Genomic DNA, 56,405 nt, shown 5'->3' with positions numbered 1-56,405 from the left:
ATCACCGGAGAGGCGGACGATGGTGTCCATCTCGAAGGGATACGCGACCATCGTGCCGATCGCGAGGAGCAGCGCGGACAGCGCCGGTGGCACGGCCGCGAGCAGCCACAGCCCCACCCCGCCATCCGGTACCGGAACCGCGGTGGCCACCAAGAGCGGAACAAACCCCAGCCCCATGGTCAGCAGCCCCCAGGTCAGTGCGCGGCCCGGTTCCATGCGGGCCTTGCACCAAGCGGTCACCCTGGTCTGGAAGAGGATGGTGCTCAAGCCCGAGACGGCGAACAGCACCGCCACCGCCGCCGTGCCGAAAGTCCCCTCGCCACCAAGGCGGCGTACCTCCAGCGGCAGGGCGAGATAGACCTGGAACTGCATGACGTAGAAGCCGATCATGGCAACCGAGAACAGCAGGAACGGCCGGTTGGACACGATGCCCCGCCACTGGGACAGCACGCCCTCCTGGTCCTGCCCGCGCTTGGCGTCGTCGCCCCGGCGGGCGGGCAGGGCCTGGATCTGAACGATGCTCAGCAGAGCGAAGATCCCGGCCGCGACCAGGCACGTGACGCGGAAACTCACGCCGGTCAACAGCATGCCCACCAGCGGGCCGAGCAGGATCCCAGCCTGGTAGAAGATGTTGAACAGGGCGAATGCCTCGACTCGGCGTTCACCGGCGTCCGCCGCGACATAGGCTCGTACGGCGGGATTGAACAGCGCCCCGGCCAGCCCCGTCGCCGCAGAAGCGGCGAGCAGGGCGGGTACGGACTCCACCAACCCGAGGGTCGCGAAGCCGACGATGCGCAGCACCAGCCCAGCGATGATCATGGGCTTGTAGCCGAGTCGGTCGGCCAGCGTTCCGCCGAGAAGGAACATGCCCTGCTGGCTGAAGTTGCGGACGCCGAGGATCAGCCCGACGGTCCAGCCCGCAAGGCCCACGGGACCTGCCAGATACGCGGCCAGGTACGGCATCAACATGTAGAAGCCGAGGTTGATGGTGAACTGATTCACCATCAACAGCTGGACGCTGCGCTCGTAGGTACGAACCTGCGCGAGGGTGCTCTTCATCAGGCCGTCTCCTCGGAGCCGGCCTCGGCGGCGCCGGCAAGTTCCAGGACGTCGGTGTTCTGCTCTTCGCTGTTCAGGGTGAGCGGGTCGACCACGGTGGTGCACCGGGTCCAGCGGGTGACCTCCTTCTCGTCCAGGCGGCCGATCACCTCCGGTTCGGGCGCGGGTGGGGAGTCGAGCAGGCCGTGGGCGGCGCAGTAGTCGTCGTCGTAGACCGTGCCGAGGTAGCGCTGCGGGCCGTCGGGGAAGATCGCCGCGATCCGGGTGTTCGCGGGCAGGGTGCGGGCCAGCCAGCCGGCGACCATCGCCACCGCGCCGACGCTCCAGCCGCCGGTGGCGTAGTGGGAGGCGGCCAGCTGGCGGCAGGTCCACACCGCCTCCGCCGGGGCGACCCAGTGCACCTCGCTGAAGTTGTCGTAGGCGACGTTGCGCGGGTAGATGCTGGAGCCCAGACCCCGCATCAGGCGGGGGCGGGCCGGCTGGCCGAAGATGGTCGACCCGATGGTGTCGACGCCGACCAGTTTGAGGTCCGGGTAGAGCTGTTGGAGTACGCGGGAGACTCCGGCGGAGTGTCCGCCGGTGCCCACGCTGCACACCAGTACGTCGATGTGGCCAAGTTCCGTGGCCAGTTCGAGGGCGAGCGGCGTGTACGCGGTGGTGTTGTCAGGATTGTTGTACTGGTCCGGGCACCACGAGCCGGGGTGCTGCTCCATCAGCTGGGCGACCCGGTCGCGGCGGGCCTGCTGCCAGCCACCGGTGGGGTGCGGTTCGGAGACGAGATTGACCTGAGCTCCGTATGCGTTCAGCAGTCGGGTCATGGACATTTCGAGCCCCGGGTCGGTGACCAGTGTGACGGGGTGCCCGTAGACCATTCCGGCCAGTGCGAGCCCCAGACCGAGGGTGCCGCTGGTCGACTCGATGATCCTGGCGCCCGGCTGGAGTTCGCCGCGGGCGCGGGCGCGCTCAACCATGTGCAGGCCCGGACGGTCCTTGATGCCGCCGGGATTGAAGCCCTCCAGCTTGGCCCAGAAGCCGCGGTCCGGCTCGGTGAAGGGCTGGGAGACGTGCAGTACCGGGGTGTTGCCGACAAGCCCCCGTAGGGCGGAGCCGGAGCCGGCGGGAGTGAGGTCACTCTTGGTCATGGAGTGCATTGGTTTTCGCTCTCGTATCGGTAGGGACGCGTGCGGATGCTCATCTCGCGCGGCGGCCAGGGCGCGACGCGCGGCGGGGCGACCAGGGCCGACCCGCGGGGTGGCTCCTATATGCGCCACGTGCAGATGGCGGTGAGCACGGACCGGCCGCCGCTGGGCAGCAGTCTTCGGGCGGCGCCAGGGGACTGGCGCACGGGAGTTGCTGTGGTGTCCGTCAGCGTCAGCGCAGTGACAGCGGGCGGCGGGACCCGAGCGTTCGACTGTGGGGAGACCGCCTGCGCGAGGCGGGGACCGTGGCAACGGTCGGGAGACTCGGACGGGTCGAGATTCTCGCCGTCGGAGCCCTCCGCGGGTTGGGGGGTTTCACTCGACGCTGCGGCCAATCGAGCGGGCGACTCCGGCGCATGGCGTTGATCGCCGAGGCACACCAGCAGCATGCACAGCAGGGCGTACAGCGTGCCCCGGACGAGTCGGCTCTTCCGGAGCGGACGTACGCATGAGTCATAGGCACAGGAAAGGGCAGGGGTGGGCGGCACAGGTCCTCCGCGCGGCGGTCACTGCCCGTACGGGAACTCTCCCGTTCGAGGCAGGGATCAGTGGGGGGTGAGGGAAGAGAGCCGTCGACCCTCCCGACGCCACGCTGTGGGGCGCTGTGCGCAGGAGGTCAGACGCCATGGACCGGTCGCCGGGAGGCGTGACGCGACCTTGTGCAGGCCGAGTCCATGAATCCCGGGAAGGGTCGACCGGTTCGGAAGGCGCTGACCTAGATACGAAGAACCGCGGAGTCCGCTGCTTGCGTTCTCGGGACCGCGAAGTCCCGTGCCGCGGCGGCATGACGGGCGGGCGCGGAGCCAGCCGCCCCGTCGCCGTTCTCCGAGCTCAGCGGAGACGCGCAGGGCTCCGTTACAGCGGGACCCTGCGAAGGCTGCCCCATCGCACAGTCCGCATCGGCGTGCTGCTGACCGTGGCCGTCGTGATGGCCCTCCGGCTGCTCGCTCGCCGGCTGCGCCGACGTGACACTCACAACGTTTTCGTGTGCCGAGGTGGCACTAGCAACGTTTTCATGTTCGGCAGTGGGCCCGGAATGAACGTCCGACGTCGAGACGCCCTTGTCGGAGGCGAGGTGAGTCGCCGTGGTGTCAGGGCTGGCGGCGTGCGTATACAGCAGGCCGAAGAGAAACAGGCCCAGCCCCAGCGCACGCCACAGAGCCGCTGATGAGCGGCTCCTCGGCGTACGAGAAGGAGACAAGACCGTAATCACGCTGTGATCCTAACCTGATCGCGAAGCTCTGGCATGCCGTCTCAGGAGAACATCGCGTGAACCCAGCCACATAACGGCGAGGGGGCACCCGATCGGATCAACCCCGCCAAATGGCTGGGGACTTCATCGTTCGCAAACGCCTTGTTCGACCCCGCGCGACGGCCCTGGAGACCAGAAAAACGGGGTGGCCGGACGGCAGTGCGCACCGCCCCGGCCACCGTTTCTGTCGTCGCGTCAGCTCTTGCCCAGCATCTTGTTCATCTGCTCGATCTCGGCGGTCTGCGCCGTGATCACGTCGTCCGCGAGCTTCACGGCGGGACCGTACTCGCCGTTGGCCTTCTCGGTCTTGGCCATCGTGATGGCGCCCTCGTGGTGCTTGACCATCATCTCGAGGAACATCTTGTCGAACTCGGCGCCGGAGGCCTCCTCCAGCTTGTCCATGTCCTCACTGCTCATCATGCCGGGCATGCCGGACGACATGTCGTGGCCCTCCATGCCGGACATGTCAGCGGGCACCTCCTCGTCCCACGAGGTGAGCCAGCCGGACATCGTCTTGATCTCCGGGTCCTGCGCCCCCTCGATCTTCGTGGCGAGGTCCTTGACCTCCTGTGAGGAGGCCCGGCTGGCGGCCAGGTCGGCCATCTCGACGGCCTGACGGTGGTGCTGGATCATGTCCGTCGCGAAGGAGACGTCTGCGTCGTTGTGGTTGCCGGCCTTGGCCGAGGCGGGCGTGGACGGGCTCGAGTCGGAGCCCATGGACCCCATGTCGTGCCCTCCGCCGCCACAGGCGGCGAGCACGAGGGCTGCCACTCCCGCGGTGGCGGCGAGACCGGTACGGCGGATGAGCTTGCGGTGTGCGGTCATGAGTTGATCTCCTGCATTCGGATTCGTGAAGGGCATACCGAGACGCGGCGCCGCCTCCCTGTGGGCGTACGGCGACGCGTGGGGCGCTCTATATCCGCAGGAGCTGAAGTTCGGAGAGTGAGGGCGGAGCGCGGCCGCCGTCGAGATCAACGACCGACGAAGCGGGCACATCCGCCGCGCCGACGCAGGCCGCCATATCGGGCAGGAACACCGGTGCCACCACGGGGCCTCCGGCCAGGGACGCCGAAGCACAGGTCGGATCGGCATGGTCCGTATGACCCTGACAACCGCCCTCGCCATGATCACACGCACCCGGCATCGACGCCATGACGTCCACGCCCGTGTACACGGCAGACACCATCCGGTCGTGCCCCGAGGCGGGGGCGGCCTCGGGAACCGGCCCGAGGCCATGCATGCCGAGGAGGCCCAGCAGCAGAGCACATACGAGCAGCCCACAGGACCGCACCGTCGAGTGCGGTTGAGCGAACTGTCCGAAGCGGGTCACGGCCTCATCGTAGGCATAGATCATCGACTGAGCGGCCGTCTACTATGGACTTGCGTACTCGGTGGTGAAAGGAAGTAAGGGCGATGCGACGGCTGGGGGATCTCGAGGCGGAGATCATGGATCGTCTCTGGACGTGGAACCGTCCGGCGACGGTGCGTGAGGTCGTGGATGACATCAACAAGACCCGTCCCGTCGCGTACACCACGGTGATGACCGTCACGAACATCCTGTATTCCAAGGGCTGGCTGCTGCGGGGCAAGCAGGGGCGCGCCTGGTTGTACACACCGGTGCGCAGCCGCGAGGCGTACTCCGCCGCGCTCATGGAGGACGGTTTGGGTGAAAGCAAGGACCGCCCGGCCGCGCTGGTCCACTTCGTCGAGAACATGTCCGGTGAAGAACAGGCCGCCCTGCGCAGGGCCCTGCGAAACGTGGGACGACAGGCCAAGGCCGAGTCGTGAACGCGGCTCCGGCCCTGGTCGGCTACACGGCTGCGGTGGGGTTCGTCGCCCCGCACCTCATGCTGCGCGGTAGCTGGTCGCACCGGGCTCCAGCGCTGGCGGCAGCGGCGTGGCACGCCTTGGCGGTCTCCTTCTCGATCGGGGCCGCGCTCGCCGCGTACAGCCTGGCCATGCCGGCCGAGCACCTGCACGCAGGCCTGGTAGGCCTGCTGCACAGTTGCGGAGTGGACGTGGGCACGGCTCAGCCCGACCCGGACACCGCGGACCGGCTCGCCGTCGGCGTCCCTGCCGCGATCGGGATCGCCCTGGTCGCCAGCTTCGCCTTCCATGTCGTACGAGCCCGTCGGGTGCGGACAGAGCACCGGACAGCTGTCGACCTGGTGGGCCGCCATTCGGCCCGGCTCAGCGCCACCGTCCTGCCGTACGACGTCCCCGCCGCCTACTGTCTGCCCGGCCGTGATCCCCGGATCGTGATCAGCGACGCGGCCGTGCGCGAGCTGACGCCCGAGCAGCTCGCCGCCGTGCTGGAGCACGAGCAGGCTCACATCGCAGGCCGCCACCACCTGTTCCTGGCCGCCGTGGAAGCGTTCCACTCGGTGTTCCGGTGGCTGCCGCTGGCCCGCCATGCCCGTGAGCAGACGGCGCTCCTGCTGGAGATGATCGCGGACGACCGCGCGCTGCGCAGCCACTCCCACGAGGTGCTGGCCACGGCGATGTACGAGATGGCGGCGGCCCGCACTCCGAAGGGTGCGCTGGCGGCAGGCGGCCAGAACGTCCTGATCCGCCTGAAGCGAGTACTCGGCCCCCGCAAGGCCCCGCACCCCGTTCTGTGGGGTTCTGCGGCCGCCGTGGTCGTGACGATGCCACTGCTGCCGCTACTGGTCGCCTGCCCGCCAGGTCTCGGCTGACGCCGTACAGACAGCTCCGCATGAGGCCGCTGTGACTCGGTTCACTTGCGATGCATAATACGAAGCTACTAAGTTCTAACTTGCTCGATGAATGCGACGCTGGGCGCGGGCCAAGGCTCGCGCCCAGTGTCGGATCCATGGGGACAGCGCCGAAGCTGACTGGTGTCGCCCGACGACCAGAGTCCGTCGCTCGGTCCACAGACGCGCAGAGGAGTCACTCCACGATGGGATCGCACCGTCGGCCGAAGCCGCCCAGCCGCGCCCGGATCGCCACGCTCGGCATGGCCGCCGGTGCCGTCAGCCTCCTGCCGACGCAGAGCCAGGCCGCCCCCAAGCCCACGATCGACGAGGTGCGCAAGGAAGTGGAGCGGCTCTACGAGGAGGCCGAGGCGCCCACCGAGGAGTACAACGCCATCCGGGAGAAGCAGAAGAAACTGCAGCGCGAGGCCGACAGCGCGCAGGACCGCCTGGCCCGTAAGCAGCAGGAGATCAACGAACTGCGGGATGCGATAGGCCCGTTGGCGGCCGCGCAGTACCGCAGCGGCGGCGTCGACCCGAGCGTGCAGCTCTTCCTGTCCGGCGACCCGGACGACTACCTCGACCAGGCCGAGATGCTCGACCGTACGAGCAGCCGGCAGGCCGAGGCTCTGCGGGCGATGCAGGCCAAGCAGCGCGAGCTCACGCAGGAGCGCAGGGCCGCCCAGAAGCGTCTGCAGGTCCTGGAGGAGACGCGCACCAAGGCGGCCCAGACGAAGAATGAGGTCCAGGACAAGCTCGCGAAGGCCCGCAAGCTCCTCAACAGTTTGACGGCCGCGCAGCGCGCCAGGATGGAGGCCGCCCAGGAACGCGAGGACACCGCCGCGGGCGTCAGCGACTCCCCGGCGACGTACAACGGCCCGGCCAGCGGCCGCGCCAAGGCCGCACTCGACTTCGCGTACGCGCAGCTCGGCAAGCCCTACGAGTGGGGCGCCACCGGACCCAACTCCTACGACTGCTCGGGTCTGACCGGCGCCTCCTGGCGCGCGGCGGGCGTCTCGCTTCCGCGCACCGTCAAGCAGCAGTACGACGCCGGCCGCAAGGTGGCCAAGTCGGACCTGCAGCCCGGCGACATCATCTACTGGTACAACGACAATCAGCACAACGGCATGTACGTCGGCAACGGCAAGGCCATCCACGCGCCGCGCACCGGCAAGAACATCGAGATCGTCCCGCTGGACTCCATGCCGTTCTTCGCCGCCAGCAGGCCTTGAGCGCCAACACCCGTACCGCCCAAGGAACTTCCGTGACCGCACGCCCGGCCGTCCGCCCCCTGCTCGCCATCGCGGGCGCCTCGATCGCCGCCTTGGTCCTCGCCGCCTGCGGAGGCGGCGCCACCGAGGCGGGCTCGGCAGCGGAGACGTCGGAGTCGCCGAGGATGCTGTCCCACGTACACGGCCTGGGTGTGGACCCTGCTGACGGTCGCGTGTACGTCGCCACCCACGACGGCCTTTACACCGTGGCCAAGGGCGGGAAGCCGAAGCTCGTCGGCGACCGCAAGGACGACTTCATGGGCTTCACGGTGACCGGCGAGAACACTTTCATCGCCAGCGGCCACGGTGCCGAGGGCAGCGGCCGGCCGGGGAACCTCGGCCTGATCGAGAGCAAGGACGCAGGCCGTACGTGGACTTCCCGGTCACTGGAGGGGGACGCCGACTTCCATTCGCTGGTCTCGGTCAAGGGGACGGTCTACGGATACGAGGGCGGCCGGATCCGCGTCAGCAGCGACCTCAAGAGCTGGGACGACCGGGCGACGCTGGAGGCCCTCGACCTTGCGGTGAACCCCTCCGGGGACAAACTGCTGGCCACCACGGCGGAGGGCGTCGTCACCAGCACTGATGGCGGCCGGACCTTCGGCAAGGGTGCCGAGCCGGTGCAGGCGTTTGTGTCCTGGCCCTCAGAGAAGTCCCTCTTCGGCATCGGCACGTCCGGGAAGCTGAGCAGCAGCGCGGACGGCGGCAAGACGTGGAAGGAGCTCGCGGCCGTGCCTGGCGGGCAGCCCCAGGCGCTGACCGCTGTGAACGCCGACCATGTCCTCGCGGCGACGATGAAGGGCGTGTATGAATCGCGTGACGGCGGCAAGACCTTCTCCGAGCTGGCGCCGCTTGCATCTTGACCCCAGTGCTTCTTGACCGCAGCTTCGAAGACCGACAGGCACGCCTTCCACGTGGACTTCGAGGACCTGTGTGAGCGCACCGGTTTCTCCCTCGCCACCACTCCGCTGCCCTCCCCTCCGCGTTCTCGCTGATCGAAGCGGCACCTGCCTGAGCCCCGCCCACCATTTCCTCGTACCGCTCCAGGCGAGGTTCGCCCTGTCGACGGCCTCTGGAAGACAGGCCTCGGCGATTGGCGGCCAGGCGCGTTTCTCTTGTCCTGGTATCAGGAGACGGTCAGACCTGCTGCTTGATCGCCTCGGGCTGCGGGCCGCTTCTGGACTCGCGGCTCGTGCTGCTTGCGCCATCCGTAACGGGTCAGGCCCCTCGGCTTGTACACCGACAGCGTGACCGCCACGAGCAGTACCAGCAGGGCAGCGGCGGCGTCGGCCAGCAACTGGATCCTCATCCCGGCGAGATCGCTACTGGAGAGGTTCGTCTCGGCTGCGACATCGGCGACGTGGCCGGCCATCGACTCGCGGCGGGGCAAGGACAGGCCAGGTGGCAAATGACTGCGACTGGGGCGCACTCTGCCCATACGATCCCGGGTCCTTACGTCTACGCAGTGGTCCGGACCTATCTGCACACCGTCGACAGCCTTCGACGGCCGGCAGCCGGGGCGGATCCGAAGGCTGACGCTCGCCTTCCGTTACACCGCTGGCTTTTGGGCCGGGCGACGGCGCGGGAGAAGGGCGCACCCGTGGCAACCAAAGACTAACCACGCCGGTTATCTCTGGGCCTTCTCCGCCGTGCGCCATTCACCCGGGGCCGGGGCCCACTACCGGCGCCGACGCGAGGTCGGCGACTGGCACGCAGCCGCCCAGCGCGACCTGTTCAACCGCATGTTCGGCCAGCTCTACCACTGCCTCCCGCACGAACACATCGCGTTCAAGCGGAAGCCTTCTGAGGGTCAAGCCACTTTTCGGAAGACAAGCACCTCCGTGGAGGCGACGCCCATGGGCGCCAGGAAGCCGGCCTCCAGGCTGCAGCCGAGGGTCGCGAAGAGGTCCACGCATGTCCGGCGCGGCATGGCGGCTGGGTAGGAGTCGTGCCCCGCGCCACCCTGCGTGGCCCAGGCGCGTACCGCGGCCGGGTCCAGGCAGGTCTCGGTCATCACATCGAAGACGATCCGACCCCCGGGTCGCGTGACACGTGCCATCTCGAAGAAGTAGCGGGAGGCGTAGAGGAAGGTCACGGTGTTGAAGACCTTATGGGCCTGAACGAGGTCGATGCTGCCGTCGGGTGTCGGGGCGAGACTGCATCCTGCGGTCGGTTGGGCGACCACGTTGAATGTGTCCACCAGGTAGTTGGCCCAGGGCGCTGCCGTCTCGTAGATCTCGTAGCGGTCTGGTGAACACTCCTTCAGCGTCTTCTCGAGGTAACGTCCGGACCCGGGACCGATCTCCAGCGCCGTGTTCGGGTTGGCAGCGAAGACGCCGAGAACGCGTAGTTCATCGATGGTGGACTGGGTGGCGCCAGGGGTCCCGTTCATGACCTCGTCGATGTAGTCACCGACCGACAGACCGGCCGCCCGTGCAGCCTGCACCGTTGCCTCGAACGGGAGGAAGTCGTCGACGCCACCCAGGTTGTTGGTACTGCGCACGATGTCGAATCCAGCACGTCCCAAGAGCCGCTTGACCCCCGACTTCAGTACTGACGTTCTCCTGCCTGCTGCCCTCATCAGGCATCCCCCCAGGTCGTCTCCACTCTCGGTGTCACCGGCGTACTGCCTGTCGGACGGGACCAGCACCTCGCGCGCGGGTGCCGAGCTGCTGGCGCAGCGCCTCTCGGACAGCCGCCCGACCGCCGGGCGCACCTCTTTCGCACCCCCGGGCTCCCCAATCACCCATCGAGGGAACATCACCCTACTAAATTACTTAGCACTTCGGGGCTGTTTCCCCATGACCGATCCGCACGCCCCGGGGCTGCCCTCAGCGCCGTGCCAGATACTTCTGCATGGCACGGTGCAGGGTCTTGTTGACGGCGTCCTCAAGCGCCAGCTCCCACTCGCCGAGCGTCTCGACGACCTGGCCTCCCGTGCCGAGTTTCCAGCGCATCAGGCCGAACGTCCGTTCTTGCGGATCGAGTACGTCGGGCACGTTCCGCATGTCGTACACCTTGGCACCCAGCGCGTGCGCGTCCCGGAGCATCCGCCACTGCAGGGCGTTGCTCGGCCGCACCTCGCGGACGGGGAGGTGCTCGCCGCGCACACGTTGAGCTCGCGGTACTGGCGCTGGAAGTAGTCCAGCGAGCGTCCGAGCCGGAATCCGTCGCGTCGCTCGGTGAGTTGCAGCAGCCGATAGAACTCCGGCAGATAGTCGGCTGTCCCGATGCAGGGCTCGACATCGGCCTTCGCCGCCTTCTTTATGTTGCGCCGCCACTCCTGGTTCAGCCCCGCCCACAGGTCGTCGAGGCTGCGGCCGGCGAGCGGCACCTCGAAGAAATAGCGGGGCTGCGCGTCGCCGGAGTCTCCCTCCTCGCCGCAGCGCCGCCATCCGGCCGCCCGCAGCCGGTCCGCGACGGCGGCGCCGACCGGGTCGACGAGGTCCGGCGGCACGTCCCCGACGCGGCGACCGGGACCGACCGCCTCCTTGAGCGTCGCAGCATTCCAGCGGCGGTACGGCGCGGCGGCCCCATCCGCACCGCGAAGGCGCCGACCGACTTCAGGTGCTCCAGCAGCGGCTGAAGCAGCTGCGGCAGCCGCGGATCCGCCCAGTCCACCACCGGCCCTTCCGGCAGGTAGGCGAAGTACCGCCGCATTCCGGAGCACGCGGACGGCGGGGCCGTGTACACCGACCGCCTGCTCACGCTGTGCCTGATCGCCCTGACCACGATCACGACGCTCGCTGTCCTCGCCGCGCCCTGGATCGTCTCCGCGTACACCGACTACACGGGCGCCCAGCGCGACCTGACCCTCGCGCTCGCCCGCTACTGTCTGCCGCAGATCGCCCGCGACCGGTTCGGGGCGATAATGTGGACCCCGGTACTCAACAACGTCATCGTGATCGCGGTGTTCGGGCTGTACCCGGTGATCGCCAGCACCGCCAGCACGGCGGGCGAGGTCACGGACGGCCAGTTGCTCCTGCTCGGCCTGGGCAGCACGGCGGACATCACCGTCCAGGCGCTGACGCTGTTGCCGTCGCTGCGAGCGGCCGGGGTCAGGTGGCGGCCGCGGTTCGACTGGCGCGGCTCGGGTCTCGGGCGGCCGGTGCGCGCCGCCGTGTGGACTGTGCTGCTGGTCCTGGTGAACCAAGTCGCGTACTCCGGCGGTGCCTGGCCTGGCCCCGCCGCCCTCCACGGCCGGCGGGGTGGAAGCCGCCGGGAGCTGCGCCTTCATCATGGCCAGTTCCTTGTCCACGTCACTGCCTGCGGTGACGCGCTCGAGTTCGGCCTGGATGTCGTCGCGTCCGGCCGGGAGGGTGGCGTCCTCCAGCGTGCCGGAGGCGAGCAGTTCATCCAGTGCACCGGCGCGGGCCTGCAGCTGTTCGGTCTTGTCCTGGGCGCGCTGCATGGCCAGACCCACATCGCCCATCTCCTCGCCGATGCCGGTGACAGCCTCGGTGATACGGGTCTGGGCCTCGGCCGCGGTGTAGGTGGCCTTGATCGTCTCCTTTGGCGGGCGCCGCGATTTCTCCTCACGCAGCCAGATCGTGGCCGCCCGCTACGACGTGGTCGCCGACACCCAGGTCGCCGACGAGGCAAAGAACCTGCTGATCAAGCTCGCCTGGCGCGCAGACCGACCCGCAGCCTGCGCCCACCACACGGGCACCTGCAGTCCCGGGAGGGGCATGAGGTGGCCCAAGGCTGATGCCGGACCATGCCGGGGAGGACGCTCCGACGTGCCACTCGGTCCACGGTGTCCGGTCGGCAGTTGACGGCACATCATCGTCCGAACTGGCTATGATCACGCCGTGCCCACGGAACGGACGGTCTCAGCCCCGCCGCGAGCCCGTACGCGGGCTCCGCAGCTGACCCGTCTGCTGTGGCTCGCATCGCTCCTGTTCGGGCTGCTCTTCGCCCATGGGCTGCATGGCGAAAGTGCCGCCGGGCATCTCGAAGCGGGCGTTACCGCATCGCTTCGCGTGGGCGAACCGGAGCCTTCGGCCGACCACGATCAGCATGAGCGCGAGGACGGCGAGTCCGCGGACTCCGCGGACGGCTGCGCACCAGGCCAGCCGAATGACGCGCCCGACGTGCCTCCGCCCGGCATCTCACCATTCGAAGTGACCGAGCGCTGCTGCTCGTTGCCATGCTCCGGCGCCCAGGCCGTCATCGCCGGCCCGGCCGGCAATCCCCCTCCCCTATCGTCCGTCCTGCGCATTTAGACAGGTGGGGCGCGGTAAGCGTCGCCCCGTCGCTTCTCCGGTCGCTGATGCATGTGCCAGCTCCGCGAAGGGTGTCGTACCCCCTGCCCGGTGAGACCGCGACGCCCCCATGCCCGCCTCCCTCCGGCCGGGCGTTTGACCGCGCCTGCTTCCGCCGGCCATCACCTCCTTCCTGACCTTCGAGCCGCCGAAAGGCCCTGTTTTGTCTCTCGTCACCGACCGCCCCGCTCCTTCCTCCGCACCCCCGCAGCACCCCGGGGGCGGCCGAGCCGCCGCCCGCCGCGGACGCGGCCGCCGCCGCGCCCGCAAGCCGGCTCCACTCGCGGGCCGCTACATCGGATACGTGCTGTACTTCGTCGGGGCAGGCCTCATCAGCGGCGCCGTGGTCCACCACCCGCTGGATCCGGCCCGGTACACGAAGATCGCCGTCATCGGTGTGCTGGTCTTCTTGGCCGCGACCGTGGTCAACGAGTTCCTTCTCGCCACCGACCGGCCCGCGCTGCGGCGCGCGATCCTTGTCATCGCTGCTTCACTGCTGCTCTCGTTCGGCATCGGCATGCTCAGCGGCGGCCTGCAGCACTTCGAGGACTTCCCGGACCGGGGTGCCGTGCTCGTCCCCCTGGGGATAACGGTCTCCTTCATCGCCTTCGTACTCAAGGACGCCCAGTCCTCCTGGCGCCGCATCTTCGGCCCCATGGGGCTGGCCGTCCTCCTCACCGCAGCCGTCAGCTTCTTCGGCCTGCGGGCGGTGGCCGACGGGCTGGACGAGCCCTGCGGCGAGAGTGGACACAGCCACGGCGACGGTACGGAGACGTCTGATGAGCACGCCACCACAGAGGAGTCCCCGGCTCCGGACACCGAATCCGCGGCACCAGAGACGAGCGCGTCAACGGACGCCGAGGTCGGCCACACGGAGGACGGACACGGTCACTGAGAAGCGCGAGCGAAAACAAGCCAGCTACTAAGGCCCTTAGAGACACTCGGGTAACGTAGGCGTCGCACACCTCAAAGCGGGGGAACCGGAGGGGATATGACCGGATACAGCGACACCTACGCCCCGAGCAGCATCAGCGGCGTCATACATGTCGCGTCAGACGTGAAAGACAAGGAAAACGGGTTCCTGTCGGGGATCTCCATCATCAGCATCATCACGATGGCGCTGGTCGTCGCCCTCGTGGTGATTCTGACCGCGGAGGTGATGTGGAGAGAGAGGCGCCAGCGCAGGCAGGAAGAGCCGACGGCGCCATCCCCTCAACCCGATCCCCGTGAGGGTGAAATCTCACCGTAACCGTCCGGACGCCGACTACGATTAATACACTAACGCACTTAGTGGAGCATCCCCGTGTGTCCGCTACGGCAGCCCCACGCCGCACGGAACGACATACGATCAGGAGCTGAACGCAAGTGTCACCAGGCAAGCAGGAGACGGCGGCGCCTCGGGGCGAAGCCCTGGTGTGCGATGACACGCACTCCACTGAGGAGACGTCCAAGCACTTCCTGACCCGCGATCGGCAGCGGGCCGACGAACACACCTCGAACGCCCCTTCACGCGGCGCCCAGGCCACGGACATCAACGTGGCCGCGGCATCGTCGGCCTCGTCGCCGGACAGAAACGCGCACAGCGGACCGAGACCCGCCTCAGGCGTCTCGCCGGCCGTCATTCAGGTCTTCCGCTACTGAGGAGCCTGCGGGCAAGTGCCCTGCCGGACGGCTGCCGTACTTCCAGCCGCCCCGCGCCCTCGCACGCTCCGACGACGGCGTTCTGAGGCAAGCGCTGGCCCCATCCAGGCACACCTGACGGGCAACGCCACCTTCCTGCGGCTGCCGAAGATCCTCGACAGCCTGGAGGCACTGCCCCAGAACGCCCCGTCGAGGTCAACCTGTCCGGGGTACACCGCCTCGACCACGCCTGCCCCACCGCGCTGGAGAACTGGGCGGCACGGCACAGCTCGGAGCTCGGCGGCAACGGTGTGCTGGCCTGGGAGCCAACACCTGGAGTGGTCGCCTATGTCGGGTACAGCGGTGCGCTCCTCGATGACGGCGCCGTGGCTGTCCTGCGCCGACTGGCGGAGCGGACCCGTCTGGTGAGTGCGCAACAGTGGGAAGCCACCCGTCCTACGACGCTCGACCAGGTCAGCGACTTCGGCTGAGACAGCTCCGGACCCCAGACGGACCCGGCGCGCACGAAAACCCACCGGCCACCTGAACACCCCCCGTTCACAACACGTACTAAGGGCACTAGAAGTTAGTGCCCACGCGGCGCCCCGGGGCACTCCGTACGACGAGGCGGCGTCGGCAGTGCAGACCCGCCATGCTCGGACGATCGAGAAGGTGAAGATGGGAATGCTGGCGCTCAGTTGGGCCGTGGCGGTGGTCGCCGCCCTGGTGGCCGCCGTCAGCGCGGTCCGGATGGTGACCACGAGCGGTGAGACCCGGTTCGCTGCGGGCGGCGACCTGCTGATGGGCCTGTGCATGGCCGCCATGTCCCTGCCTGCGACGGTGGGCTGGTACGCGGGCTACGGCATGTGGTGGTCAGTGGCATTCGGCCTCCTCGGGCTCGGGGGCATCGCCATGGCCGTCAAGCACACGCGCGAGTGCGGGTGGAAGCACGGCCGTCACTGGGTGCACCTCATCGTCGGCAGCTTCGGCATGGTGATCATGACGCTCGCCATGACGAGTACGTCGTCCGGACCGGTGCTCGCCCTGGGCGGCGGGCACTCCATGGCGCATATGCCGGGCATGGAGAACACAGCGAGCACGACGGACACGCACTCACATCAAATGGCCGGCATGGAGTCGATGGAGGGAATGGGCTCCATGGAGGGGATGCACTCCATGCCAGGGATGGACATGCCGGGCATGACTCAGGCCGCGGCAGATGCCGGTGCCTCCTCTGGTTCCACCTCTCTGTGGCGGTACGTGATCGCGGCCCTCGCCGTGTACTTCCTGCTGTCGATCGGCGCATCCGTGTGGGCGAGGGTACGGGGTACCCGCAGGGATGGCCGGAACGCCGCCTCCGGATTCAGCCTGGGGCGCTGGCTACTCGCCATGCCGGACACCGTGGTTGTCTTCCTCGCATCACTGACGCTCTCGGTGTGGGACAGGGCCCGGACGTCGGAGCGGCCGGGCCACGGTCGGCGCCGCAAAGTCGGGGCCGCGCCGGACGCGGCGCTGGCGGCTCATATCGGAATGGGCGGCACCATGTCGGCGATGCTACTGATGATGGTCGCGTGACAGGCGGTCGTCGCTGACCGCACGAGGGCGGTGTTCCTGGTAGCGGGAGCGCGGTGCGCCCGACACGGCATCGCCACGGACTGGGCTCACTACGGACCCGAATACACGAAGCCGCGTCGCGTCCGGCACCAAGGGCGAACAAAATGGACACAACGATCAACGCGCGCAGGCGGGATCGGACTGGGTGATCCCCACGCAGCTGTTCCGAAGGTGCCGATCGGGCGGTCTCCCACCGTCGTACCGATCGCGTGTACCGCGTCCTCAAGGAGGGGGATGCCCATGCGGTCGCACCGAGTGCGCAGTTCGTCCACGTCGTCCGGCATGCCGTAGACGTTGGTCGTCAGCACCGCGCCCACGCTGCGCCAGGTCGATTCCGGCACCGCGCGGATGTCGATGTTCCCATCCCGAGGGGGCATCGGCGCCATAACGGGACGCAGCCCGGCTGCCAGTACGACGAACACCATCACGTCGTCGTTGACCGGCGACATCAGCACGGTTCCGCCAGGAGCGCACCAGCGGCGTAGTGACAGGTACACGGCCAGCCTGCACGACGGGACATACACACACTCACGGCCGAGCCGCTCACGCATCAAACCTTCGAGGGCGACGCCGGCCGACGGCGATGGACGTGGAGACTCTCCTGACCGCACGGCTCCCCTTTCCACTCGATGCAGTCACCCCGAGACTTCAGGCAAGGAGAGTCATGCGGGATGACTAGCTCCCAACCGGTGACCGGTGCCGCCCTTTGAGGGCGGGTACACAGCGGGCGGATAGAAGGCGGCCGCTGGAGATCGAGCGTCGACTACCGAACTAAACACTAAACATATTAGTAGATATAGGCAAGCGCATCGCCTCCGACCCGCACGCGAGCATCCAGCCGTCGACCCCATGGGCCGCGCCGTAGCCAACGAGGCCCACCCCTCCAGAGCCACCCACGGGAACAGGTCGATCACATTTTGCGATCGAGTACGCCCGGACTGGCATCAACGTTCCCATTGATCTAAACTGCTTAGTAGATAGAGGGAGTTCGACGAGTGTCCCGCAGTCCACCGGGAGGCCCCCATGCCTCAGTTTCTGTATCCACTACTCCTCCTGGCCTGCCCGATCGGCATGGGCCTGATGATGTGGTTCATGACGCGCGGAGGGCTGCACGCATCCCGGCGAGGCAACTCGATCGACTCACCCGTGGTGCACTCCGAGCTGCACGAGCTGCGCAAGGAAGTCGCCGAGCTGCGCGCCGCACAGAAGGACACACGCGAAACCTTGTGAACTGGGCCTTGGCCCCATGGGCGCGATAGCGATACTGATCGGCGGCCTGCTTCTCGCCGCCATCTACTACGACATAGCCCGGCTGGTCAGCACACACCAGAGCCGGTGCCCTCCCCTGGCCCGCATCAAGGGCAGGCGCGCGGCGCTCGAGGATGAGGAGCGGTGGTGTGCCGGCCTGCTGCTGCACGGACGGATCGACACACGCTCCTACCAGCGACGCATGACCGGCCTTACCCACGGCCACCGCGTCGTCGAACCTCGGACTCACCACTGATCAGCCCCCGTTGTTACTAAACCAATTAGTGACTTAGCATGGCCGTCAGCCGCCGACCGGAGGCCCTTATCAGGCATCCCCCGTTTGCCTCGCCGTTCGGTCGGCGACCCGATTGCGAGGAGCAGACCCATGCGCACCTGGCCCGCCCGCAGATGGGTCGTAGCAGCAGCGGTCACGGTGATCGCCGCACTCGTCATCGGCGTCCCGACGGGTGTGGTGCCGACTCCCTTCTACACGCGGATGACTCCGGTGCTGTGGTGGAACTACCCCGTATGGCTGGTCAGTTCCTTGCTGGAAGGGCTCCTGGTGGCCACATACGTGCGCATCGGTCCGGCCGAAGCCTCCGAGACCGCGCCGCCCGAGCGTCCCCGCACTGTTCGTGCCCTCGGCGCCGGACTGCTGTCCGCCTTCGCTGTCGGCTGCCCGATCTGCAACAAACTCGTGGTGCTGGCCATCGGAGTCAGTGGCGCCCTGACATTCTTCGCGCCGGTGCAGCCGGTGCTCGCTGTGGCGTCGGTAGCCCTGCTCGTCCATGCGCTGGTCCGGCGACTGCGCACCGCGAACGTCTGCGTAGTCCCTTCGTGATGACCGGTACACCGCGCGTGGCCCGTCCCAGAGCGGCCACGCTCCGGTCCTGGGCGGCGGCTATCCGCCGGTGGACTGCTTCTCTATGCCTCGTTCCCGCCGGTCGGACGGTGGTTCCTGGCCCGCTCGGCCCGGCTCTGCTGATCCTGGCGGTGCGCGGACGGCGCGTCCGGTCCGCCTTCGCCGCGGGCGGGATCTTCGGCATCGTCGCCCCGGACGGACAGGTCATGGACCGGCTGGGGACCTGGCGTGCCGGCCATCTGGTGGAGCGGGTACCACTCTCTTCGGGACTCACCCTCTCCCAGTGGCTCGGCGTATGGCCCGAGGTGCTGCTGGCGGCACCCGTTCTCGTCGGCCTGGCACTCTCGCTGCGTCGCTCGCGGCGCACCGCAGCCGCAGCTCAGGCGCCTGCTTCCACACCCGAGCACGACCAACCATTTACTAAGCTACTTAGCTGAACCTCCTAGAGTGCAGGTATGGAACTCGCCGCACTGCCCAGCCCTTCGACCGGAGTCCCGTACCTGGGCCCGGTCCCACTGAGGGCGTACGCCTTCTGCATCATCCTGGGCGTTTTCGTCGCCGTATGGCTCGGCTCGCGCCGCTGGGTGGCCCGCGGCGGCAAGAAGGAGACGATCGCGGAGATTGATCTGCTGGCCTGAATCCCCCCATGCGGGCCAGCAAGAGGAACGCCCCCGCCGGACTGGAGCTCAGCCGGCGAGGCGTTCTCGTATGCCTTCGCTCTCCCCTGTGCGGGTCAGTTCATCGTCGAACCGATGGTGGTGGAGCCGGTCGTCAGGAAGGTCGTGGCGGGCAGCGAGCCGTTCGAGCGGCGTGCGCCCTGCGCGGTGGACGCGTTCGTGGACTTGAAGGCGGGGGTGGCGATGCCCTGGTCCCAGTTGTTGCCCACGGAGACGGTGGACCTGCCGAGCTTGGACCGGCTGTCCTTGTTGCCCACCGCGAGATTCTTCGCGAGGCGGGCCTTGCCGGTGGCGAAGTAGAAGCCGGAACCGGTGTTGGCGTACGCGGTGTTGCGGTTCAGGCTCATGGCACCGGTGTTGGAGTTCTCGGTGAAGCCGTGCTGGTTGTTGTCCCAGGCCGCGTTGTTGTTGACGACATGGGCGACCGAGGCGCCTCCGCCGCCGAGCTTGAAGCCGTTGCCGTTGCCCTCGAAGGCCGGGTCGTTCCAGCGGTTCTTGCCGTTTCCGTACGCCCAGGAGTGCTCGACGGTGACCGGGCTGGAGAACTGCCAGAAGTCGAGGCCGTCATCCGAGTTGTTGTAGAGACGGGCACCGGTGATCTTGTTGCCGGAGCCGGAGCCGAACTTGACGGCGATCCCGTCGGCGTTCTGACCGTGGCCCGCGGGGTCGTAGTTGCCGTAACTGTCCAGGTTCTGCACGAGGTTGTTCGTGGTGCCGTCGCCGCGCAGAGAGAAGCCGGAGTCGCCGTTGTTCGCGGTGACGAGGTTCTTGAAGAGGCCGCCCACGGAGGAGGTGGCGACGAAGCCCTGGGCCGGCGAGTTCTGCCAGGTGATGTTCTGGACGGTCCAGTAGTCACCGTGGATCCCGGCCAGCCAGGAGCCTTCGGGCAGCTTCGAGCCGTCGATCCTCACCTTCGCACCGGCGGCGGCCTGCAGCGTGATCCGGGCCGAACCGGTGCCGTTGGCCTCCGACTTGAGTGTCTTCGCGGGGTAGTACGTGCCACCGCGCACCTGGATGGTGGTGCCGGCCGCGGCGTTCTTGACCGCGGACTCCAGCTGCGCGGTGGTGGACACGGTGACCGTGGTGGCGGCGCTGGCTCCGTCGGGCAGAAGTCCGAGGTACACGCCACCCGCCCCGGCGGCGACGGCCACCCCGGCCGCGATGGAGAGGGTTCGGGTCCTGCGGTGGCGTCCAAGACTCTGACGCACGGGGCGTTCCTTTCCTAGGGAGGGGGACAAGAGGCGGGCCGGGCCCGTCTCTTGTCCCTGGTCGCCGCCATGGCCGGAAGGGTTGCCGCCCGCACGCGAAACGAATCGAAACTTTCGCTCGTCCCGGTCCCCGTCGCACTGATTGACGTGCCCAATCCCGCTGGTGACACTCCCAAGGTCATCCACCCAACAGAATCCATCAGACCCCCACAGGATGTGTCATGCGACCCCGCACCGCCCGCACCCTCCTGATGTCTCTGTCCGCGCTGTTGGCCCTCTTCCTGAGCCTGCTGGCAGCCCCCTCGAGTCCCGCACAAACCGGAGCCCCACCCGTGAACCAGGCCGACCAGGCCGACCAGGCGGCCACGCAGAAGGCCAAGTCGAAGTACGCCGGCTACCTCTTCGCCTACTTCACCGGCGAGGGCACCGCCGACGGCGAGCAGATCCGCTACGCCCTCAGCCGCGGCAACGACCCGCTGCACTGGCGGGAGTTGAACGCCGGTAAGCCGGTCCTCACCTCCACCATCGGTGAGAAGGGCCTGCGCGACCCGTTCGTGATCCGCTCCCCCAAGGGCGACAAGTTCTACATGATCGCGACCGACCTGAGGATGTACCAGAACTCCAGCGGCAGTTGGGACCAGGTCCAGCGCCACGGCAGCAAGTCCATCATGGTCTGGGAGTCCACGGACCTGGTGAACTGGACCGACCAGCGCCTGGTGAAGGTCTCCCCCGACAACGCGGGCAACACCTGGGCGCCCGAGGCCTACTGGGACGACACGCTCGGCGAGTTCGTCGTCTTCTGGGCCTCGAAGCTGTACGCCGACGACGACCCGGACCACACGGGCTCGACGTACAACAAGATGCTGTACGCGACCACGAAGGACTTCCGTACCTTCAGCGAACCGAAGGTCTGGGACGACCCGGGCTACTCCGTCATCGACTCGACGGTCGTGAAGCACGACGGGACCTACTACCGCTACACCAAGGACGAGCGGGACCCCAGCTCCAGCAGCCCGTGCTCGAAGTTCATCACCGGGGAGAAGTCGACCTCGCTCACCGACACCTCGTACGACTTCGTGTCCGACTGCATCGGCAGCGGCTCGATCGACCGGGGCGAGGGCCCGACGGTCTTCAAGTCGAACACCGAGAACAAGTGGTACCTGTTCATCGACGAGTACGGCGGCCGCGGCTACGTCCCCTTCGAGACAACCGACCTCGACTCGGGCAAGTGGACGATGTCGAAGAACTACCAGCTGCCCGCGAGCCCGCGGCACGGCACCGTCATGCCGGTGACGCAGGCGGAGTACGACCGGCTGCTGGCCGCGTATCCGGTCAGCGGCACCTCGGTCGTGGACGCGACGGCCAAGGACCAGAAGGGGTACGCCGTCGTCACCGAGGCCGCCTCGAAGGTCGTACTGCCGATGAAGCCGGACGCCGACCTGGCCCGTCTCGCTCCCCGGCTGTCGGTCGGCACGGGAGCCAAGGTCAGCCCGCCCTCCGGTACGCGCCGTGACTTCCGCAAGCCGCAGACGTACACCGTGACGGCCGCCGACGGGACGACCCGCAGATGGACGGTGGAGGCGGTGCCGACCCGCAGCCCCGTCCTGCCCGGTCTCTACGCCGACCCGGACGTCAAGTACATGGACGGCCGTTACTGGATCTACCCGACGACGGACGGCTTCCCCGGCTGGAGCGGCACGAAGTTCAAGGCCTTCTCGTCGAAGGACCTCGTGCACTGGAAGGACCACGGCGAGATCCTCGACCTCGGACCCGATGTGTCCTGGGCCGACAAGAACGCCTGGGCCCCGGCGATCGCGGAACGCGACGGGAAGTACTACTTCTACTTCTGTGCCGAGCAGCAGATCGGCGTGGCCGTCGCGGACTCCCCCGCCGGTCCCTTCAAGGACGCGCTGGGCAAGCCGCTGGTCGCCAAGGGAGGCCAGTTCAAGGGGCAGATGATCGACCCGTCGGTCTTCACGGACGACGACGGCAAGTCGTACCTGTACTGGGGCAACGGCCACGGATACGTGGTGCCTCTGAACGACGACATGGTGTCGTTCGACGCGACCGAGGTGAAGGACATCACCCCGGACAACTTCCGTGAGGGTGCCTTCGTGATCAAGCGTCAGGGCACGTACTACTACATGTGGTCCGAGGACGACACGCGCAGCGAGAACTACCACGTCGCCTACGCCACCGGACCGTCCCCGCTCGGCCCGTGGACCAAGAAGGGCACGATCCTGTCCAAGCGCCCGGAGTACGGCATCCTTGCCACCGGCCACCATTCGGTGGTGAACGCCCCCGGCACGGACGACTGGTACATGGTCTACCACCGGTTCGCGCTGAACGGGCCCGGTAAGGCGGGCGGGGACGGCACACACCGCGAGACCACCATCGACCGCATGCGGTTCGCGGCCGACGGCACGATTCTGCCGGTGGTGCCGACCCTGGAGTCGATCAAGCCCGTACGGCGGTAGCCCCCCGGCTCAGTCCATCGTCGCGCCGATGGTCGTGCTGCCCGTGGTCAGGAACGTGGTCACGGGCAGCGCGCCGTTCGACTGCCGGGCGTTGTACGTGCTCGTCGCGTCCGTGGACCGGAAGGCGGGCGTGGAGATGCCCGAGTCCCAGTTGTTGCCGGACGAGACCACCGACGAGCCCTTGTTCACCAGCCCGGAGCCGCCCCGCACCGCCAGGTTCTTGCCGAGCCTGGCGGCGCCGGTGGCGAAGTAGTAGCCCCACTTGGCGTTGGCGTAGGCCGTCGTCCGGTTGATGACGATCGCCCCCTTGTTGCTGTTCTCGGTGAAGCCGTTGCCGGCGTTGTCCCAGGCCGCCGAGTTGTTGACGACGTGCGCCACGACCTCGCCGTCGCCGCCCAGCTTGTAGCCGTTGCCGTCGCCGGCGAACGCCGAGTCCGACCAGCGGTTCTTGCCGTTGCCCATGGCCCAGGTGTGCTCGATGGTGACCGGGGACGAGAACGACCAGAAGTCGAGCCCGTCGTCCGAGTTGTTGTAGAGGCGGGCGCCGGTGACCAGGTTGCCGGAGCCGGAGCCGAACTTGATGGCTATGCCGTCCGCGTTCTCGCCGTGATTGGCCCGGTCGTAGTGGCCGTACGAGTCGATGTTGCGGACGGTGTTGTTCGTGGTGCTGTCGCCGGTAAGCGTGAAGCCCGAGTCGCCGCCGTTGATCGTCTTGATGTTGTCCCAGACCGTGGAGGCGCACGACTGGCAGACCACCGCGCTGTCCGGGGAGTTCTGGAAGGTGATGCGCGAGACGGTCCAGTAGTCGGCGGTCAGCTTGAAGATCCAGTCGCCGTCGGGGAGGTTCGATCCGTCGATCTTCACGGTCTCGGACTCGTACGGCTGGAGCTGGATGCGACTGGCGGACGTGCCGTTGGCGGTGGACTGAAGGGTGGCCGTCGGGTAGTACGTACCGCCGCGGATCTGGATGGTGGTGCCGGCGGTGGCGTTCTTGATGGCACTGGTCAACTCGGCGGAGGTGCCGACGACGACGGTGGCCGCGTGAGCGGGGGTGGTGCCGGCGAGGGTACCGAGGCCACCGGCCGCGGCGAGGGTGGCGAGAGCGGTGAGGACGGTACGAGTACGACTACGACTGCGACGCATGGTGCCTCCGGTGGTTGGGGTGGGATCGCTGGCGGTTGGTGGGTGGGTCGGGGGCCCCTTCAGGGGCGCGGGGAACTGCGCGACCAGCCACGGCGGGCCTGCAGCCGAACACGACCGGGAATGGGGGCCCGGGGGCGCAGCCCCCAGCCCCCAGGGGCCCGGGGAACTGCGCGACCAGCCGCAATCGGCCCGCAGCCGAAACACGACCGAGGTTGGGGGGTCTGGGGGCGCAGCCCCCTGTTTCGGGAAGGGGTGGGGTTGGGGAAAGGAACCCCCTCCCCCGCCCACCCAGGGGTTCACAGGACGGTGTCGAGCCATGTGAAGAGCTCGTCCTGCATGGGTGCGGTGCACACATGGCCCAGGTCCGGCCACACCTTGGTGTGCAACCGTTCCTCGGCGCGACGGGAGCGCCAGACGTCGCGGAGCTTGTCGTACGCCACCCGGACGCCCTCGGCAGGAAAGAGGGTGTCCTCAGCGCCGTGGAAGAAGAGCATCGGCCTGGGCGCGGCGATACTCGCCACATCGGGGAAGTCGAGGTACCGGGCGAGCCCGGGATGGAGCATGCAGTAGGAGGACTGGCCGCGCAGGATGTTGTTGCCGGGCACCATCACCTCCTTGAGCCCGGTCATCCAGCACACGCTCGCCGCAGCCGCGACATGGTCGCTGAGCGCGGCGGTCTGCCAGGCCCGGAAGGCGCCCATGGAGAACCCGACGGCCGCGACCCGGCGCCGGTCCACCCGGTCGAGCCCGGCCAGAAAGCCGGCGGCGCGCACGTCCTCGCGAGCCATGAGCCCGGCGAGCGACGAGCCCAGATTGTAGAAGTTGCTCGCGAGGGCCTGCTGCTGCTCGTAGGTGATCGGCCCCCGGTCACCCCAGCCGAGCGCGTCCACGGCGAGGACGACGTATCCCCGCCGAGCCAGTTCGTCGCCGAGGAACCGCCCGCTGAAGTACCGGTCGGCCCAGGCCTGGGCGGAGGCGAGTCGTGTCTCGCCGTCGTACCAGGGCCTGACCAGCTTCTCCTTTCCTATGTCGAACTTCGCGCCGTGGTCGTGGAGCAGGAGCACGGCCGGGAAGGGACCGGTGCCGTGCGGGGTGAGAAGGGCGCCGCGCACCCGCCCGTACCGGGTGACCGAGAAGGTCGCCAACTCCCCCGTGTAGTCGCCGAGTTCGGTGCGCTGTTCGCCGAACTCGGGCTCGTACGACGTGTCGTCCCGCTCGACGAGGAGGTGTTCCTCGACCTTCGCGCGGGCGGCCCGCCGCCAGGCCCGGAAGTCCCGGATCGGGGAGGTGCCCCAGGCGAGCGGGAAGCGGAGTTCGTCCTTGAGGAGTGGATGGAAGTCGGGCAGCGGACCGTCCACGATCACCGGCTCCGACGCCGCCGCCCCGGCGGGCCCGGCCGCGGTGAACAGCGCCGCCGCCCCGGACCCCACCACGAACGCCCGCCGCCCCATCGCCGGGTCACGGGCGGGCATACGGCCTCCAGTCCCCGAGGTAGGTCCGCCGGGTGTGCACGGCGGCCTCCTCCGCCGTCAGCTGCGGCCGGTTCTCGGGCACCGAGATCACCGCGCCGGGGCCGTGGTTGGCGTACTCCCTGAAGCGCATGGTCTGCCAGGGGTACGCCTCGCGCATGTTGGTGTACGGCGTCACCGCGTCGATGCCCGGACCCATCCAGGTGTCCCTGACGACCAGCGAGGGCCAGGCGGTCGTCTCGTAGGACGGCACCCACGGGCGTGCGATCTTGTACGCCGCGTCCTCGGCCCCGGAGGTGATCCGGGAACGGACAGCCAGGAAGCCGTACGGATTGGCGCGCGCCGTGGCCGGGGCGAACACCATGCCCTCGGGCTTGAAGCTCACCTCCCGGTCGAGGGTGTGGAAATGGCACCGCTCGAACACCGCCCGGGCCCGCCCGAAGACGAAGTCGACGTCACCCTCGATGTAGCAGTCCCGGTAGTACTGCCGGTCGAAGGCCTCCAGCGCGGTGGTGTCCGCGAACAGCGTGTCCTGGTGGGCCAGGAGCCGCACGCCCTCGAAGAGCGAGCGGTCCCCGGTGACGTACGCGGCCACGGCCTGCGTCCCCGTGATCTCCGGGTGGTCGGCGCGCAGCCAGTCGTTGGCAAGGGTCAGCCCGCGCACGGTCAGGCCGGGCGCCGCCGAGGTGAAGGTGGCGGAGCCCGCGGTGCCGTAGGTCGTGCCGTCGGGTTTCTTCGTACCGCTCGCGTTGTCGTACACGATGACGGCGTCACGCGGGTCCCGGGTGGCACCGCGCAGCGTCAAGTCACGCTTGTCGGCAGGGATGTTGACGACTTCGCGGTACGTCCCCGGGTGCACGACGATCGTCCAGCCGCCGCCGTCCGCCGCGTCCACCGCGTCCTGGACCAGGTCGCCGGGGCGCACGTGCAGGACGCGGCGGCGGGCGTCCGCGAAGGCGGGGGTGGTGCCGACGGCCACGAGGCCGCCGGCGATCCCGGTGAGCAGGGTGCGTCGGCGCAATGTCAGCACTCCTTCCATGGCGCCCAGTCGCCGAGGTACACCGCGCGGGTGTGGGACTCGGCTTCCGCGTCGGTGAGTTGGGGCCGGTTCTCCGGGACGCTGATCGCGGCGCCCGGTCCGGTGTTCCGGTACTCGGCGAACCGCTGGTCCTGCCAGGGATAGGAGGACGACATGTTGGTGTAGGGCGCCACCGCGTCGATCCCGGTGCCGAGGCGGGTCTCGCGCACGGTGAGCATCGGGCGGGCGGTGGTGTCGGAGCTGGGCACCCAGGGGCGGGCCAGCTTGTAGTGGGCGTCCGGGGCCTCGCTCGTGACGCGGCTCCTCGCGACCAGATAGCCGCGCGGGTTGGCGCCCGCGGTCGACGGCGCGAAGACGAAGCCGTACGGGGCTCCGGACAGGTCCGTGCGGTTCAGGGTGTGGAAGTGGCAGTGCTCGTACACGGCGGTGGCCCGCCCGAACACGAAGTCCACGTCACCCTCGACATAGCAGTGCGCGAAGTACTGCCGGGCGAAGGTGCCGAGCGCCATGGAGTCGGCGTACAGCGTGTCCTGGTGGCCCAGGAACCGGCAGTGGTGGAACGCCGAGCGGTCGCCCTGCACCTTGATCGCCACGGCCTGGGTGCCGCTGATCTCGGGGTGGTCGGCGCGCAGCCAGTCGTTGGCGAAGGTGAGGTGCCGGGCGGTGAACCCGCCGGCCTGGACGAGGGTGGTGGCCGAGCCGGTGGTTCCGTAGGTGCCGCCGCCCGGCTTGGGGGTGCCGGCCGCGTTGTCGTACACGATCACGACGTCGCGCGCGTTGTCCGAGGCGCCGATCCACGTCATCTCCGTTCGGGCGGCGCCGACGGCGACCGTCTCGCGGTACGTGCCCGGGGCGATGACCAGGGTGTACCCATTCGTGGTCGCGGCGTTCACGGCGGCCTGCACCGTGGTGTGGTCCCCGAGGCCGCCGGGGTGGACGTACAAGGTCCGCTCGGTCAGCCGCGCCGACGGCGAGCCGTACCGGCCGAAGGGCGAACGCCCCTGCGCGTGGGCGTGGCCCGAGAGCCCGAGGCCGAGCGCGGCCCCGGCGCTCGCGACGACGAACGACCGTCTGCTCACGTCTGGTCCGGTCATGGTCAGCAGACCTTCCCGGCGCCCGCCTGCCCGGTGACGATCCCCGGCACGGCCCGCGGCGAGTCGACCTTCGTGCGCAGGGTCGGCGTCCATCCGGCGCCGGACTGGAGGGTCTCCCCCGGAATCTCGGCGTTGTGGACGGCGATGAGGTCGACCTGCTTGCCGTTGACGTAGTTGTTCTGGGCGGTGAGCGGTGCCTCGCTCCACTTCTTCAGGGTCTTGGCGGGGCTGACTCCGGCCGGCAGTGAGAAGGCGTTCTTCTCGGCGTACAGCTGCGAGGAGGCGCCGATGCCGAACGTGTAGGAGTACGACTGGTCCTTGGTGACCACGAAGTGGTTGTTGTACGCGTCGACCTGCCCGAAGCGGACGCGGGGCGCGCGCTCCACGATGCCGTCGAAGCGGTTGTGGTGCAGCGTGACCTTGAGCTTGCCGGCGTCGGTCGAGCCGGCGCTGTCGCTGTTGCCGATCATCAGCGTCTTGTCGTGGTCCTCGAAGGAGTTCCAGGACGCGGTGACGTGGTTGGCGCCGCGCACGATGTCGAGCAGGCCGTCGTGCTGCTGGTAGATCTCACCGAAGTACTTCGGCAGCGTGCTGTCGGGGTAGCGGCCGTCGGTCAGGGTGTTGTGGTCGACCCACACATGGGTGGAGCCGTAGACGACGACCGCGTCGTACTCGGAGTTCCAGGCGCCCGTGGCGCCGTCGGTCGGGTCCCACTGGGGGAAGCAGTCGAGCGGGGCCTCGATGGTGAGGTTGCGGAGGATGACGTTGTCGACGCCCTTGATCTGCAGGCTGCCGCCCCGGATCCCGGAGTTCTTGCCGACGCCGACGATGGTGGTGTTGGCGGGGACGTTCGCCTTGATGGCCTTGTCCTGGTTGGCGGCGGAGGCCGCGCGCAGCCCCTCGGGGCTGTCGGCAGGCTCCCCGGAGAGGTCCTTGTCCAGGCCCCAGTTCTCCGGCGAGTACTTCTCGAGATACGCGTCGAAGTCGTACCCCGCTGCCTCGAAGGACGCACAGCCCTCCGCTACCGGGTCGATGACGCCCTTGATCTGGACGATCTTCGGGGCGTCGCCCCCGGCCTTCAGCGCGGCCTTGAACTCGGCCCAGGTGGTGACCGTGTAGACGTGCTCGGCGTCGGCGGCCGAACCACCGGTGGTGCCGTTGCCCTCCGACCCCCAGCCGTCGTTCGCGGCGAGCGTCTGCCGGCCGAGGTCGCGGGCCTCGGCATGGGCCTGGGCAGTGGTGCCGGTGACGGCGAGAACGAGGGCGGTGCAGCCGATGGCCGATGTCATGGCATGGGCATGCCAGATACGAAGACGCATGAGTGCGGGTTCCTTTCAAACGAAAGAGAGGTGCTGCGCCCCTTCAGGGGCGCGGGGAACTGCGCGACCAGCCACACCGGACCCGCAGCTTCAAACCGGCCTTACGGCGAAGCGCCTACGCATTCGGCCAAGAGATCCAGGACTCCGGAATCTCGTCGTCCAGGCGGCGCACATCCCGCGGCGCGAGCACCCTCCGGTGCAACAGCTCAACGGCGACCAGCCGGGCCACGGCGATCGCACCCGGAGGGTTGAAGTGCGTGTTGTCCTGCTCGGTCGCCGTCCAGTTGAAGTACTTCTTTGTCTCCTCGAAGCCCAGCTTCTGCCAGAGGGCGATGGACAGAGCCTGCGTGTCGAGGAGCGCCACCTCCTCGGCGGAGGCGAGGGCGCGCATCGAAGCCGGATAGTCGCCGTGGGTGCCCACGGCATTCCCGTCGGCGTCGAACTTCCTGCGCTCGACGGAGGTGGCGAGCACCGGGCGGGTACCCCGGGCGCGGGCGCCGTCGATGTACTGGCGCAGGTGGTCCTGGTACGTCGTCCAGGGCTCGGTGTAGCGCGTGGGGTCGGCGGACTTGGAGTCGTTGTGGCCGAACTGGATGAGGAGGAGGTCGCCGGGCCGGATGGCTTCGAGGATGACGTCGAGGCGTCCTTCGTCGATGAAACTCTTCGAACTCCGGCCGTTCACGGCGTGGTTGGCGACGGACACGCCCTTGCTCAGGAAGAACGGGAGCGCCATGCCCCAGCCCGTCTCGGGGGCCGCGTCGGCGTACTTCTGGGCTGCGGTGGAATCACCGGCGATGTAGAGGGTGCGCACGCGTCGGCCTCCTTGCGGGGAAGACGGGGAGGCGGCCGCGGGTGCCGTCGCGGCGACGGCGAGGGGGACGGCGGCGAGGGCCGCGGTGGTGATCTGTCTGCGGGTGAGGGACACGTCGGTGTGCCTTTCAGGGCAGCAAAATCAGATGATGAGAGGGCAATTACCTTTGCTTTCGGGCGTGGAGGGCTGGAGGGCCGGCGGGCGGGCACCAGGTGATCCGCCGCCGGCCCTCGGTCAGGAGGCGCGAGTCGGGGTCAGTGGACCGGCATCAGCCCTTCTGCTCGTTCCACTCCGCCTGGGCCTTGTTCAGCTGGTCGGCCAGCGTGTCCAGGAAGTCCTTGGCGCTCGTCGACCCGTTCATGACCTTCTGGAAGGCCGGCTCGTTGTCGGTCTTCGAGATGGTGTTCCAGTCGGGCAGGTAGTACGGCAGTTGGACGATCGTGGTGGAGCCGTCGCTCAGCGCCGCGGCGGCCAGCTTGGTCGGCTCGGCCTTGGAGACCCATGCGTCCTTGGCGGCCTCGGTGTTCGCCGGGACCTGGCCCGCCGACTCGTTGAACTTGGAGTTCTCCGCCTGCGAGACGGCGAACTCGATGAACTTCCAGGCGGCGTCCTTGTTCTTGGAGCTCTTGAACACGCCGAGCCCGTCGACCGGGTTGGAGACCTGGACCCGCTTGCCGTCGGCCCCGGCGGGCTGCGGGATGCCCCGGAACTTGTCGACGCCGAGCGCCTTCACGTGGTCCTGGTAGGAGCCCAGGTTGTGGTTGAGCATGCCGATGGTGCCGGAGTCCCACTGGGCGACCATCTTGGTGAAGTCGTTGTTGAGGTCGGCGGCCGGGGTGACCTTCTTGTAGAGGCCCACGTACTTCTCCAGGGCCTTCACGTTCTTCGGGTCGTTGACCGTGGTCTTCTCACCGCTGGAGTCCCAGAACGACGTGATGCCGGACTGCCCGTACATCGCGTCCAGCGCCTGGGCGATGGAGCCGGCGCCGCCGCGGATGGTGTAGCCGAACTCGTTCTTGCCCTTGTTGGTGAGCTTTTCCGCGGCCTTGTAGAACTTGTCCCAGGTGGTCGGCTCGTCCAGGCCGGCCTTCTTGAACAGGTCGGTGCGGTAGTAGAGCACGCCGTTGTTCGCGGAGGTCGGGATCGAGTACAGCGTCTCGTCGCCGCCGCCCGCGGCCTTCAACGACGCGACCATGTCCTTGTTGAGCTTGCTGCTGAGGGAGGACTTGGCGAGGCGGTCGTCCAGCGGCTCCAGCGCGTTCTGGGCGGCGATCCCGGCGAGCATCGCCGCGCCGACGCCGCCGACGTCCGGCAGGCCGCCCGCCTGGATGGAGTTGTCGACCTTGGACTGGTACTCGGTGGCCGCGATCGGGACGTACTTGACCTGGATGTCCGGGTTCGCCTCCTCGAAGTCGGCGATGATCTTCTTCCAGATGTCGGTGCGGACACCGCCGTTGTTGTCCCAGAAGACGATCTCGCCCTTGCCGCTGCCCTCGGAGCCCTTGTCACCGCCCGCCCCGCTGCCGTCGTCCCCACAGGCGGTGGCGGTCAGCGCGAGGACGGATCCCAGGGCGACGGCCATGGCGGCGCGCCTGCTTCTGCGAATGCTGATCTTCATTGAACGGCTCTCTTCTTGATGGATCCAGCGAGGGTTTCTGTGCGGTTTGCTGGGGGGTTCTTCGGCCGCCGAGCGGACTCAGCGGCGGTCGGTGTGCGGCGCCCAACCGTCCTGGCCCGCCAGGTAGTCGGCGACCGTGCGGGTGGCCGCGTCCGCGGCCGGCAGCTGCGGCCGGTCGGCGGTGACGGCGGCTCCGGGCCCGTAGGTGCGGTACTCGGTGAAGCGGGCGTCCTTCCACGAGAAGCCGCTCATGTCGGTCCACGGCGAGGACTTGATCGCGGCGGGCAACTCGGTGTCACGGAAGAGGACTTGGGCGATGGCGTTCGGCTCGCCGCCCGGGTGCCAGGGCCGGCCGAGATGGAAGGTTGCGGCGGGGGCGTCGCTGACGACCTTCGACTTCGTGATCAGGAAGCCGTACGGATTGTCCTTCCAGGTCGAAGCGGCCGTGATGTAGCCGTTGTTGGTCGTCGAACCGCGGCTGAGGGCCTTGATGACGGAGTGCTCGATGACGGTGGTCGCGCGCCCGTAGATGAAGTCGACGTCGCCTTCGATGTAGGAGTCGCGGAGGTAGACCCGGCTGATCACATCCAGCTTGGGGCTGTCGGTCATGAGGGTGTCCTGGTTGCCCAGGAAGGCCGTGTCCTCGAAGACGATCCGGTCGCCGGTCGTCTTCATGGCGAGGGCCTGCTCGCCGTTCAGCTCGTGCGCTGCCTCGTCGAAGTCGTTGCTGAAGGTGAGGTTGCGCGCCGTGACGTCGTTCGCGGCGATCCGCACCGTGGCGCTCCCGGTGGAGCCGCCGTACGCGGCGGGCGTGTCGTGGACGATGACGGTGTCCGAGCGGTCCCGTCCCGTTCCCCGCAGCACCAGGTTCGGCTTGGTCGCGGGGATGAAGACCTTGGCGCGGTACGTGCCGGGCGCGATGCGGATCGTGACGGTGCCGTCGTTGCCGTCGGGCACGGCGTCCACGGCGGCCTGGACGGTCGGGTAGTCGGCGGGCACGTTCAGCACGGTGTCCGTGCCGAGGTTCCGCTGGGGCCCGGAGAAACGGGTGACCAGGGCGGGCACGGCGGCGGCCGGGTCCAGCCGGTAGTCGTAGAACTCCCGGGGATCGAAGGCGGCGCCCCACTCGTCGTGGCGTCCGGTCGTGTTCCTCAGGATCGACCCGCGCTCCACCAACTCCGCGGTGGCGTCGGCCTGGTAGGGGTGCTGGACGTCCTTGTAGTAGCTGTTCTCGATGACCATCTTGGTCTTGCCGCGCGACCAGTTCCCGTACGTCCACACCGGGTCGCCGTCCGCAACCTGCGCCGACAGGTAGTTGTTGTAGAGGTGCGCGTAGGCGCAGTTGTCGGCGGACGGATTGCGCTGCTTGGTGCCGCTGAACCAGTTGTGGTCGATGGTGATCTGCGTCTTGACGTCGGCCGTCCAGCCGATCCCGAACGCCTTGTTGTGCTGGGTGAACTGGTTGTAGGAGACGGTGATGTACTGGCTGTCCTTGCGGACGTCGAGCAGCCCGTCGCCCATGTGCGTGAACCGGTTGTGGTCGATCCAGACGTGGTCGACGGAATCCATCTGGATGGCGTCGAAGTCCGTGGTCTTGCCGTCCCAGTCGCCCTCGACGTACGAGTCCCGGATCGTCAGATTGCGGATGATCACGTTGCTGGTGCCGGGGTTCAGGTGCAGCTCCCCGTGGACGATCTCGCCGGTGTCGCCGACGCCGATGATCGTCTTGTTCGAGGTGACCGTGATGTCGGACCCGAACGGCTCGACGTCGATCGATCCGGCGACCCGGATGACGTACGGCTCCTCGGCGGCCGCGTACTTGAGCAGGGCCGCCCGGTCGGTGACGGTCACCACCTTGCCGCCGGCGCCACCGGTCGTACCGCCGTCGAGGGAGGCGAAGCCGTGCGGCTCGGCGCTCCATTTTCCGTGCGATCCCGAGGCGGCCGGGGCGCCTTCGGGCTCGGCCGCTTCGGCGGGGGTGAGGGCTCCCAGCACCAGCGAGGCCGCCAGGGCGACGACCGCGACCAGGGTCCGGCCCGGTCTCGGCCCGGATCCTGGCAAGCGCTTGCTACGGAGGTGCGTCATTGCGGCTCCCAACAGGCTTACGGGTGTACTGGGTTCAGGAAGTCGGTCGCGCTTCAGGAAGTCGGTCGTGCGGTGATGCGGAACTGCGTGAACGTGGCCGCGCCGGCGTGTCCCCCGCCGTTCGGCGCGAGTGCGAACAGGCCGAGCAGGGCGCCGACCCAGCGCCAGGGCGTGGCGGCGAAGACCGGGCCTGAGGGCTGAAAGCCGTCGCCGACATCGGCATGGAAGCGGCAGCGTGCCCCGGCGCCGATCTCGATCCGCAGCCGGGCCCGGCCGTCCGGCGCTTCGCGCGGGTGGGCGGCATCCCGCTCCCGCTCGGCGACGGATTCGGCGAACCGGTGCACGAGATGCACCGTGCCGTCGGCGCCCCGCTGGAGCCCGATCCAGCTGAACGCGTCGCCGAGGACGGCGAGTCCGCCCCGCGCGCCGGGCTCCTCTCCGGAAAGGGTGAGGTCGACCTCGACGGTGGCGGGCGTTCCGGGCAGCCGTTGTGTGAGCACGTTCGGCAGCTTGCGCAGATCGTGCGCGTCTGCCGTCCGTACGCAGGTCAGCCGCAGCCCGTCGGCGGCATGCTGGGTGGCCCAGCCGTCCTGCGGGTTGGCGGTCCACTGCCACTGCCGCCCGAACCGCCCGCCGGGGAAGTCGTCGTCGGTGGCGGGCGCGGACAGCGGCTGACGCGGCAGGTCCGGCTTCTGGTGTACGTCGACGGGGACGCCCTCGTCGCCCAGCACGGGCCAGCCGTCCGCCCCCCAGCGCATCGGCTGGAGGTGGACGACCCGCCCGTAGGCGCCCCGCTCCTGGAAGTGGACGAACCAGTCCTCGCCGGACGGGGTGCGGACCCAGCCGCCCTGGTGGGGGCCGTTGACGTCGGTGTGGCCCTGCTCCAGCGCGACCCGCTCCTCGTACGGCCCGAAGAACCCGCGTGAGCGGAAGACGCCCTGCCAGCCCGTCTCCACGCTCCCGGCGGGGGCGAAGATCCAGAACCAGCCGTCGTGCCGGTACAGCTTCGGCCCTTCGAGCGTGAACCAGCCGGGGATGCGGTCGCCGTCGACGATCACCTTGCCCTCGTCGAGCAGACCGGTGGCGTCGGGGCGCATGCAATGCCCGGTGAGCCGGTTCTTGACGCCGGAGCGGGACTTGGCCCAGGCGTGCACGAGGTACGCCTCGCCGGTCTCGTCGTCCCACAGCGGGCACGGGTCGATGAGTCCCTTGCCCTCCTTGACCAGGTGCGGGCGGGTCCAGGGGCCGCGGATCTCCGGGGCGTTGACCTGGTAGATGCCGTGGTCGGGGTCGCCCCAGAAGATCCAGAACCGGTCGTCGTGATGACGCAGGGACGGCGCCCACACTCCGCAGTCGTGACGGGGCGTCCTGAACTCCTTCGCGGGTTCCAGGAGGGGCAGCGCATGCCCGACCAGCGTCCAGTTGACCAGGTCGCGGGAGTGCAGCAGCGGCAGGCCCGGGGCGCGGCCGAAGCTGGAGGCGGTGAGGTAGAAGTCGTCGCCGACGCGGATGAGGTCGGGGTCGGACCAGTCGGCGTCGAGGACCGGGTTGCGGTAGGTCCCGTCCCCGAGGTCGGAGCTGAAGGCGGCGGCCCCCTCGGTCACCGTGCTCATGTGCTCACCGCCTTGCGGACGAGCGCCGACGCCTCGTCCCTCTCGAGGCGGCCGTCGGCGACGACCGTGATGATCCGGCGTACGACCGTGTCCCCGGCCGCGATCTCCAGCCGCTGCTCGTGGGCGAGGGACGAGCCGACGCCCGGATACTCGGCGGTGCGCACGAACCACGGGTCCTGCCGGGTCTGTTCGGTGGCGCCGGCGAACACGAGGGTCCAGGTGGCGCCGGCGAGTGCCACCCAGTCGGCGCACACGCCGTGCGCCGCCTCCTCGCCCTCGGTGTCGAGGGTGAACACGGCGGGCGCCACGGCCTCCTTGCGGGCGCGCCAGAAGAAGCCCCCGTAGGCCGCGCCGGGGCGTCCGTTCGTCGCCGGGCTGCCGATCGACAGAGGGCCGGACGTCGTGTTGGTGAGCGAGAAGGTGAAGTCCAACGCCCAGGCGCAGTCGGTGAGTTCGCTGGCCGCGACCGTACGCCGCTCGCGCAGCAGCTCGCCGCCCGCGGCCACCCAGCGCAGCTCCTCCACGAAGCCGTCGGGGTCGCACAGCTGGAAGGCGGAGTGCCGCTGGGCTCCGTGGTTGTCGAGCTCGGTGGGGCCCTGGTCGCGGACGAAGGTGCGCCCGCCCCAGAAGTTGTGCCCCTCGACGTCGGGAACGGCGACACCGACGCCGAGGTGGTGTGTGTGGTCGGCCGGGCTCAGCTCGGTGACCGACGTACCGGCCAGGGTGGTGACGGGGTGCAGATACGGGCGTGGCGAGAGGCGGGGCGGGAGCTCGGGCCGGGTGATGTAACGGCCGACCGGGCGGCCCGCGATACGCAGGACCAGGGAGTCGTTCACCAGGTGCTCACCTCTTTCGGTAGCGCCCAGGAGGCGCCCAGCTCGGAGTAGAGGGAGAGGGTCTCGGCGGCGGACGTGACGAGTGCGTCGATGCCGCGGACGACCCTGCGGTTCTCGTCGGCCATGAGGTACCAGTCGTCCTCGGGCAGGGCGACCGGGTCCGGGGCCTGCCGGATCGCCTCGACGACCCGCATGAAAGCGCCCGTCGAGTCGGGGGTGACCAGCAGTTCGGCGCGTCCTTCGAGGTGCTCGACGAGGTTCTCCAGCAGGCCGGTCCTGCCGTGGTCGGTCTCCACGGGTCCGTGGCCCGACCGCTGGACGAGGACGCGGTCCTGCTTGTACCAGAAGGTGATCCGGCCGCTGGTGCCGTGCACGAGGACGTACGGCTCGTCGGGCCGTTCTGCGCACAGGGTCGCGGCGACGGTGACCCGGCCGCCGGCCGCGGTGGTGACGCGGACGCACGAGGTGTCGTCGGACTCGATGTCGTTGGCGCGCAGCAGCTCGGTCTCGATGACGCTGACGTCCTCGGCGCGGGTGGCGCCGTCGAGCGCCAGGGCGGTGGCGACGGCGTGCGCGAGGGGGTTGGTCAGCGCGCCGTCGACGACGTCGGCGCCGTTCAGGGTGCGCCGTCCCGCCCAGGGGGCGCGGCGGTAGTACTCCTCGGCGCGCGCCCAGGCTCCGCCCGCCCCGATGCCCGTTACCTCGCCGATCGCGCCCTGCGCGACGAGGTCCCGGATCGCGGGCAGGGCGTGCGAGCCGAGCGACTGGAACCCGATCTGGCATGCGATCCCGGCGTCCGCGACCCCGTCGGCCATGCGGCGGAAATCGGCGTACGAGGGCGCGGGCGGCTTCTCCAGCAGCAGGTGCACGCCCTTGGCGGCGGCGGTCAGCGCCAGGTCCGTGTGCGTGGGGATCGGCGTGCAGATCACGGCGATCGCGGCACCGGTGGAGTCGAGCAGGCTCCCGAAGTCGGCGGACTGCTCCAGGCGTTGCCCGCCGAGCTCCTCCTCGGTGAGCGGCGTCAGCTCGCAGATCCCCGCGAGGTGCACAAGGCCCTTGTCCTGGAGGCGGCGGATGTTCTGCAGGTGCCAGCGACCGTGGCCGCGGGCGCCCGCGAGGACGATCGGCACAGGCACAGGTGTTGTCATCGGATCCTCCCCGCTCCCGCGCCGCGCTCCACGTCGCGGTCGGCCTGCCGGGCGCTGTCGATCTCGCCGTGCAGCGCCGGCGTCCAGCCGACGTCGGCGGTCAGGTCGCGTTCGCTGCCGGAGTTGTAGGCGTTGTAGATGGCAAGCAGGTCGACGGGGAAGCCGTTGAAGAGCGTCCCGCTCTGGTGCAGGGCCGTGCCGTTCCAGCTCTTCACGAGGTCGGCGACCTCGATGTGGCCGGGCGTGGTGAAGGCGTTGTTCTCGGCGTGGACGGCTGACTCCGTGGAGATGCCGAGCGAGTAGCGGTAGTCGTGGGCGTCCTCGGGGACGACGTACCGGTTGTTGTAGACGTGCACCTGTCCGAAGCGGACGCGCGGGGCGCGCTGTACGACGGACTCGAACTCGTTGTGGTGCAGGGTGACGCGGAGTTTGCCGCGGTCGCCGGTGGCCGTGTCCCCGTTGCCGATGAGCATGGCCTTGTCGTGGTCGGCGAACCGGCTCCAGGAGACGGTCACCAGGTCGGAGCCGCCTGTGATGTCCAGCAGGCCGTCGTGACGCAGGTAGTTGCGGCCGAAGTAGGTGGGCTCGTCCTCGTCCGGGTGGCCCTTGTCCGAGGCCGTGACGTGGTCGATCCACACATGCGTGGCACCGCGCAGCCAGAGGGTGTCGTAGGCGGTCTTCCAGTCGCCGAGGCCGCCGGTGTTGGGCTGCCAGGCGGGGAAGCAGTCGTAGGCGTCGCGGAGTTCGAGGTTGCGGACGATGACGTTGTCCGCGTTGCCGACCTGGAGGCTGGCGCCCTTGAGGACGGCGTTCGAACCGAGCCCGACGATGGTGGTGTTGGAGCCGACGGCCAGCTCGACCCGGGCGGCCTGGGCGGCGGCCGAGGCCTGGCGGGCCGCCTCCTGCGGGCCCGAGGGCTTGGCGGAGCCCCCGGTCCGCGGGTCGTACGCGGCCAGGTACTTCTTCAGGCTGTACCCGTCCTTGGCGTAGTCGTCGCAGTCCAGCCGCGCGCCTTCGTCGTCGGTGTTGGCGTCGATCGTTCCCGCGACCTTGATGATCTTCGGGGTCGCGCTGCCGCCGTCGAGCGCGCGGACCAGCTCGGCCCGGTTGCGTACGGTGAAGACGTGGGCGCCGTCGGCGGTGGAACCCCCCGTGGTACCACCGTCGGCGGCCGCCCAGCCGTCGTCCGGCGCCAGGGTGTCGCGGCTGATGTCGCGGGCCTCCGCGTTCGCCGGTGCGCCCAGGGCCGCCAACAGCCCGCAGGTGAGAGTGACTTGGAGCAGTCGGCGCCCGGTGTCCGTACGCGGCAGGACGGTACGCAGCTGTCCGAGTGTGTTCTTCACTGTGTCTCTCATCCCTCTCATCCCTCTCAGCCCTTCACCGCGCCGGCGCTGAAGCCCGTGATGAGCCACTTCTGGATGAAGGCGAAGACGATCACGACGGGCAGGGCCGCGATGATGCCTCCCGCCGCGAGCGCGCCCAGGTCGACGCTGTCGGCGCTCATCAGGCTGTTGAGGCCGACCGGGATCGTCTGCTTCTCCTGGTTGCTGAGGAACATCAGGGCGAACAGGAAGTGGTTCCAGGAGTGCACGAAGGCGAAGGAGCCGACGGCGATCAGGCCGGGCCGCAGCAGGGGCAGGACGACGACCCGGAAGGCGGTGAAGCGGGTGCAGCCGTCGACCCAGGCGGCCTCTTCGAGGGAGTACGGGACGTTCCGGATGAAGCCGCTGATCAGGATCATCGACAGCGGCAGCTGGAAGACCGTCTCGGCGATGATGACGCTGCCGAGCGAGTTGATCATCTGGAGTTCGGCGAAGATCTGGAAGAGCGGGACCAGGAGCAGCGCGCCGGGCACGAACTGGGAGCAGAGCAGGGCCAGCATGAAGGCGCGCTTGATCCTGAAGTTGAAGCGGGCGAGCGCGTAGCCGCCGGCGAGCGCGACGACGGTGGTCATCACCAGGGTGGCGATGCCGACGTAGACGCTGTTCTCGAAGTAGGTCCCGAAGCTGCGCTGGGTCCACACCTTCTCGAAGTGCTCGAAGGTCATGGGCCAGGGCACGAGGGAGGTCGAGCCGGGCTTGCGCAGGGCGAAGAGGAGGATCCAGTAGAAGGGGATGAGGGTGAAGAGCAGGTAGGCCCCGAGGGGGAAGTAGATCTGCCAGCGCGGGACCTCGTCCCAGGCGCGGTGAGCCTTCTTGGTGGGGCGCTGCGGCGCGGGGGCCTCGTGCTGGACAGCGGGCGCCGGTGGCGTGGCCGTTTTGGTGCTCACTTGTCGTCACCTCCGAACTTGCTCAGCCGCAGATAGATCATCGAGAAGAAGAGCAGAATCACGAACGCGACCGTGGTCAGGGCCGATGCGTAGCCGAAGTTGTGGGCGTCGACGCTGGTGTTGGCGATGTAGAGCGGGAGTGTCGTCGTCTCGCCCGCGGGTCCGCCGCCGGTGAGGGTGTAGAGCAGGTCGACGTTGTTGAACTCCCACACCGCGCGCAGCAGCGTGGACAGGATGATGGCGTCCTTGAGGTGCGGCAGGGTGATGTGGAGGAACTGCCGGATGCGGCTGGCGCCGTCGACCTCGGCGGCCTCGTACAGGTCCTTCGAGACGGACTGGAGGTCGGCGAGGATGAGGATCGCGAAGAAGGGGACGCCGCGCCAGAGGTCGGCGACCACCGCCGCCGGGAAGACGGTCGAGGTGTCCGACAGCCATGAGGTGCCGTACTCCCCGATCCCCATGTCGGCGAGGTAACGGGTGATGCCTGTCTGGGAGTTGTAGAGCAGCACCCAGATCGCGGAGGTGAGCACTCCGGAGACGGCCCACGGCGAGAACACCAGGGCGCGGCCCAGCGACCGGCCCACGAAGGTCTGGTTGACGATCAGCGCGAGCGCCAGACCGAACAGCAGCTGCAGACCGACCTCGACGACGACCCACTTGGCGCTGAAGACCAGCGTGTCCCAGAACTGCGGGTCCTCGGTGAAGGCGTGCACGAAGTTCTCGAAGCCCGCGTAGCCGTTTCGCCATGGCTTGGTGGGGTTGTAGTTCTGCAGGCTGTAGTAGAAGACGCTTAGCACCGGGTAGGCGATGAAGCCCAGCATCAGCAGTCCCGCCGGGGCGATCAGCAGATACGGGAGCCTGCGCGGCGTAGCTGAGCCACGGCGCCGCCGGGGTGGCGCGGGCTTTTTCGCCACGGCTGCGGCTTGGGCCATGACTGTTCTCCGTTCTTGGGGGTGTGCGGGTGGTGCTGTGCGCTCTTGGTGCTGTGCTCTCTGTGCGCGGTTCGTCGAAGCGCTTCGCGTCCGTTGTTCGGGATGTCGGACATGCGGCCCGGCGGGCCGCTCGCCCCTCAGCCCGCGTACGGGTCCGGCACCTTGCCCGGTTTGGCCAGGAAGGCGAAGTCACAGCCGGTGTCGGCCTGCGTGATCTGTTCGCTGTAGAGCGCTCCGTAGCCGCGCTCGTACCGCTCGGGCGGCGGCGTCCACGCCGCCCTGCGCCGCTGAAGCTCCTCGTCGTCCACGTTGAGCTGGAGGGCCCGTGCCTCGACGTCGAGGGTGATGGTGTCTCCGGTGCGCACCAGGGCGAGCGGCCCGCCGACGTACGACTCGGGTGCCACGTGCAGCACGCAGGCGCCGTAACTCGTGCCGCTCATCCGGGCGTCGGAGATCCGCACCATGTCCCGTACGCCCTGCTTCAGCAGGTGGTCGGGGATGGGCAGCATGCCGTACTCGGGCATGCCCGGCCCGCCCTTGGGGCCCGAGTTCCGCAGCACCAGCACACTGTCGGCGGTGATGCCGAGCGACGGGTCGTTGATGGTCCGCTGCATGGTCTTGTAGTCGTCGAAGACGACCGCGGTCCCGGTGTGCTTGAGCAGGTGCGGTTCGGCGGCGATGTGCTTGATGACGGCGCCGTCGGGGCAAATGTTGCCGCGCAGCACGGCGACTCCGCCCTCGCTCGCGACCGGGTTCTGACGGGTGCGGATGACGTCGTCGTTGTGGACGAGCGCGCCGTCGAGTTGCTCGCGCATCGTGTCGTGCGACACCGTCGGCCGGTCCAGGTGGAGGAGGTCGGTGAGCCGGGACAGGAACCCGGGGAGACCGCCCGCGAAGTGGAAGTCCTCCATCAGGTAGGTCTGTCCGCCGGGCCGGACGTTGGCGAGCACCGGCACCGTGCGCGCGACGCGGTCGAAGTCGTCGAGCGTGAGCCGGATCCCGGCGCGGCCGGCCATGGCGATCAGATGGATCACGGCGTTCGTGGAGCCGCCCAGCCCGAGGACCGTCAGCACGGCGTCCTCGAAGGCCTCCTGGGTGAGGAGGGCGGACAACTTCCGGTCCTTGCGGACGAGTTCGACGATCCTGAGGCCGGAGGCGGCGGCCATCCGGTCGTGCCCGGAGTCGACGGCCGGGATGCTCGAGGCGCCCGGCACGGTGACGCCGAGGGCCTCGGCGGCCGCGGTCAGCGTCGACGCCGTCCCCATGGTCATGCAGTGGCCCGGCGACCGGGCGAGGCCGCTCTCCAGCTCTGCCATCTCGCAGTCGCCGATGAGCCCGGCGCGCTTGTCGTCCCAGTACTTCCACATGTCGGTGCCGGAGCCCAGGACGGCGTTCCGCCAGTGGCCCGGCAGCATGGGCCCGGCCGGCACGAAGACGGCCGGCAGATCGACACTGGCGGCGCCCATCAGTAACGCGGGCGTGGACTTGTCGCAGCCGCCCATGAGGACGGCCCCGTCGACCGGGTAGGACCGCAGCAGCTCCTCGGTCTCCATCGCGAGCATGTTGCGGTAGAGCATCGGGGTCGGCTTCTGGAAGGTCTCGGACAGGGTGGAGACCGGGAATTCCAGCGGGAAGCCTCCGGCCTGCCAGACTCCGCGCTTGACCGCCTGGGCACGGTCCCGCAGGTGGACGTGACAGGGGTTGATGTCACTCCACGTGTTGAGGATCGCGATGACCGGCTTGCCCAGGTGCTCCTCGGGGAGATAGCCGAGCTGACGGGTGCGGGCCCGGTGGCTGAAGGACCGCAGTCCCTCGGTGCCGTACCACTGATGGCTGCGCAACTCCCTTGCGCCGCCCGCGGTTTCGTCGGGACTTTCGCCTGTACCGGGTAGGTCGCTTCTCTCGGTCACATGGACCACCCCGCGGCGATGGCGGCGACCTCGGCGCGCTCGGCCTCGGGCAGCACGCTGCTGGGCGGACGGACCTCGCGGCGGCACAGGCCCAGCGAGGCCAGGGCCTCCTTGACCACGGTCACGTTGTTGGCGGAGCCGTGCGCGGCGCGCAGCTCCTCGAACCGGCGGATCTGCTCCCACACCTTCATGGCGGCCGCGTAGTCACCGGATCGAAGCGCTTCGATCATGTTCAGCGAAACGGACGGGGCGACGTTCACGAGCCCCGAGGTGAAACCGGTGGCGCCCGCCGAGAAGTACGAGGGCGCGTACGGCTCGGCGAGACCGGCCACCCAGACGAAGCGCTCAAGCCCCGCGTCGCGCGCGAAGGCGGCGAAGCGCGCCGCGTCCGGCACGGCGTACTTCACGCCGATGACGTTCGGGCAGTCGTCGGCCAGTTCGGCGAGCCGGGTGCCGGCCAGCTGCGGATTGCGGATGTAGGGGACGACGCCCAGCTCGGGCACGGCCTCGGCGATGGCCCGGTGATAGTCGACCCAGCCGCCCTGCGAGACGTACGGGTGCACGGGCTGATGGACCATCACCATCTGCGCCCCGCGCTCGTGGGCGTGCCGCGCGGCGGCGACGGCGGTCGGCACGTCGTGCCCGACACCGACCAGGACGGCGGCCCGGTCGCCCACCTCGTCGATGGTCAGTTCCGTCACCAGGCGACGCTCTTCGGGGTTCAGGGCGTAGAACTCGCCGGTGTTGCCGTTCGGCGTGAGGATGCGTACGCCGCCCTCCAGCAGGCGGCCCAGCAGGGCGCGGTAGGTGTCCTGTTCGACGCCGCCGTCCTCGGCGAACGGCGTCACCGGGATCGCCACCACATCGGCCAGCGCCGCTCGTTGCGTCTCGAACGTCGCGCTGCTCATTCCTGGTCACCCTCTCCCTGGGCCTCGGGGAAGGCCCGTTGGACGAACGACGCGATGTGCGAGTGCAGGGCGCGTGCCGCGCCGTCCGAGTCGCCGTCGAGGGCGAGCCGCAGGATCTCCCGGTGTTCGGCGGCCTCGCGCTCCCAGGAAGGGTTGGCGGCCCAGGCGACCGCGGAGACCAGAGCGGCCTGGTCCCGTACTTCGTCGAGCATCCGGCCGAGCAGTGGGTTGCCGCAGGGGACGTACAGGGCGCGATGGAACTCCCGGTTGGCCAGGGAGCGTTGCGCGGTGTCGGTGGCGGAGTCCGCGCGTTCGAGCGCGTCGCGTGCCGTGTCGAGGGAGGCTCCGCGCCGCACGGAGCGGCGCAGGGCCTCCGGCTCCAGGAGCAGCCGCACGTCGTACACCTCGCGCGCCATGTCCGCGTCCACCATGCGCACCGTGACGCCCTTGTACTGGTTCATCACGACGAGCCCCGTGCCGGCCAGGGTCTTGAGGGCCTCGCGCACCGGGGTCTTGGACACCCCGAACTGTGCGGCCAGCTCCGTCTCGACCAGGGCCTGACCGGGCGTCAACTGCCCGGTGAGGATGCGGTTCTTGATCCCCTCCAGCACGTATTGCGTGCGGGACGGGATCGGGGTGGGCACAGAGGTCATGCGCGCCTCTCGGATCTCACGTATCGGATCTCGCGTATCGCGTCTCATATATGACGTACGAAGTACGACGCGATGAAGGTAAGAGCGCGCTCATGATTCGTCAACGCTTCTGGCAAAAGAAGTCGCCCCGGGGGTCAGGCGCACCTGTTCGCCTTCGCGATGCCGGTCGACGTCGGCCTCGCAGAGGCACAGGCCGGCTTCCCGGGGCGAGTCCGGCTGGACCTTCACTCTGCAACTTGGCGAACTAGGGCTTCCAGCCGGGATCGCGGCCGCTGAGCCCGACCGTACGGTCAAGGAGCGGCGCGTCATCCGCCACGGGCACGACGGGCCCGAAGATGTCCCCGCGGGACGGCTCCTCGGCCGCGGCGAGCAGAAACTCGTACGACGCCCGCAGGGCTGCCGCATCGGGCTCGTACTCCTGACCGGTGGCCCGGGCGAGGTCCCACCCGTGGATGACGAGCTCATCGACCGCGACGGCACCGGCGACGGCGCCCGGCAGAGCCACTCCGCCGGCCCGGGTCTGACCGCTCCAGGCCGCCGGATCCCGCCATGCCTCGGCGAGCTCGTCGAGCACCCGTGGGAGGGTCTCGCGCCAGCCGGGCCCGACGTCCGGCACGGCGGCGGTCGGGCTGGTGTCCGTCGTGGCCCCCAGGTCCTTTCGCCCGGCATCCCGGAAGGCGGTGGCGAGTCCGACGAGATGCCCCAGCATGTTGTGCACGGCGTACTCTGGGCACGGCGTCGGGGCCTCCAGCTGGTCCTCACCCACCCCCTCCGCGAGGCGCGCCACGATCAGGGCCTGCGGCCCCAGGTCGAGGGTCGTGGGTGTCGTACCGTCCATGGTCGGCTCCTCTGATCAGGGTCTTCATGGGGTAGACCGTCCGGCGTACGGAAACTCATCGCTCCCGGTCCCAAGATCATGCTCAGGAGGCTGGTCAGGAGTTCGGACCGCCAGGGATGCTCTGGGTAACCGCGACGCTCGGTGTCGGGGACCGCGAAGGGGAGCCACGCCATGAAGGCGATCGTTCAGGATGCCTACGGATCCACCGACCTCCTGGAACTGCGCGACATCGACCGCCCCGTGCCCGGGGACGACGAGGTGCTCGTCGAGGTGCGCGCGGCCGGTGTCGGCCCCGAGGTGTGGCACCTCATGACGGGCCGCCCCTATGTGGCCCGCGTCGCCCTGGGACTCCGTAAGCCCAAGAACCCCGTCCGCGGCTGGGACGGCGCCGGACGCGTCGAGGCGGTCGGCGCGAAGGTGACCGACTTCAAGCCGGGTGACGAGGTCTTCGGCAACTGCGACGGCTCGTTCGCCGAGTACGCGTGCGCCAAGGCCGCGAGGCTCGCGCTCAAGCCCGCGGGCCTCAGCTTCGAACAGGCCGCCGCCCTCCCCGTCTCCGGGATGACCGCCCTCCAGGCCTTGAGCGGCAAGGCCCGGCCGCGGCCCGGCCAGAGTGTCCTCGTCATCGGCGCCTCCGGCGGCGTGGGAGCGTACGCCGTCCAGCTCGCCACGATGTACGGCGCCGAGGTCACCGGCGTCTGCGGCCCCACCGGCGCGGACTTCGTCCGCTCCCAGGGCGCCACCCACGTCATCGACTACACCCGCGAGGAGATCACCGACGGCCCCCACCGCTACGACGTCATCGTCGACAACGCGGGCCTCCGCCCGCTGCCCCTCCTCCGCCGCGCCCTCACCCCGCGCGGAACGCTCGTCATCGTCGGCGGCGAGGGCGGCACCGGCTTCTTCGGAGGTATGAGCCGCGGTCTCCGGGCCGTCCTGCTCTCCCCCTTCATCGCCCAGAACCTCCGCAACCTCATCTCCGTCTCCCGCCGCGAGGACCTCCTGACCCTCAAGGACCTCGCCGAGAAGGGCAGCATCACACCGCCCATCGACCGCACGTACCCCCTCGCCGAGGCCCCCGCGGCCATCCGCCACCTGGAGAACGACCACCCCCGGGGCAAGCTCGTCGTCACCATCTGACGACGCCACGCGGGCTGAGGCCACGGGGAGCCAGGCCGTGTTCGCGGGCCCGAGGCGTGCCCGGTCAAGCGCCGTCGATACGGTCGAGCAGCGCCCGGGCTTCGGCGGTGCGGTAGTGGTCCGGGCCGAAGGCGGCCAGGCAGGCGTCGTGGGCGGCCACGGTCCGGGTGCGGGCCTCGGCACCGCGGCCCAGCCCCAGGAGGGCGGTGGCCACGGCCAGCTCGACGGCGCCGGTCTCCGGGCGGCACTGCTCCTCGGAAAGGTTGCGGCGCAGCTCGTCGGCGCGCTCCGCCTCGGCGAGAGCCTCCTCGTGGCGGGCCCGGCCGCTGAGGCTGCGGGCCAGGCCGAGCCTCAGGACCAGGGCGAACCGGTCCGGTTCGCGACGGGCGGCGAGAGCCTCGCGGGCGAGCGCCTCGGCCTCCTCATGGCGGCCCTGCGCGTTGAGTGCGTAGATCAGTCCGTTGCGGGCGGCCGCCCCTATGAGCGGCATCTCCGGCCCTGCGCCGCGGGTCGCGGCCCGGACGACGGCCGCGCACTCCGCCTCGCATTCGGCGTGCCGGGCGAGCGCGATCAGCGTCTGGGCGCGGTCCGAGCCCAGTTTCAGGGTCTGCGGGTGTTCGGCGCCGAAGATCCTGCGGAAGACCGGCAGCAGTGCGTCGTATGTGGCGAGGGATTCGGCGGGGCGGCCCTGGGCGCCCGTCGCGAGCGCGGCGATGCTCAGCGCCAGCGGTGCGTATATGTCGTCGCGCGGCCGCGACCGGGCCGCGGCCACGGCGCGGGCCTCGGCCTCCGCCTCGGCATAGCGCCCGGCCTGGTACAGGGCCGTGGCCTGGGCCAACGGGGACCTCGCCATCTGCCCGGCGTCGTTTCGGCCACGCGGCCGAAAGATTTTCATGCCCGGAGCATACGGACTGCGCACGCCCGTTCGAGGAACGGGCGAGGGTTGGCCGACGGGCCCCCCGCAGCAGAGCCGACGAGCCCCAGGTATACGGGGTCAGGGCCGGCCCACTCCCCCTGTGGCTCTACTCCGGCTCACACCCGCCCAAGGTGGACGCGATCACGTCGTCCAGTCCGTGCTCGGCCACCTCTGGTGGCAGCATGCCGCTCACCGTCCTGGCCGGCGTCCTTCACACACCGCTGCGCGTACGCGAATCAACGCCCCGCTGCGAGCGTCCGTGTCACGAACGACAGGTCCTCGTCGGACGCCAACCCCGCGTGATACAGCCGCACTTCGGTCGCCCCGAGGTCGACCGCCCGCGCCACGTCCTGTGCGAGCGTGCCGGGGCTGCCGCCCATCCCGCTCACCACGGGGAAGTTGGCCGCCAGCACACTCCCCTCGACTCCCCGTTCGGCGAAGGGAGTCAGCAGCCCCGGCCCTCCGGCGCACGGCACGACCACTCCGTCGGCGACGGACAGGATGTGCTCGGGATCCACCCCCGCGTTGGCGCCGGAGTGATACGAGGCCGGGTCCGCGTGCAGCAGGATCTGGAAGCCCTCGGGCGCGGCCGCGCGCACGGCCGTGACCGCCTCCGACTGGAGTGAACGCGCCACGGAGTCCCGCCACGCGCGCGTGGCCGTCGCGAGTTCGGCGCCCAGGAGCTTCTCCACCGCTTCCCAGCCCTCGGCGGGCGTCTCGCCCCGCCACACGGGCTCCAGGGCACGCCGGACCGCGGCCGCCAACTCGTCGGGGTCCAGCCCCAGTTCCGTACAGCCGTCCCGGCAGGGCGGGCAGAAACAGAGCGACATCAGGTACTGCCCGGCGTCGCCGAGCGCCACGCCCGCCGTCTTGTCGTGGGCGTGGAGATGCACGAGCCCGTACCACCCGAGGGACTCCAGTTCCGTACCCCCGGCTCCGGGCCGCACCGCCGCCTCGACGGCGAGATCCACGAGGTACGCGCGCGTGTCGGGCTGCGCGATGCAGGGAGCCCACGGATACCGGTCACCGTAGGCGTTGACCACGGAGGTGTCCGGAAACTCCTCGCCCATACGGGAGTTGTGCGCGAGCACCACCCAGGTGTGTACGTCGAGCCCGGCTTCGGCGAGGGCCGAGGCGGCCGCACCGTACGCGTCCTCGGGAGCCCAGTCCCCGGCGGCGTACGGCCGCAGCCGACGCCCGTCCCAGCGCGGGCCGGCCGGGTAGTACACGGCCGCGTGCCGGGCGGTGACGATCCGGTGCCGCGGGTGCCGGGGAGTCAGCGCGCGCGTGGAGTGGTACGCGGAGGCGAGCGTCGCCTGCCGCACGCCGAGCCCGGCGATGCGCGCGGGGGCCCCGGGGTCGCCGTTGACGTCCCACGGATAGACGAAGGTGGACGCCTTCACAGGCCCTGCCGACCGGCTCACATGTCCTCCTGGAGAAGTGCCTCGCCCCGCTCGATCAGCCGGGCGAGCTGCTTGACGTGGTCGTCGCTCGGCTCGTGCAGCGGCGGCCGCACCTCACCCACATCCAGCCCCCGCAGCCGCACCCCCGCCTTGACGAGTGAGACAGCGTACCCGCGGCCCTGGGCGCGCAGTTCGACGAACGGCCGGTAGAAGCCGTCGAGCAGCCGGTTCACGGTGGCGTCGTCACCGGAGTTCAGCGCCTTGTGGAAGGCGAGCGCGAGCTCCGGCGCGAAGCAGAAGACGGCGGACGAGTACAGCGTGATGCCGATGCCGCGATAGGCGAGCCCGGTGAGTTCGGCGGTGGGAAGCCCGTTGAAGTAGAGGAAGTCTCCCGGGACTTCGGAGCGCACCGCGCTCACGATGCGCTGCATCAGGTCGAGGTCCCCGAGCCCGTCCTTGAACCCGATGATCCCCTCGGCACGGGCGAGCGAGACGACGGTCTCGGGGGTGAACACGGCGTTGTCGCGCTGGTAGACGATGAGGTCGAGCGAGGTGGCACCGGCCAGCTCCGTGTAGTGGCGCAGCAGCCCTTCCTGCCCGGCGACAACGAGATACGGCGGCATGGCGAGCAGCCCGTCCGCCCCGGCCTCCTCGGCGAGTTTCGCGTACCGCACGGCGAGCGCGGTCCCGTACCCGGCGCCCGCGATCACCGGTACGCGCCCCGCCGTCACCTCGACGGCCGCACGTACGCACGCCTGGAACTCCTCGGGCGTGAGCGCGTGGAACTCCCCGGTCCCGCAGCACGCGAAGACGGCGGCGGCCCCTGCCTCGACACCCCGCCGGAGGTGCGCGCGGTACGCGTCGAGGTCGACGGCTCCGTCCGGTCCGTACGCGGTGACGGGGAAGAACAGCGGCCCGCTCGGGATACTGAGGCGGGCGGCAAGGGGGGCTGACGTCACGGGCTCTCCCTAGGCATGCACGTACACGCCAATCGTGCACGTCCCTGATCCATGTCCATATTTCTGAACGAAACCACGCTAAGGCGCCCCCTCAGGGCCGGTCAAGCGGACGAACTCGCAATACAGAGGCAAGAAAACAGAGGATTTCCCACCTTCGGGCGAGCCCTCGCACGACACTTGACGCAGTCCGTCGGCGATCCTTAGCGTGTCCACGGATGTGAATATCCATGGATGTGAATGCCGTACACGAACACGGCTGCCGATTCAAGGAGACCCGAGGATGCCCGCTCCCCGCACCGTTCTGCTCACCGGCGCCGCCGGCGGCCTCGGCACCCTGATGCGGGGACTCCTGCCCGCCTACGGCTACGAGTTGCGCCTGATCGACCTGCGCCCGATCGACGGGGAGCCGGACGCGATCATCGCGGACCTCGGCGACAGGGAGGCCCTGCGCGAGGCCGTACGGGGCGTCGACGCGATCATCCACCTCGCGGGCATCTCCCTGGAATCCTCCTTCGACAAGATCCTCAAGGCGAACATCGAGGGCACGTACAACCTGTATGAAGCCGCGCGCGAAGAGGGCGTCGAGCGCATCGTCTTCGCCTCCTCCAACCACGCGGTCGGCTTCACACCGCGCCCGCGGGGCGACGACCCCCTGATCCCGATCGACACCCCGCGCCGCCCCGACACCTTCTACGGCCTGTCGAAGTCGTTCGGCGAGGACCTGGCGCAGTTCTACTGGGACAAGCACGGCATGGAGACCGTCTCCGTCCGGATCGGCTCCTGCTTCCCGGAGCCCACCAGCGTGCGCATGCTGTCGGTCTGGATGAGTCCCGGCGACGGCGCCCGCCTCTTCCACGCGGCCCTGACCGCCGAGGACGTCCAGCACACCGTCGTCTACGGCTCGTCCGCCAACACCCGCGTGTGGTGGGACCTCTCGACCGCCCGGGCGCTCGGTTACGAACCGCAGGACGACTCGGAACCGTACGCCGAGAAGCTCGTCGCCGAGCAGGGCGAGCTGGACCCGGAGAACCCGGACCACGCCTGCCTGGGCGGCCACTTCGTGACCAAGCCGCCGATCTGGCCGCACTGACCGCTGCTGACACTTCGAGTACCCCCAACGCGCCTATCGGCATGGCCGGGCGCGCGACGCCGCTGTCGCATGAGCGCCCTCCTCGAGAGCGATCAGGGAACCCAGCCCGGCAACCGCCGTACCGACCGGGTCCGCCTGGCGGAACACGTCGTTGAAGACCTCTAGGGACAAGGGCCCCTCGTAGCCGGCGTTGAGCACATGGCATACCAGGGTGGACAGGTCGAAGCCGCCCTGACCGGGGAAGCAGCGGTGATGGCGGCTCCACTGCAGCACGTCCATGGCCATCACGGGTGCGTCGGCCAGCTGCAGGAAGAGGATTTTCTCGCCAGGGATCTCCTCGATGCCACGCGGGTCGGAGCCGCGGGAGAGGATGTGGAAACTGTCCAGGCAGGTGCCGAGCGCCGGATGGTCGGCCTGCTCGACGATGCGCCAGGCATGGTCGTACGTGTTGACGTGCCGCCCCCACGCAAGCGCCTCGTACGCGATGCGGATGCCGCACTCCGAGGCCCGCTCGGCGAGCGACCGCAGTTGTTCTGCGGCCAGCGCGTCGTCGTCCACGGCGTCCGGGGAGACGCTCGAGCACACCAGCAGCAGATCGGTGCCGAGCCGCCGCATCAGATCGAACTTCCGCTCCGCGCGCCGCAGATTGCGCGCAAGCTGCTCGTCCGGTACGGCCTCGAAGTCGCGGAAGGGCTGGTAGAGGTCGATGGCGAGTCCGAGGTCGGCCGCACGGTCACGGATCTCCTCGGGGCGGAGTTGGCCGGCGAGCAAATCGTCCTCGAAGATCTCCACACCGTGGAAGCCGGCCTGCGCGGCGGCGGAGAGCTTCTCGGGCAGCGAGCCGCCGAGGCAGACCGTGGCGATGGATTTACGCATGTCGGATCGTGTCCGCCTGCCGGTCCCGGCTCCCGATACTGATCCAGGTCTTTCCCGCCCGTTCGGCGGCGCCGGCGAAGGCCTGCTGGGCCTCTTCCAGTGAGTACCGCGACTGGACCACGGCTCCTGGCCGTGCCTGGCCCAGTTCGGCGAGCGCCTCGGTGAAGTCACCGGGGTGGTCGTAGATCATCGATCCTCGCAGCACCAACTGCCGCCGGACCACGTCGTCAAGGGTGAGTGGCAGCTGCGCCGGACTGAGGCCGATCAGCACCACGGTGGCGCCCGGTGCCGCGCGGTCCACCGCCGGGCGCAGGGCCGGTACATGGCCCGAGGTCTCGAAGACATACGTGAACCCCGTGCGGCCGTCGTCGGCCACCGCGCCCAGCTGTTGGGCCTGCGCGAGCCGGAGCGGGTGAGGTTCGGTGACGACAGGCCGGACGCCGAGGCGGGTCAGGGTGAGGCAGACCAGCAGTCCCTGCGCTCCGGCCCCGATGATCAGGCAGCGGTCCGCGGCCGTCACGCCGCTGCGCCGTACTGCGGACCGGGCGACGGTGTACGGCTCGGCGCTCGCGAGGTCGGCGCCGCTCAGGCCGTCGGGCACGGAGTGGGCGAAGTGCGCGGGAACAGCGACACGTTCGGCTAGGACGCCGGGTGCGTTCAGACCGACGATGACCCGGTGGGGACAGGCCGAGGTCAGTCCGGTGAGGCAGTCAGTGCACTTGAGGCAGGGGTAGTTGGGCTCGATGACCACGGTCTGGCCGACCGACCGGCCCCGTACCGAGCTGCCCACGGCGGCGATGCGGCCGAAGCCCTCGTGGCCCGGGACCCATGGAGTCGCGGGTGAGAGGCGCTTGCCCTGGAACACGGCGATGTCGGTGCCGCACAGGCCGACACCGTCCATCTCCACGATGACGTCATGAGGGCCGCAGGCAGGCTCCGGCCAGTCCTCGACCGTGTCGATCCGGCCCGGGGTTATCAGCACAGCTGATTTCACCCAACACCTCCAGTGGTCCACTACGCGGATCTTGTGATCCGCTGTACGGTCAGAATACGGCCGAAGGGCGTCCCCGAACAAGNAATACGGCCGAAGGGCGTCCCCGAACAAGAGGACTGAGGCCTTTCGAGCCATGGCAGTTCGGCCACAGGAAAGCCGTCGTGCGCGTCCAAAGGGCGCGCACGACGGCCTGGGGGCGGTCCGCTGCACGGTCAGAAGATGAAAGATCGGCGGGACGGCGAGTTCGTGAAATCAGGCTCCCGGAACAGGGAGCGGGGGCAGCGGCCCCGAATCAGACGGCTCTGAATCAGGCGGCTGCGGATCAGGCGGCTGTGGATCAGAGGGCTCTGGATCAGAGGGTCGCATCGGCTCGCGGCGATGACTGTCCGACGGTGGACGAGGCGTCGGCCCGGTCGCCGCGCATACGCAGGGCCACAACAAAGGAGATCGCGCAGCCGAGCACGAAGTAACCGGCGACGAGGTACCAGCCGCCGTCCGCCCACAGCACCAGCGAGCTCAGGACGAAGGGGGTGAAGCCACCGCCGACGACACTGGCGAGCTGGTAGCCCACACCGGCGCCGCTGTAGCGGTACTCGGGGCCGAACATCTCGGTGAACAGTGACTGCTGGACGGCGACGGCCATGTCGTGGGCGCCGTTCACCAGGAGGACCGCACAGACGATGATCAGGACCATCGAGCCGGATTCCAAGGCCCAGAAGAAGGGGATGGAGCCGGCCACGCCCAGCACGGAGCCCCACAGATAGACCGAGCGCCGACTGTAGCGGTCGGCGAGGTAGGCGAAGGCGGGGATGGTGAGAACGGCCAGTGCGCCGACGGCGAGGTTGACGTTGAGCAGGCTGTCGCGGTCCAACCCGAATTCGGTGGTGCCATAGCTGAGGCCGAAGTTGGTGACGCCGTAGAAGGTGAACAGCTCCACCAGGCGCAGGCCGATGATGGCGAAGAAGCCCTTGGGGTTGGACTTGACCGCAGCGATCAGCGGCATGCGCGGCTTCTCGTCGTCCTCCAGCGTGGCGACCCTTTCGGTGAAGACCTCGGACTCTTCGACCTTTGCCCGGACCACCAGGCCGATGATCACGATGAACGCGCTGACCAGGAACGGAATGCGCCAGCCCCAGGAGCGGAACGCCGCGTCGGAGACGGTTCCCGACATGAACTTGGTGATCAGGGTGGCGAGCAGCAGACCAACCGACGCGCCGACCTGTACGCCACTGCTGTAGAGGGAGCGCCACTTGGGCGGCGCGTTCTCCACCGCCATGAGCGCCGCGCCGCCCCACTCGCCGCCGACCGCGAAGCCCTGAGCGGCGCGCAGCACCACCAGGAGCAGCGGGGCCCAGATGCCGGCCTGAGCGTGGGTGGGCAGCACACCGATCAGCGTGCTGGCCAGACCCATGATCAGCATGGTGAGGACCAGCATCTTCTTGCGGCCCAGCCGGTCGCCGAAGTGCCCGAAGACGATGCCGCCGAGCGGCCGGAACAGGAAGCCGACACCGAAGGTGGCCCAGGCGGCCAGCGTACCCACGGCCGGGCTGACGTTGGGGAAGAAGATCTCGTTGAAGAGAAGCCCGGCGATGATCCCGTAGAGGAAGAAGTCGTACCAGTCGACCACGGCTCCCATGAAGCTCGCGATCGCCGCCCTCCTCGCCACGCCGGGGCTTCTGGGGCCGTCGGCTGCTGCCGGGCTCTTCATGCTGTTCAACTCACACACTCCATTGGATGCGGCGATTCGGCCGGACCCGCGTACGGGCGGGGTTCACGGCCGGGACACGAATGACTGTGGGGGGACCGAGCACCTGGGCGACAGCGCTCCGGGGTGTGGAGCCGGCCGTCGGCGGTGGTGGGTCACGCCGCGGCGGTACGGGCGGTGACCTTCAACTGACGATCCACTCAACGGATCAAATGGACCGAGTAGCGGAAACATACGACCGGTGTTCCGAGTCGACAAGAGTTACGGCAGAATTTCTGTCGATGAGGTCCCAGTGGTCCGCGGAACGGCCCACGTCACGTGAGACCAGCGGCAGGCAGGCAGAACTCCGCGGAGTGATCGGTACGGGAGGGTGTCAGCGTGGACAGCGGGGCGGCACAGGCCGGCGCGGAACGCGAACCGCACGGCACGAGCGTCAGGAGCGTACGGCGCGCCCTGGACATCCTCGGCCTGCTCAGCGAGGAACGGCCGCTGATCACACTGCGGGAGATCACCGACGCCACCGGGTTGCCGAAGACGACCGTGCTGCGCCTGGTGCAGACGCTGGAGGAGAGCGGCCTGCTGTGGTCGGACGAGGGCGGCTACATCGCCGGACCCGGTCTGTGGCGCTGGGCCTACCTCGCACGCAGCCAGTGGGAGATCCCCCGTGAGACCCGCAAGGTCATGAGGGACCTCGCCGACCGGCTGGGGGAGACGGTCAACATCTTCGTCGCCCGCGATCTCCACCGTGTCTGCGTCGCGCACGAGGAGAGCCCGCACCCCCTGCGCCACGTGGTCGACGTCGGCGACGAACAGCCGCTGTGGGCCGGCGCGTCCTCGAAGATCCTTCTGCACGACGCCTCCGACGCACAGCTGCGCCGCATCGCCCAGGCCTCACCCCACGGCGAGGAACACTCCGCGCAATTGCGGACATCCGCGCAGGAGGCGGGGCGCCGGGGCTACGCGGTGAGCAACAGTGAATGGGACGAAGGACTCACCGCCGTCGCCGTCCCCCTCACCAGCCCCTCGGGCACCGTCGTCGCCTCCCTCTCGGTCAGCGGCCCCGACCACCGATTCCCCTACGCGGCCATCGAGCGTTTCGCCACCGACCTCACGGAAGCGGCCCGGCTCATCTCTGATCAGGGCTTCGGTCATCCGCTGAGCTACGGTCACCACAACGCGAGGGACTGAGCGGCACCCTGCCCCTGCCCCCGACGGCTCCGCGCGATCTGAGGAGCCCCGGAGCTTGAGGCACGGGGAGCCCCTGCACCGCTCACCGGTCATCTCACCTGCTCGCGCGGGCCCGGAACCTCGGACCTGGCCCTGCTTCCGACAGGCTCCATCAGGGCGGTCCCACCGGTCGGGCGCGGGCCGGGCCTGACGGCAGTGCGGGCGTCCGACCCGAGGACGCCCGTGAACGGGCGAAGAAGTCACGCCCGGTTCATTTGCTCTCGACCTCTTGCGGGGACCTTGAGGACAGCGTAATTTCACGCTCCGGATCAACAGAACCACCTGGCGGACCATAAAACGTCCACTTCGCGTACTGCGCCTCATCGCAGCCGATGGATCCGAGCCCGACAGCAGCGGCCCCACCCCTCCCCTCGCCGCGCCTGTGCATGCCCTCCTCACCCCCGGGCGGCCATCACCTTCCGTCAGTTCCCCCTTGAGCCAGGGAAGTTGCCATGAGACGCGCATCCAGATCCGGACCAGGCATGGGGGCGGCCGTCGCCAGTTTCATCGGGGCGGTCGCCGACTGGTACGACTTCTTCCTCTATGGAATCGTCGCCGGCCTGCTCTTCAGCGAGCTGTTCTTTCCCGACGTCAGTCCCGCCGTCGCCACCCTGGCGGCCTGGTCCACGTTCGGTGTCGGCTTCCTCTTCCGACCTTTGGGCGGCATCGTCTTCGGCCACTTCGGCGACCGGTTGGGCCGCAAGAAGATGCTGATCGTCACCATGCTGATCATGGGCGTTGCCTCCACCCTGATAGGCGTGCTCCCCACCTATGCCGAAGTCGGCATCTGGGCCCCGGTCCTCCTCGTCATCCTGCGCGCCGCCCAGGGCTTCGCCGTCGGCGGCGAATGGGGCGGCGCCGCCCTGATGGCCGTGGAGAACGCCCCGCGTAAGTGGCGCTCCCTCTACAGCAGCGGAGTCCAGATCGGCGCCTCGGTCGGACTGCTGCTGGCCACCGCCGCCGTCAAGTTCCTCTACGACCGCCTGCCAGAAGAGGAATTCCGCGACTGGGGATGGCGCGTTCCCTTCCTCGCCAGCGCCGCCATCGTCATCATCGGCATGATCGTGCGGGCCACGGTCGCGGAATCCCCCGCCTTCGTCGAACACACCGCCGCCCGTCCCCACCCGCAGCGCCGACGGCTGCCGCTGCTCGCCGCCATCAAGGCGCACCCCTCCGGCTTCCTCACCATCATCGGCCTGCGCTTCGTCGAACTTCTCACCTTCTACTGCGTGACCGCCTTCGGGCTGAGCCATGCCGCCGAGCAGTACGGCCTGAACCGCGACGCCCTGCTGGACATCAACCTCATGGTCGGCGCGCTGGCCATCGTCACGATCCCGGTCTACGCCTACCTCGCGGACCGCTACACCCGCCGCTCCGTCTACCTCTGGGGCGCGGGCATCGGTGTCCTCGGTGCCCTTCCCTTCTTCGTGGCCCTGCAGTCCGGCTCGATGATCCTGATCGCCGTGACGGCGATCCTGCTGGTCAACGGCGCCCACGACATGGCCGTGGCGGTCCAGCAGTCCCTGTTCAGCGACATGTTCGGTCCAGAGTTCCGCTACAGCGGCGCCGGCGTCGGCTACCAACTCGCCAGCGTCATCGGCGGCGGCTTCACCCCCCTCATCGCCAGCGCTCTCGTTCTGTGGGCAGGCGGCGGCTGGGCCTTGGTCGCCATGTACCTCCTGATCGGCTGCGGCATCTCCTTCACGGTCGCCCTCAACCTGCACTCAGGCCATCCAAGCGATCCCCGTACCCCTGTTTCCTCTGTTTCCTCGACACCGCCGGCCCGAACGGCCACATGAGCTGAGGTCCGCCACACCCTCTTCACCCGCGCCGACCGGCCGATGCAGGCCCCATATCTGTGCGAGGCCCCCAACCTGCTCAGCGTGGCTGAGAACACCGCACCAGAGACCACTGCGGGGCGGGCGGGCACCGAACGGGCCCGCCC

General features: G+C 69.1%; 48 protein-coding genes and 8 pseudogenes (1 of these 56 running past the window's edge). 22 read left to right on the top strand and 34 right to left on the bottom strand.

Translation table 11 applies throughout. From position 1 onward, the window contains the following. From FGD71_RS23145 to FGD71_RS23130, 4 genes are all read right to left on the bottom strand, one after another. On the bottom strand, positions 1 to 1,059 hold the 5' portion of the coding sequence (locus FGD71_RS23145; protein WP_119102421.1) for an MDR family MFS transporter. The gene continues 240 nt to the left of window position 1, outside the view; 1,059 of the gene's 1,299 nt are visible here — the first part of the coding sequence; its start codon is at positions 1,057 to 1,059; the stop codon falls past the left edge of the window. Continuing rightward, positions 1,059 to 2,210 carry a PLP-dependent cysteine synthase family protein gene (locus FGD71_RS23140; protein ID WP_119102420.1) on the bottom strand — a complete coding sequence of 384 codons (1,152 nt, stop codon included), beginning with the start codon at positions 2,208 to 2,210 and terminating at the stop codon, positions 1,059 to 1,061. Before FGD71_RS23140 ends, FGD71_RS23145 begins: the two co-directional genes overlap by 1 nt. Before the next feature lie 1,495 nt (positions 2,211 to 3,705). Continuing rightward, on the bottom strand, positions 3,706 to 4,335 hold the full coding sequence (locus tag FGD71_RS23135) for a DUF305 domain-containing protein (RefSeq protein WP_119102419.1): 630 nt from the start codon (positions 4,333 to 4,335) through the stop codon (positions 3,706 to 3,708). Between the two features lie 88 nt (positions 4,336 to 4,423). Further along, entirely contained in the window at positions 4,424 to 4,840 is a 417-nt protein-coding gene (locus FGD71_RS23130; protein WP_240436720.1) for a DUF6153 family protein, read from the bottom strand. An 83-nt stretch (positions 4,841 to 4,923) separates the two neighbouring features. On the opposite strand from FGD71_RS23130, the gene FGD71_RS23125 reads away from it, so the two are divergent. From FGD71_RS23125 to FGD71_RS23110, 4 genes are all read left to right on the top strand, one after another. Then, positions 4,924 to 5,298 (top strand): BlaI/MecI/CopY family transcriptional regulator, encoded by a 375-nt coding sequence (locus FGD71_RS23125; protein WP_119102417.1) that lies wholly within the window; start codon positions 4,924 to 4,926, stop codon positions 5,296 to 5,298. After that, a complete protein-coding gene (locus FGD71_RS23120; RefSeq protein WP_119102416.1) occupies positions 5,295 to 6,206 on the top strand; it encodes a M56 family metallopeptidase in 912 nt (303 codons plus the stop codon). Before FGD71_RS23125 ends, FGD71_RS23120 begins: the two co-directional genes overlap by 4 nt. A 224-nt stretch (positions 6,207 to 6,430) precedes the next feature. Continuing rightward, positions 6,431 to 7,456, top strand: coding sequence for a C40 family peptidase (locus tag FGD71_RS23115; RefSeq protein ID WP_119102415.1), 1,026 nt, complete (start codon positions 6,431 to 6,433; stop codon positions 7,454 to 7,456). A gap of 32 nt (positions 7,457 to 7,488) precedes the next feature. After that, entirely contained in the window at positions 7,489 to 8,358 is an 870-nt protein-coding gene (locus FGD71_RS23110; RefSeq protein WP_119102414.1) for a F510_1955 family glycosylhydrolase, read from the top strand. A gap of 263 nt (positions 8,359 to 8,621) precedes the next feature. Here the strand turns inward: FGD71_RS23110 and FGD71_RS23105 are convergent, their stop codons facing one another. Next, positions 8,622 to 8,867 carry a hypothetical protein gene (locus tag FGD71_RS23105; protein WP_119102413.1) on the bottom strand — a complete coding sequence of 82 codons (246 nt, stop codon included), beginning with the start codon at positions 8,865 to 8,867 and terminating at the stop codon, positions 8,622 to 8,624. Between the two features lie 247 nt (positions 8,868 to 9,114). On the opposite strand from FGD71_RS23105, the pseudogene FGD71_RS23100 reads away from it, so the two are divergent. Then, positions 9,115 to 9,264, top strand: a pseudogene (locus FGD71_RS23100) (IS110 family transposase); the annotation flags it as partial. A gap of 41 nt (positions 9,265 to 9,305) precedes the next feature. Here the strand turns inward: FGD71_RS23100 and FGD71_RS23095 are convergent. Further along, positions 9,306 to 10,076, bottom strand: a complete 771-nt coding sequence (locus FGD71_RS23095) for a methyltransferase domain-containing protein (protein ID WP_119102463.1) — start codon at positions 10,074 to 10,076, stop codon at positions 9,306 to 9,308. Positions 10,077 to 10,326: 250 nt separating this feature from the next. Further along, positions 10,327 to 11,158, bottom strand: a pseudogene (locus tag FGD71_RS49030) (lipid II:glycine glycyltransferase FemX); the annotation flags it as partial. On the opposite strand from FGD71_RS49030, the pseudogene FGD71_RS23085 reads away from it, so the two are divergent. Then, positions 11,148 to 11,657: pseudogene (locus tag FGD71_RS23085) on the top strand (lipid II flippase MurJ); the annotation flags it as partial. The pseudogenes FGD71_RS49030 and FGD71_RS23085 sit on opposite strands and share 11 nt — an antisense overlap. On the opposite strand, the pseudogene FGD71_RS49025 reads toward FGD71_RS23085, so the two are convergent. Next, positions 11,616 to 12,017: pseudogene (locus FGD71_RS49025) on the bottom strand (PspA/IM30 family protein); the annotation flags it as partial. The pseudogenes FGD71_RS23085 and FGD71_RS49025 overlap by 42 nt on opposite strands. 905 nt (positions 12,018 to 12,922) lie before the next feature. On the opposite strand from FGD71_RS49025, the gene FGD71_RS23070 reads away from it, so the two are divergent. From FGD71_RS23070 to FGD71_RS23050, 6 genes and pseudogenes are all read left to right on the top strand, one after another. Next, on the top strand, positions 12,923 to 13,654 hold the full coding sequence (locus tag FGD71_RS23070; RefSeq protein WP_140935935.1) for a hypothetical protein: 732 nt from the start codon (positions 12,923 to 12,925) through the stop codon (positions 13,652 to 13,654). Between the two features lie 96 nt (positions 13,655 to 13,750). Continuing rightward, entirely contained in the window at positions 13,751 to 14,008 is a 258-nt protein-coding gene (locus tag FGD71_RS23065) for a hypothetical protein (RefSeq protein ID WP_119102409.1), read from the top strand. A 116-nt stretch (positions 14,009 to 14,124) separates the two neighbouring features. Then, the gene (locus tag FGD71_RS23060) at positions 14,125 to 14,400 is read left to right on the top strand and encodes a hypothetical protein (RefSeq protein ID WP_119102408.1); all 276 of its coding nucleotides are present in this window, start codon (positions 14,125 to 14,127) and stop codon (positions 14,398 to 14,400) included. 84 nt (positions 14,401 to 14,484) lie between these two features. Then, positions 14,485 to 14,672: pseudogene (locus FGD71_RS49020) on the top strand (SulP family inorganic anion transporter); the annotation flags it as partial. Between the two features lie 45 nt (positions 14,673 to 14,717). After that, the gene (locus tag FGD71_RS47485) at positions 14,718 to 14,870 is read left to right on the top strand and encodes a hypothetical protein (protein WP_162931207.1); all 153 of its coding nucleotides are present in this window, start codon (positions 14,718 to 14,720) and stop codon (positions 14,868 to 14,870) included. Between the two features lie 187 nt (positions 14,871 to 15,057). Further along, positions 15,058 to 15,954 carry a DUF5134 domain-containing protein gene (locus FGD71_RS23050; RefSeq protein WP_240436723.1) on the top strand — a complete coding sequence of 299 codons (897 nt, stop codon included), beginning with the start codon at positions 15,058 to 15,060 and terminating at the stop codon, positions 15,952 to 15,954. Positions 15,955 to 16,148: 194 nt separating this feature from the next. Here FGD71_RS23050 and FGD71_RS23045 read toward each other — a convergent pair. Continuing rightward, positions 16,149 to 16,544: pseudogene (locus FGD71_RS23045) on the bottom strand (DegT/DnrJ/EryC1/StrS family aminotransferase); the annotation flags it as partial. A gap of 472 nt (positions 16,545 to 17,016) precedes the next feature. Here FGD71_RS23045 and FGD71_RS23040 point away from each other — a divergent pair. The 5 genes and pseudogenes from FGD71_RS23040 to FGD71_RS23020 form a co-directional block, all read left to right on the top strand. Beyond that, complete coding sequence (locus FGD71_RS23040) at positions 17,017 to 17,223, top strand: hypothetical protein (RefSeq protein WP_119102406.1); 207 nt, start codon at positions 17,017 to 17,019, stop codon at positions 17,221 to 17,223. A 16-nt stretch (positions 17,224 to 17,239) separates the two neighbouring features. Next, positions 17,240 to 17,497: a hypothetical protein gene (locus FGD71_RS23035; protein WP_119102405.1), complete on the top strand. Its 258-nt coding sequence runs from the start codon at positions 17,240 to 17,242 to the stop codon at positions 17,495 to 17,497. Positions 17,498 to 17,626: 129 nt separating this feature from the next. Beyond that, a complete protein-coding gene (locus FGD71_RS23030) occupies positions 17,627 to 18,082 on the top strand; it encodes a hypothetical protein (RefSeq protein WP_119102404.1) in 456 nt (151 codons plus the stop codon). A gap of 110 nt (positions 18,083 to 18,192) precedes the next feature. Then, complete coding sequence (locus FGD71_RS23025) at positions 18,193 to 18,540, top strand: hypothetical protein (protein WP_140935934.1); 348 nt, start codon at positions 18,193 to 18,195, stop codon at positions 18,538 to 18,540. Between the two features lie 18 nt (positions 18,541 to 18,558). Then, positions 18,559 to 18,738 (top strand): annotated as a pseudogene (locus FGD71_RS23020) (prolipoprotein diacylglyceryl transferase); the annotation flags it as partial. A gap of 98 nt (positions 18,739 to 18,836) precedes the next feature. On the opposite strand, the gene FGD71_RS23015 reads toward FGD71_RS23020, so the two are convergent. Continuing rightward, a complete protein-coding gene (locus tag FGD71_RS23015) occupies positions 18,837 to 19,988 on the bottom strand; it encodes a right-handed parallel beta-helix repeat-containing protein (protein ID WP_119102403.1) in 1,152 nt (383 codons plus the stop codon). Between the two features lie 221 nt (positions 19,989 to 20,209). Here FGD71_RS23015 and FGD71_RS23010 point away from each other — a divergent pair, with 221 nt between their 5' ends. After that, on the top strand, positions 20,210 to 22,465 hold the full coding sequence (locus FGD71_RS23010) for a glycoside hydrolase family 43 protein (protein ID WP_119102402.1): 2,256 nt from the start codon (positions 20,210 to 20,212) through the stop codon (positions 22,463 to 22,465). A gap of 9 nt (positions 22,466 to 22,474) precedes the next feature. On the opposite strand, the gene FGD71_RS23005 is transcribed toward FGD71_RS23010, so the two are convergent. The 18 genes from FGD71_RS23005 to FGD71_RS22920 all read right to left on the bottom strand — a co-directional run bounded on the left by FGD71_RS23005 (position 22,475) and on the right by FGD71_RS22920 (position 44,150). Continuing rightward, complete coding sequence (locus tag FGD71_RS23005; protein ID WP_119102401.1) at positions 22,475 to 23,608, bottom strand: right-handed parallel beta-helix repeat-containing protein; 1,134 nt, start codon at positions 23,606 to 23,608, stop codon at positions 22,475 to 22,477. 296 nt (positions 23,609 to 23,904) lie between these two features. Continuing rightward, complete coding sequence (locus FGD71_RS23000) at positions 23,905 to 25,080, bottom strand: dienelactone hydrolase family protein (RefSeq protein WP_119102400.1); 1,176 nt, start codon at positions 25,078 to 25,080, stop codon at positions 23,905 to 23,907. Beyond that, positions 25,067 to 26,098 carry a pectinesterase family protein gene (locus FGD71_RS22995; protein ID WP_240436719.1) on the bottom strand — a complete coding sequence of 344 codons (1,032 nt, stop codon included), beginning with the start codon at positions 26,096 to 26,098 and terminating at the stop codon, positions 25,067 to 25,069. The genes FGD71_RS23000 and FGD71_RS22995 overlap by 14 nt, the downstream gene beginning before the upstream one ends. Before the next feature lie 2 nt (positions 26,099 to 26,100). Continuing rightward, positions 26,101 to 27,210 carry a pectinesterase family protein gene (locus tag FGD71_RS22990; RefSeq protein WP_119102398.1) on the bottom strand — a complete coding sequence of 370 codons (1,110 nt, stop codon included), beginning with the start codon at positions 27,208 to 27,210 and terminating at the stop codon, positions 26,101 to 26,103. 2 nt (positions 27,211 to 27,212) lie between these two features. Continuing rightward, positions 27,213 to 28,529, bottom strand: a complete 1,317-nt coding sequence (locus FGD71_RS22985) for a pectate lyase family protein (RefSeq protein WP_119102397.1) — start codon at positions 28,527 to 28,529, stop codon at positions 27,213 to 27,215. 115 nt (positions 28,530 to 28,644) lie between these two features. Next, positions 28,645 to 29,454 (bottom strand): rhamnogalacturonan acetylesterase, encoded by an 810-nt coding sequence (locus tag FGD71_RS22980; protein ID WP_119102396.1) that lies wholly within the window; start codon positions 29,452 to 29,454, stop codon positions 28,645 to 28,647. Positions 29,455 to 29,608: 154 nt separating this feature from the next. Next, positions 29,609 to 30,958 (bottom strand): ABC transporter substrate-binding protein, encoded by a 1,350-nt coding sequence (locus tag FGD71_RS22975; protein WP_119102395.1) that lies wholly within the window; start codon positions 30,956 to 30,958, stop codon positions 29,609 to 29,611. Between the two features lie 78 nt (positions 30,959 to 31,036). Next, on the bottom strand, positions 31,037 to 33,043 hold the full coding sequence (locus FGD71_RS22970; RefSeq protein ID WP_119102394.1) for a pectinesterase family protein: 2,007 nt from the start codon (positions 33,041 to 33,043) through the stop codon (positions 31,037 to 31,039). 53 nt (positions 33,044 to 33,096) lie between these two features. Next, positions 33,097 to 34,656, bottom strand: coding sequence for a glycoside hydrolase family 43 protein (locus tag FGD71_RS22965; protein WP_119102393.1), 1,560 nt, complete (start codon positions 34,654 to 34,656; stop codon positions 33,097 to 33,099). Next, positions 34,653 to 35,492: a DUF6807 domain-containing protein gene (locus tag FGD71_RS22960; protein WP_240436718.1), complete on the bottom strand. Its 840-nt coding sequence runs from the start codon at positions 35,490 to 35,492 to the stop codon at positions 34,653 to 34,655. The genes FGD71_RS22965 and FGD71_RS22960 overlap by 4 nt, the downstream gene beginning before the upstream one ends. Beyond that, on the bottom strand, positions 35,489 to 36,640 hold the full coding sequence (locus FGD71_RS22955; protein ID WP_119102392.1) for a Gfo/Idh/MocA family protein: 1,152 nt from the start codon (positions 36,638 to 36,640) through the stop codon (positions 35,489 to 35,491). Before FGD71_RS22955 ends, FGD71_RS22960 begins: the two co-directional genes overlap by 4 nt. Further along, entirely contained in the window at positions 36,637 to 37,995 is a 1,359-nt protein-coding gene (locus FGD71_RS22950) for a pectate lyase family protein (protein ID WP_119102391.1), read from the bottom strand. Before FGD71_RS22950 ends, FGD71_RS22955 begins: the two co-directional genes overlap by 4 nt. 14 nt (positions 37,996 to 38,009) lie before the next feature. Continuing rightward, entirely contained in the window at positions 38,010 to 38,909 is a 900-nt protein-coding gene (locus FGD71_RS22945; protein ID WP_119102390.1) for a carbohydrate ABC transporter permease, read from the bottom strand. After that, on the bottom strand, positions 38,906 to 39,841 hold the full coding sequence (locus tag FGD71_RS22940) for a carbohydrate ABC transporter permease (RefSeq protein WP_119102389.1): 936 nt from the start codon (positions 39,839 to 39,841) through the stop codon (positions 38,906 to 38,908). Before FGD71_RS22940 ends, FGD71_RS22945 begins: the two co-directional genes overlap by 4 nt. A 137-nt stretch (positions 39,842 to 39,978) precedes the next feature. Next, on the bottom strand, positions 39,979 to 41,682 hold the full coding sequence (gene araD, locus FGD71_RS22935) for an L-arabinonate dehydratase (protein WP_119102388.1): 1,704 nt from the start codon (positions 41,680 to 41,682) through the stop codon (positions 39,979 to 39,981). A gap of 65 nt (positions 41,683 to 41,747) precedes the next feature. Beyond that, positions 41,748 to 42,659, bottom strand: a complete 912-nt coding sequence (locus FGD71_RS22930) for a dihydrodipicolinate synthase family protein (RefSeq protein ID WP_119102387.1) — start codon at positions 42,657 to 42,659, stop codon at positions 41,748 to 41,750. Next, a complete protein-coding gene (locus FGD71_RS22925; RefSeq protein WP_119102386.1) occupies positions 42,656 to 43,312 on the bottom strand; it encodes a GntR family transcriptional regulator in 657 nt (218 codons plus the stop codon). Before FGD71_RS22925 ends, FGD71_RS22930 begins: the two co-directional genes overlap by 4 nt. A gap of 244 nt (positions 43,313 to 43,556) precedes the next feature. Continuing rightward, positions 43,557 to 44,150: a TIGR03086 family metal-binding protein gene (locus FGD71_RS22920; RefSeq protein ID WP_119102385.1), complete on the bottom strand. Its 594-nt coding sequence runs from the start codon at positions 44,148 to 44,150 to the stop codon at positions 43,557 to 43,559. Positions 44,151 to 44,321: 171 nt separating this feature from the next. Here FGD71_RS22920 and FGD71_RS22915 point away from each other — a divergent pair, with 171 nt between their 5' ends. Beyond that, positions 44,322 to 45,290, top strand: a complete 969-nt coding sequence (locus tag FGD71_RS22915) for an NAD(P)-dependent alcohol dehydrogenase (RefSeq protein WP_119102384.1) — start codon at positions 44,322 to 44,324, stop codon at positions 45,288 to 45,290. A 64-nt stretch (positions 45,291 to 45,354) separates the two neighbouring features. Here the strand turns inward: FGD71_RS22915 and FGD71_RS22910 are convergent, their stop codons facing one another. The 3 genes from FGD71_RS22910 to FGD71_RS22895 all read right to left on the bottom strand — a co-directional run bounded on the left by FGD71_RS22910 (position 45,355) and on the right by FGD71_RS22895 (position 48,568). Continuing rightward, positions 45,355 to 46,185, bottom strand: a complete 831-nt coding sequence (locus tag FGD71_RS22910; protein WP_119102383.1) for a tetratricopeptide repeat protein — start codon at positions 46,183 to 46,185, stop codon at positions 45,355 to 45,357. A gap of 257 nt (positions 46,186 to 46,442) precedes the next feature. Then, positions 46,443 to 47,609, bottom strand: a complete 1,167-nt coding sequence (locus FGD71_RS22900; RefSeq protein WP_119102382.1) for a hypothetical protein — start codon at positions 47,607 to 47,609, stop codon at positions 46,443 to 46,445. 17 nt (positions 47,610 to 47,626) lie between these two features. Continuing rightward, on the bottom strand, positions 47,627 to 48,568 hold the full coding sequence (locus tag FGD71_RS22895) for a 5-dehydro-4-deoxyglucarate dehydratase (protein ID WP_119102381.1): 942 nt from the start codon (positions 48,566 to 48,568) through the stop codon (positions 47,627 to 47,629). Between the two features lie 280 nt (positions 48,569 to 48,848). Here FGD71_RS22895 and FGD71_RS22890 point away from each other — a divergent pair, with 280 nt between their 5' ends. Continuing rightward, the gene (locus FGD71_RS22890) at positions 48,849 to 49,658 is read left to right on the top strand and encodes an NAD-dependent epimerase/dehydratase family protein (RefSeq protein ID WP_119102380.1); all 810 of its coding nucleotides are present in this window, start codon (positions 48,849 to 48,851) and stop codon (positions 49,656 to 49,658) included. 78 nt (positions 49,659 to 49,736) lie between these two features. Here FGD71_RS22890 and FGD71_RS22885 read toward each other — a convergent pair. From FGD71_RS22885 to shiA (FGD71_RS22870), 3 genes and pseudogenes are all read right to left on the bottom strand, one after another. Next, positions 49,737 to 50,534: pseudogene (locus FGD71_RS22885) on the bottom strand (sugar phosphate isomerase/epimerase family protein); the annotation flags it as partial. Further along, positions 50,527 to 51,528 (bottom strand): zinc-dependent alcohol dehydrogenase, encoded by a 1,002-nt coding sequence (locus FGD71_RS22880; protein ID WP_119102378.1) that lies wholly within the window; start codon positions 51,526 to 51,528, stop codon positions 50,527 to 50,529. The pseudogene FGD71_RS22885 and the gene FGD71_RS22880, both read right to left, overlap by 8 nt. 352 nt (positions 51,529 to 51,880) lie before the next feature. Continuing rightward, a complete protein-coding gene (gene shiA, locus FGD71_RS22870) occupies positions 51,881 to 53,236 on the bottom strand; it encodes a shikimate transporter (RefSeq protein WP_119102460.1) in 1,356 nt (451 codons plus the stop codon). A gap of 375 nt (positions 53,237 to 53,611) precedes the next feature. Here shiA (FGD71_RS22870) and FGD71_RS22865 point away from each other — a divergent pair, with 375 nt between their 5' ends. Next, a complete protein-coding gene (locus tag FGD71_RS22865; RefSeq protein WP_119102377.1) occupies positions 53,612 to 54,421 on the top strand; it encodes an IclR family transcriptional regulator in 810 nt (269 codons plus the stop codon). A gap of 491 nt (positions 54,422 to 54,912) precedes the next feature. Next, a complete protein-coding gene (shiA, locus tag FGD71_RS22860; protein ID WP_119102376.1) occupies positions 54,913 to 56,259 on the top strand; it encodes a shikimate transporter in 1,347 nt (448 codons plus the stop codon). The last annotated feature ends 146 nt before the right edge of the window (positions 56,260 to 56,405 follow it).

The organism is Streptomyces sporangiiformans (assembly GCF_005768555.2).
GTDB lineage: Bacteria > Actinomycetota > Actinomycetes > Streptomycetales > Streptomycetaceae > Streptomyces > Streptomyces sporangiiformans.
This window is presented reverse-complemented; position numbering and strand designations above follow the sequence as displayed.

What these genes read in the sequence shown, in the direction of transcription:
- FGD71_RS23140 (WP_119102420.1), bottom strand. Translation starts at nt 2,210, where the DNA reads ATGCACTCCATGACCAAGAGTGACCTCACTCCCGCCGGCTCCGGCTCC.
- FGD71_RS23135 (WP_119102419.1), bottom strand. Translation starts at nt 4,335, where the DNA reads ATGACCGCACACCGCAAGCTCATCCGCCGTACCGGTCTCGCCGCCACC.
- FGD71_RS23125 (WP_119102417.1), top strand. Translation starts at nt 4,924, where the DNA reads ATGCGACGGCTGGGGGATCTCGAGGCGGAGATCATGGATCGTCTCTGG.
- FGD71_RS23115 (WP_119102415.1), top strand. Translation starts at nt 6,431, where the DNA reads ATGGGATCGCACCGTCGGCCGAAGCCGCCCAGCCGCGCCCGGATCGCC.
- FGD71_RS23105 (WP_119102413.1), bottom strand. Translation starts at nt 8,867, where the DNA reads ATGGCCGGCCACGTCGCCGATGTCGCAGCCGAGACGAACCTCTCCAGT.
- FGD71_RS23095 (WP_119102463.1), bottom strand. Translation starts at nt 10,076, where the DNA reads ATGAGGGCAGCAGGCAGGAGAACGTCAGTACTGAAGTCGGGGGTCAAG.
- FGD71_RS23065 (WP_119102409.1), top strand. Translation starts at nt 13,751, where the DNA reads ATGACCGGATACAGCGACACCTACGCCCCGAGCAGCATCAGCGGCGTC.
- FGD71_RS23050 (WP_240436723.1), top strand. Translation starts at nt 15,058, where the DNA reads ATGGGAATGCTGGCGCTCAGTTGGGCCGTGGCGGTGGTCGCCGCCCTG.
- FGD71_RS23040 (WP_119102406.1), top strand. Translation starts at nt 17,017, where the DNA reads ATGCCTCAGTTTCTGTATCCACTACTCCTCCTGGCCTGCCCGATCGGC.
- FGD71_RS23035 (WP_119102405.1), top strand. Translation starts at nt 17,240, where the DNA reads ATGGGCGCGATAGCGATACTGATCGGCGGCCTGCTTCTCGCCGCCATC.
- FGD71_RS23030 (WP_119102404.1), top strand. Translation starts at nt 17,627, where the DNA reads ATGCGCACCTGGCCCGCCCGCAGATGGGTCGTAGCAGCAGCGGTCACG.
- FGD71_RS23010 (WP_119102402.1), top strand. Translation starts at nt 20,210, where the DNA reads ATGCGACCCCGCACCGCCCGCACCCTCCTGATGTCTCTGTCCGCGCTG.
- FGD71_RS23005 (WP_119102401.1), bottom strand. Translation starts at nt 23,608, where the DNA reads ATGCGTCGCAGTCGTAGTCGTACTCGTACCGTCCTCACCGCTCTCGCC.
- FGD71_RS23000 (WP_119102400.1), bottom strand. Translation starts at nt 25,080, where the DNA reads ATGCCCGCCCGTGACCCGGCGATGGGGCGGCGGGCGTTCGTGGTGGGG.
- FGD71_RS22990 (WP_119102398.1), bottom strand. Translation starts at nt 27,210, where the DNA reads ATGACCGGACCAGACGTGAGCAGACGGTCGTTCGTCGTCGCGAGCGCC.
- FGD71_RS22985 (WP_119102397.1), bottom strand. Translation starts at nt 28,529, where the DNA reads ATGCGTCTTCGTATCTGGCATGCCCATGCCATGACATCGGCCATCGGC.
- FGD71_RS22975 (WP_119102395.1), bottom strand. Translation starts at nt 30,958, where the DNA reads ATGAAGATCAGCATTCGCAGAAGCAGGCGCGCCGCCATGGCCGTCGCC.
- FGD71_RS22970 (WP_119102394.1), bottom strand. Translation starts at nt 33,043, where the DNA reads ATGACGCACCTCCGTAGCAAGCGCTTGCCAGGATCCGGGCCGAGACCG.
- FGD71_RS22965 (WP_119102393.1), bottom strand. Translation starts at nt 34,656, where the DNA reads ATGAGCACGGTGACCGAGGGGGCCGCCGCCTTCAGCTCCGACCTCGGG.
- FGD71_RS22955 (WP_119102392.1), bottom strand. Translation starts at nt 36,640, where the DNA reads ATGACAACACCTGTGCCTGTGCCGATCGTCCTCGCGGGCGCCCGCGGC.
- FGD71_RS22950 (WP_119102391.1), bottom strand. Translation starts at nt 37,995, where the DNA reads ATGAGAGACACAGTGAAGAACACACTCGGACAGCTGCGTACCGTCCTG.
- FGD71_RS22940 (WP_119102389.1), bottom strand. Translation starts at nt 39,841, where the DNA reads ATGGCCCAAGCCGCAGCCGTGGCGAAAAAGCCCGCGCCACCCCGGCGG.
- FGD71_RS22930 (WP_119102387.1), bottom strand. Translation starts at nt 42,659, where the DNA reads ATGAGCAGCGCGACGTTCGAGACGCAACGAGCGGCGCTGGCCGATGTG.
- FGD71_RS22925 (WP_119102386.1), bottom strand. Translation starts at nt 43,312, where the DNA reads ATGACCTCTGTGCCCACCCCGATCCCGTCCCGCACGCAATACGTGCTG.
- FGD71_RS22920 (WP_119102385.1), bottom strand. Translation starts at nt 44,150, where the DNA reads ATGGACGGTACGACACCCACGACCCTCGACCTGGGGCCGCAGGCCCTG.
- FGD71_RS22915 (WP_119102384.1), top strand. Translation starts at nt 44,322, where the DNA reads ATGAAGGCGATCGTTCAGGATGCCTACGGATCCACCGACCTCCTGGAA.
- FGD71_RS22910 (WP_119102383.1), bottom strand. Translation starts at nt 46,185, where the DNA reads ATGAAAATCTTTCGGCCGCGTGGCCGAAACGACGCCGGGCAGATGGCG.
- FGD71_RS22890 (WP_119102380.1), top strand. Translation starts at nt 48,849, where the DNA reads ATGCCCGCTCCCCGCACCGTTCTGCTCACCGGCGCCGCCGGCGGCCTC.
- shiA (WP_119102460.1), bottom strand. Translation starts at nt 53,236, where the DNA reads ATGAAGAGCCCGGCAGCAGCCGACGGCCCCAGAAGCCCCGGCGTGGCG.
- shiA (WP_119102376.1), top strand. Translation starts at nt 54,913, where the DNA reads ATGAGACGCGCATCCAGATCCGGACCAGGCATGGGGGCGGCCGTCGCC.